Below are 42,377 nucleotides of genomic sequence, written 5' to 3'. Positions count from 1 at the left end.
ATCTTGCACTTTCAGCCCTCGAATCGCACTGTTCGCCCGTTTCGCCGGGGCAACAAGTGCAAGATCGCGGGGGCGGGGAGGACAGGGAGGACGGTGAGGGCCAGGGGCGCGGGGGTCAGATGACGCAGTTGACGAGGACCGGCTCCGGGTGGAGGGTGACGCCGAAGCGGTCGTGGACGCCGTCGCGGATCTCCCGGGCCAGCTCGACCAGGGCGGTGGTGCTGGCGGTGCCGCTGCGGTTGGTCAGGGCGAGGGTGTGCTTGCTGGAGATGGCGGTGCCCTCCGGTCCCGGGTGGCCCTTGCCGAAGCCGGCCTTGTCGATCAGCCAGGCCGCGCTGACCTTGACCATGTCCCCGGGGCACGGCCAGGACGGCGGCTCGCCCAGCTCGGCGGCGCGTTCGCGCAGCAGCTCGTGGGCAGCGTGGTCCAGGACCGGGTTGGTGAAGAACGAGCCGACCGACCGGGTGTCGGGGTCGGCCGCGTCGAGCACCATGCCCTTGCCGGCGCGCAGCCGCAGCACGGTGGCCCGGGCGTCGGCCAGCGGCACCCGGTCGCCCACCTCGACCCCGAGCGCCCGGGCCAGCTCCGCGTAGCGCACCGGGCCGGAGAGCGGCGAGCGGGCCAGCCGGAAGTCGACCGAGAGCACCACCCAGCGGTCGCTGTACTTGAAGATGCTGGACCGGTACGCGAAGCCGCAGTCGGCGGCGGCGATCCGGCCGACCGTCCCGTCGACCCGGTCGTGGACCTGCACGCCGGTGATGGTCTCGGCGACCTCCTGCCCGTACGCGCCGACGTTCTGGATCGGGGTGGCGCCGGTCGAGCCGGGGATGCCGGAGAGGCACTCCAGGCCGGACCAGCCGTTGGCCACGGTGGTGGCGACGAGGTCGTCCCAGGGCTCGCCGGCCTCGACGCGTACGGTGACCGTCTCGGCGTCCTCGGCGACCACCCGCAGCCCCCGCGAGCGGACCAGGACCACGGTGCCCGGGAAGCCGGCGTCGCCGATCACGACGTTGCTGCCGCCGGCGAGGACCAGGACCGGCTCGTCCCGGTCGCCCGCCGCCCGCACCGCCCGGACGATCTCGTCGGCGTCGGTGCCGGTGACGACGCGTCCGGCCGGGCCGCCCAGGCGCAATGTGGTGTATGGCGCCAGTTCGCACGTATCGGCGGGTTCGGCTCCGGTTGTCGGCTGGGCGTAGACGTCAGACACGCCTTTCACCCTAGGCTGAGGGGTAGCCGCGGCGCCCACTGGTGGCCCGGTCACCCCCGGGAGGATGGCGATGAGCAGACTGCACGGCACGAAGGACTTCTGGATCGGCGCGCTCCGGGCCGAGGGCCCGGCGTTCGCCGCGGCGGCGGCCGAGGCCCCACCCGAGACACCGGTGCTGTCCTGTCCCGGCTGGACCGTCGCCGACCTGACCCTGCACCTGACCTCCATCTACCGCTGGGTGCACTCGTTCGCCGGCTCCGGCGCGACCACCCCGTCGCCGGGGAGGTCCAAGCCGGTCGAGCCGGAGCCCGGCGTCGCCCCGCTCCAGCTCTGGCAGCAGGCGTACGACCAGCTGATGACCCTCTTCGACGCCCTCGACCCGGAGGCGCCGGCCTGGAACTGGGCGCCGCAGCCGAAGAGGGCGGGCTTCTGGCCGCGCCGGATGGCGCACGAGACCGCGGTGCACCGCTGGGACGCCCAGCTCGCGATCGCCGCCGGCGAGCCGGTCGAGGCGAAGCTCGCCGCCGACGGGGTGGGCGAGGTGCTGGACACCTGGTTGCCGGCCGGCCGGCGCCGCACCGCCGGCCAGTGGCACGGGGTGGTGCAGCTCTCCGCGGTCGACGCCGCCCAGCAGTGGTTCCTGCGGCTGCGCGGCGAGGGGGTGGCCCTGCTCGACACCGCGACCATCCTCGACCACGACGACCACCACGCCCGGGTGCAGGTCAGCGGCACGGCGAGCGACCTGCTGCTCGCGCTCTGGGGCCGGGTCAGCTTCGACACGCTCGACGTGGCCGGCGACCGCGGCCTGCTCGAGGGCCTCCGCGTCGGCTGACCTCCGCGCGGAGCCGGGCCCCGAGGGCTTCGCGTAGTCCCCCGCCGCACGCACCGACACCACCGCAGCACCGTCACCACCGCAACGGCGACGACAACCGCAGCGCCCGACGACAGTGGCCGTCCCCGACCGGGGGCGGCCACCGTCTTCGCGGCACCCGCCCCCTCGCGGCACCCGGCCGCGTCGCGGCGTTCGGACCACCCGGCCCCTACGCGGGATTCCGCCCCTTGCGTCGCCCGCCCGGTCGCGGCGGCCGGCCCGCTTCGGCAGAGAGCGCTCTCTTGACACCGGCCCCGCCAGCCACCACCCTGACGTGAGAGCGCTCTCTCAGCTCTGGTTCCACCACCTTCCTCACCACCTCAGACGACCTGAGAGGGGTCCGAAAGAATGGGTGTCTTCCCGCGCCGCCGCCTGGCGGCGGTGGCCCTCGTCGCCGCCACCGCGCTGTTCGCCACCGCCGGCTGCGCCGGCGGCGACGAACCCGCCGACAACGGCCAGATCACGCTGACGGTCGACGTGTTCAGCCAGTTCGGCTACGAAGAGCTCTACAAGGAATACATGGCCAGCCACCCCAACGTGAAGATTGTCGAGCGGGGCACGGGCACCAACCTCGACGACTACTCGCCCAAGCTGACCCAGTGGCTCGCCGCGGGCAAGGGCGCGGGCGACGTGGTCGCCATCGAAGAGGGGCTGATGGTCGAGTACAAGGCCAACCCCGACAACTTCGTCAACCTGCTCGACCACGGCGGGGCCGAACTCCAGGGCAACTTCCTGGAGTGGAAGTGGAAGGGCGGGATGACCCAGGACGGCAAGCTGATCGGCCTGGGCACGGACGTCGGCGGCATGGCGATGTGCTACCGCAAGGACCTGTTCGCCAAGGCCGGCCTGCCCACCGACCGCGACGCGGTGTCGAAGCTCTGGCCGACCTGGCAGGACTACATCAAGGTCGGCGAGCAGTTCAAGGCGAAGAACACCGGCGCCGCGTTCCTGGACGCCGCGACCAACATCTTCAACACCATCGTCCTGCAGACGGCGGGCAACGCGCAGGGCTACCACTACTACGACACCAGCGACAACCTCGTGGTGGACAGCAACCCGGCGGTCCGGCAGGCGTGGGACACCACGATGGACATCATCGACTCCGGCCTCTCCGGCAAGTACGGCTCCTGGTCCGAGGAGTGGGTCTCGGCCTTCAAGCAGGCCAAGTTCGCCACCATCGCCTGCCCGGCCTGGATGACCGGCGTCATCGAGGGCAACGCCGGCGCCGAGGCCAAGGGCAAGTGGGACATCGCCCGGGTGCCCGGCAACGGCGGCAACTGGGGCGGATCGTGGCTCGCCGTGCCCAAGCAGAGCAAGCACCGGGCCGAGGCGATCGAGCTGGCGAAGTTCCTGACCAGCGCCAAGGGCCAGATCGGGGCGTTCAAGGCCAAGGGCCCGCTGCCCTCCTCCCCGCAGGCGCTGAACGACCCGGCGATCGTCGACGCCAAGAACGCGTACTTCTCCGACGCCCCGGTGGGGCAGATCTTCGGCGAGGGCGCCAAGACCCTGAAGCCGGTCTACATGGGGCCGAAGAACCAGGCCGTCCGCACCGAGGTGGAGAACGCCGTCCGCACGGTGGAACTGGGTCAGCGCAACCCGGAACAGGGCTGGACGGACGCGGTGAACAACGCCAAGAAGGCCGCCGCCAAGTAGCCCGAACCGGGAGTGCGGGCGGGTGGGCGCCGAGGGCGCCGATCCCGCCCGCACCGTGGAAAGGAGTGGTCCGGGCATGACCGTCCAGCTCGACGCGCGCCCGCCGGTCGCACCGGCACCCCGCGCCGGCCGGCGTACGCGGGCGATGCGGCTCAGCCGCCTCGACACGCAGTTCTCGCCCTACCTGTTCATCGCCCCGTTCTTCGTGCTCTTCGCGGTGTTCGGGGTGTACCCGCTGGTCTACACGTTCTGGGTCTCGCTGCACGACTGGGACCTGCTCGGCAGCGACCACCCGTTCGTCGGCCTCGACAACTACAGCCGGCTGCTGGCGGACACCGACTTCTGGCACGCGGTCGTCAACACCCTCGGCATCTTCGTCATCTCCACCGTTCCGCAGCTGCTGGCCGCCCTCTGGCTGGCCAACCTGCTCAACCGGCAGCTGCGGGCGCGGACCACGTTCCGGATGGCGGTGCTGATCCCGAACATCACCTCGACCGCCGCCGTCGCGATCGTCTTCGGGGTGCTCTTCAGCCGCGACTTCGGCATGGTCAACTGGCTGCTCGACCTGGTCGGGATCGACGCGATCGAGTGGAAGTCGAACCGGTTCGCGTCCTGGGTGGCCATCTCCGCCATGGTGGACTGGCGGTGGACGGGCTACAACGCCCTGATCTTCCTGGCCGCGATGCAGGCCATTCCGCGCGACCTCTACGAGTCGGCCGCCATCGACGGCGCCGGCCGGGCCCGGCAGTTCTGGTCGATCACGGTGCCGCTGCTCAAGCCGACGATCATCTTCACCGTCATCATCTCCACCATCGGCGGGCTCCAGCTCTTCACCGAGCCCCGGCTCTTCCACTCCGGCACCAACCCGATCCGCGGCGGACCGCTGCGGGAGTCGCAGACCGTGACCATGTACATGTTCGAGAACGCCTTCGCCCCCCACTACAACTTCGGGTACGGCTCGGCCGTGGCGTGGCTGCTCTTCGCGCTGATCGCGGTCGTCGCGGCGATCAACGTGCTGCTCCTGCGCCGGCTCGGCGGGGGCGCGAGGCCGAAGGAAGGACCCCGATGACCCGCCTCTGGGCCGCCAGCCGGCTCACCTACGCCGCGCTGATCGCCGCCGGGATCCTGTCGGTCTTCCCGATCTACTGGATGTTCGTGGTGGCGAGCCGCTCCAACGACGCGATGGGCCAACTGCCACCCCCGGTCACCCCCGGCGGCAACCTCGGCGCGAACGTCTCCCGGCTGCTCGGCAACACCGACGCGTACTTCGTCGCCGGCCTGGTCAACTCGGCGATCGTGGCGACCACGGTCACCGTCTCGGTGGTCTTCTTCTCCACCCTGGCCGGCTTCGCCTTCGCCAAGCTGCGGTTCCGGGGACGCAACGCGCTGCTCATGGTGATCATCGCGACGATGATGGTGCCGACGCAGCTCGGCGTCATCCCGCTCTACATGCTGATGACCAAGCTGAACTGGAACGACCGGCTGCCGGCGGTGATCGTGCCGGCCCTGGTCACCGGCTTCGGGGTGTTCATGATGCGGCAGTACGCCGGCCAGGCCGTCAGCAACGAGCTGATCGAGGCGGCCCGGATGGACGGCTGCGGCACGGCGCGGATCTACTGGAACGTGGTGCTGCCGGCGCTGCGCCCCGCCGCCGCCGTGCTCGGGCTGCTCACCTTCATGACGACCTGGAACGACTTCCTCTGGCCGTACGCTGTCCTCAACGATCCGGAGAACCCGACCGTGCAGCTGGCGTTGCGCACCCTCTCCGACGGGTACTACACCGACATGTCCCAGGTGTTCACGGGGACGGCCATCGCCACCCTTCCGCTGCTCCTGGTCTTCGTCCTGTTCGGCCGCCAGATCATCGGCGGCATCATGGAAGGTGCGGTCAAGGCGTGAGCACTCTGCGATTCCCCGAGAACTTCGTCTGGGGCGCGGCCACCGCGGCGTACCAGATCGAGGGCGCGGCCACCGACGACGGTCGCGGCCCGTCGATCTGGGACACCTTCAGCCGTACGCCGGGCAAGGTCCACCACGGGCACACCGGCGACGTCGCCTGCGACCACTACCACCGGTACGCCGACGACGTGGCGCTGATGGCGGAGCTGGGGCTGAAGGCGTACCGCTTCTCGGTCGCCTGGCCGCGGATCCAGCCGGACGGCACCGGCCCGGTCAACCCGCGCGGCCTGGACTTCTACGACCGGCTCACCGACGCGCTGCTGGACCGGGGCATCGACCCGATCGTCACGCTCTACCACTGGGACCTGCCGCAGACCCTCCAGGACCGGGGCGGCTGGACCAACCGGGAGACCGCCGAGCACTTCGCCACGTACGCCACGGCGGTGCACACCCGGCTCGGCGACCGGGTCGGCACGTGGACCACGCTCAACGAGCCGTGGTGCTCGGCGTACCTGGGCTACGGCAACGGGGTGCACGCCCCCGGCGAGCGGGACCCGGGCGCGGCCTTCACCGCCGTACACCACCTGCTGCTCGGGCACGGCCTGGCGGCCCGCGCGCTGCGCGCGGCCGGCGCGGAGACCGTCGGGATCACCGTCAACCCGGCCGACGTGCGCCCCGCCGACCCGGACAGCGCCGCGGACGCGGCGGCGGTCCGCCTGGTCGACGGCCTGCACAACCGGATCTTCCTCGACCCGCTGCTGCGGGCGGCCTACCCGGAGGACGTGCTGGAGCACGTGGCCCGGACCGTCGAGCCGACGTTCGTCCGGGACGGCGACGAGAAGCTGATCGCCGCCCCGATCGACCTGCTCGGGATCAACTACTACGCGCCCACCTACGTCGCCGGCCGGCCGGGCGGCGCGGGCGGCAGCGCGTACCCGGGCACCGAGGGCGCGGTGGAGTTCCTCCCGCCCGTGGGGCCGCTGACCGACATGGGCTGGATGATCGAGCCGGCCGGGCTGACCCGGCTGCTGGAGCGGATCGCGACGGACTACCCCGGCGTGCCGCTGATGGTCACCGAGAACGGCGCGGCGTTCCCCGACAAGGCCGGCCCCGACGCCCCCGACGGCGCCGGGCAGGTGGTGGACGCCGACCGGATCGCCTATCTCGACGGGCACCTGCGCGCCGCGCACGAGGCGATCTCCCGGGGAGTGGACCTGCGGGGCTATCTCGTATGGTCGTTGTTGGACAACTTCGAGTGGGCCGAGGGTTACCGCCGACGGTTCGGGATCATCCACGTCGACTACCTGACCCAGCGACGCACACCGAAGTCCAGCGCCCGGTGGTACCAGGAGGTGATCTCCCGGAACGGGCTGTGACGAGGCGGTGGTAACGGGGATGACGACGGCGCAACGGCCGACACTGGAGGCGGTGGCCCGGCGGGCGGGGGTCTCGCGGGCCACCGTGTCCCGGGTGGTGAACGGCTCCACGACCGTCGCCGAGCCAATCCAGGAGGCGGTCCGCCGGGCGGTGGCCGAGCTGGGGTACGTGCCGAACCTGGCCGCCCGCAGCCTGGTCACCCAGCGGACCGACTCGATCGCCCTGGTGCTCCCGGAGGCCGCGACCCGGGTCTTCTCCGACGACCAGGTGTTCCCGGGCATCATCCGGGGCGCGGCCCAGGAGTTGGAGGCGGCCGACAAGCAGCTCGTGCTGATGCTGGCCGGCTCGCCGGCCGGGCACGACCGGGTGGAGCGCTACACCACCGGGCGGCACGTGGACGGGGTGCTCTTCGCCTCGCTGCACGGCGAGGACCCGCTGCCCGGCCGGCTGGCCCGGCTGGGCATCCCGGTGGTGTGCAGCGGTCGCCCGCTCGACGGCGGCGACGTGCCCTACGTCGACGTCGACCACGTCGGCGGGGTGGCCGGGGCGGTCCGGCACCTGATCACGGGCGGTCGCCGGCGGATCGCCACCATCGCCGGCCCGCAGGACATGGTGGCCGGCATCGAGCGGCTCACGGGCTACCGCGACACGGTCGCCGAGGCCGGGCTGCCGGAGCTGGTGGCGACCGGGGACTTCACCCGCGAGTCCGGGGCGACGGCGATGCGGCAGCTCCTGGCGGCGCACCCCGACCTGGACGCGGTCTTCGCCGCATCCGACCTGATGGCGCACGCCGCCCTGCGGACGCTCCGCGAGGCGGGGCGGCGGGTGCCGGACGACGTGGCGGTGATCGGCTTCGACGACATCGAGACGGCCGCGTACATGGAGCCGCCGCTGACCACCGTCCGCCAGCCGATCGTGGAGCTCGGCCGGCAGATGACCCGGCTGCTGCTGCGGCTGGCCGCCGGCGAGGCGATCGAGCGGGCCGTCGTGCTCCCCACCGAGCTGGTGGTCCGCGAGTCGGCCTGACCGGCCGGCGAATATCCGGTCGAGCCGCACGGGGTCCGGCGGTAGCGTCGCCGCCGTGACCCCACCGACCCGGCTGGTCCGCGTGCCCGCCCTCTCCGACGTCGCCGAGTACGCGTACGCGGCCACGGTCGAGCCGCCGGCCCGGCTCGTCCTCACCGCCGGCTCCTGCCCGCTCGACGCGGAGGGGCGGACCGTCGCGCCGGGCGACCCGGTCGGCCAGGCCCGGCAGGTGATGGCAAACCTGGAGACCGCCCTCGCGGCGGCCGGCGCCCGGCTCACCGACGTCGTCAAGACCACCGTCTACGTGGCGTCGCCCCGCCAGGCCGACCTGGTGGCCGTCTGGGAGGTCGTCCGGGACGCGTTCGGCGACCACGAGCCGCCCAGCACCCTGCTCGGGGTGGCCGTGCTGGGCTACTCCGACCAACTCGTCGAGGTCGAGGCCGTGGCCGCCGTACGCGAGGAGGGCTGACGTGCGGATCCGGACCGCCCGCCCCGACGACGCGCCCGCCGTGGTGGCGCTGCGCGCGCTCGTGCACCCCTACCTGGTGCGCGGCGTCGAGTCGACCCGGCGCATGATCGCCCAGCCTCCGCCGGGCGAGGACTGGACCGCGTACGTCGCCGAGGTGGACGACACGGTGGTCGGCTGGGCGTCGGCGTACCGCAACGACCGGACCTCGCAGGCGGACGTCGGGGAGGTCTCCACCCTGCACGTGCATCCGGAGCACCGGGGTCGGGGCGCCGGCACCGCGCTGCTGACCGCCGCGCTGGGGCACCTGCGGGACGTCGGGGCGCGCCGGGTGCGCACCTGGGCGCTGCCGGAGTCGCTGCCGTTCGCCCGCCGGCACGGCTTCACGCCGAGCCGGGAGCTGCGCTACTCGGCGCTGGACCTGCGGCCGGCCCCGCCGATGCCGCAACCGCCGCCCGGCGTACGGCTGCTCCCGCTGACCGACGTCGACCCGCGCCGGATGCATCTGGCCAACCTGGCGGCGTCCGACGAGCCGGAGGACGTGCCGGGCGACTCGATCAGCTACGAGAACTGGCGCTACGAGGTCTGGGACAACCTGGGCCTGGACCGCGCGGCCAGCACCGCGGCCGAGATCGGCGACGAGATCGTCGCGTTCAGCCTCGTCAAGCGCGACGGCGACCGGATGTGGTCGGACTACACCGGCACGGTGCCGGCGTACCGGGGGCGTGGGCTGGCCCGCCTGGTCAAGACGGCGGCGCTGCACCGCGCCGCCGCCGGCGGGGTGCGCGTCGCCTACACCTCGAACGACGAGGCGAACGCGCCGATGCTGGCGGTCAACGTCCGGCTCGGCTACCGGCCGGTCGGCTCGAGCTGGTCCTGCCTGCGCGAGCTCGCCTGACGGTCCGGTCAGCCGGCGGCGTGCACCCGCCGCGCGACCGCCAGGGTCCCGGCGTCGAAGAGGACCAGCCGGGCCTCGGTGACGTGCGCCGGGGAGGCCGGCCGGAGCACCGACAGGGCCTGCCGGACGGCGTCCTCGACCGGCCAGCCGTAGGCGCCGGCCGAGACCAGCGGGAACGCCACGGTGGCCGCGCCCAGTTCGTCGGCGATCCGCAGGCTGTTCGCGTAGCAGTCGCGCAGCAGCGCCGAGCGGTCCTCGGTGGCCGACCAGACCGGCCCGACCGTGTGCACCACCCAGCGGGCCGGCAGGTTCCCGGCGGTGGTGGCCACCGCCTGGCCGGTCGGCAGGCCGCGGCCGTACCGGGAGGCGCGCAGCGCGCGGCACTCGTCGAGGATGGCCGGGCCGCCCCGCCGGTGGATCGCGCCGTCCACTCCCCCGCCGCCGAGCAGCGAGGAGTTGGCGGCGTTGACGACCACGTCCACCCGTTGGGTCGTGATGTCCCCCTCGACCAGGGTGACGTCCATGTCAGCCCTCCACGGTCGACTGGCCGAGCGACCGGCGGGCCAGCAGGGTCGCCCCGGCGACGGCGGCCGGCATGACCAGCACCGCGCCGAGCGGGATCAGGAAGCAGACGAAGACCGCCACCCCGAAGCCGAGCGTGGTGGGCCGGTCCGCCTTGAGTATCGACCGCCGGTCCGGCAGCCGCATCCCGCGCCGGTAGAAGGGGGCGCCGACCAGCTCCACGGCGAGCAGCCAGCCGCCGACCGCCGCGCCGATCACCGGCACCACGGTCTGGCCGACCACCGGGATGAAGCCGGCGGCGAAGAGCGGGATGCCGAAGAGCACCGACAGCCCCACCAGGCGTACCGAGTCGGCGAGGCTGCGCCGCAGCGACGACCAGAACGGCACGTCGACCGCGCCGGGCGTGCCGCCGAGGCGCTCCTCGACCCGTTCGGAGATCTTCTCGTAGAACGGGTCGCCGATGACCAGGGTCACCGCGGTGAAGCTGACCACGGCGAGCAGGCCGCCGAGCCCGAGGCAGGCCAGCCCGGCGACCACCCGGACCAGGCTGCGCCAGGTGGTCGACCAGTCGTCGGCGAACGGCGTGACCAGCGCGGCCAGGTCGTCCACGAAGTACGCCAGGGTGGCGATCGCGGCCACGAAGAGCGCGCCCGAGATCAACGCCGGGATGACGCCGAGCAGCATCAGGCCGGGGCTGCGGACGTAGAGGCCGAGGCCGCGCAGGAGCAGGCCCACGCCGGTGAGGAACCGGCCGACGGCACCGGTCACGGGCGCGGCGATACGGGGTGCGGTCACGACCGCAGAGCCTAGTGGTCGCGCCCCGCCGGGGGCCGCACGACGCCGGGGCAGGATGGACGGGTGCGGGCGGCCCGGTTGATCTCGTTGGTGTTGCTGCTCCAGTCGCGGGGGACGATGACCGCGGCGGAGCTGGCGCGGGAGCTGGAGGTCTCCGAGCGGACCGTGTACCGGGACGTCGTGGCGCTCTCCGCCGCCGGGGTGCCGGTCTACGCCGACCGGGGGCGCGCCGGTGGCTACCGGCTGGTCGGCGGCTACCGGACGCGGTTGACCGGGCTGACCCGGGACGAGGCGGAGGCGCTCTTCCTGGCCGGGCTGCGCGGACCGGCCGGCGACATGGGGCTCGCCGACGCGGTGGCCTCGGCCGAGCTGAAGGTGCTGGCCGCGTTGCCGCCCGCGCTGCGCGACGCGCCGGCCCGCACCGGGCAGCGGTTCCACCTGGACGTGCCGGGCTGGTTCCGGGAGGTGGGGCCGCCGCCGTGGCTGACCGAGCTGGCCGGGGCGGTCTGGCGGGACCGGGTGGTCGAGCTGCGCTACCGGCGCGGCGACCGCGAGGTGACCCGCACCGTGCGGCCGTACGGGCTCGTGCTCAAGAGCGGCGTCTGGTATCTGGTCGGCCGGGTCGGCGACGACGTGCGCACGTACCGGGTGGACCGGGTGACCGGGGTCGCGGTGGGCGCGGAGACGTTCGACCGGGACGAGGGCTTCGACCTGGCCGGATACTGGCGGGCGCAGGCCGAGGCGTTCCTGCGGGACATGCTCCGGGCCCGGGTGACGCTCCGCCTGAGCCCCGCCGGCCTGCGCCAGCTCCGGCACCTGGCGGACGCCCCCTTCGTGTACGACGAGGCGGTCGCCGCCGCCGACGGGCCCGACGGGCAGGGCTGGGTGGTCACCCGGCTGCCCGTCGAGTCCGTCGACGTGGCGTACCACCAGCTGCTCGGGCTCGGCCCCGAGGTGGAGGTGCTCGATCCGCCCGAGCTGCGGGCGCGGCTGGCCGAGGCGGCCGAGCGGATGGCCCGCCGCTACGCCGGGCGGACCCCGAGCCGGGTGTCTGAGGAGTGACTGCCGCTGGCACCCGGAGGACGTCGGGACAGGCCATCGTCAGAGGTCGGGACGCAGGCCGTTGAGCTTGTCGGGGTTGAGCTGCATCCGCAGGTTGTGCAGCCGGCCGTCGGTCATGTCGAAGGTCAGGGCACCGACGGGCGTGCCGTGGATGGTGAACAGCACGCCGAGTTCGCCGTTGATGGTGGCGGGTTCCAGGGTGACGCCGGCCGATTGGGGTTTGGCCAGCACGCCGAGCATCCAGCGGGCGACATGGTCGGGTCCGTGCAGGGGACGCAGGGCGGCGGTGACCTTGCCTCCGCCGTCGCTCCACGCGGTCACGTGCGGGGCGAGCAGTTCCATGACCGCGTTCAGGTCGCCGCCCGAGCAGGCAGCGATGAACCGCTCGGTGACCTTCTCGCGTTGGGCCTGGTCGGTGTCGAAGCGGGGGCGGCGGGCCTGGACGTGTTCGCGGGCGCGGTGGGCGATCTGGCGGACGGTCGGCTCCGGCCGGTCGAGAGTGTCGGCGATCTCGGCATGGGAGTAGCCGAAGACCTCGCGGAGCAGGAACACCGCGCGTTCGACGGGGTTGAGGGTCTCCAGCACCACCAGCATCGCGGTGGAGACGGTCTCGGCCATTTCGGTCTCCATCGCGGCATCGGGGGAGGTGAGCAGCGGCTCGGGCAACCACGGGCCGACGTAGGTCTCCCGGGTCGACCGGGCGGAGGCGAGCCGGTTCAACGACAGGTTGGTGACCGTCCGCACCAGATAGGCCCTGGGGTGTCGGATGGCGGCACGGTCCGCCGCGTTCCAGGTCAGCCAGGCGTCCTGGAGGACGTCCTCGGCGTCGGCGACGCTGCCCAGCATGTGGTAGGCGGTGGCGAACAGCAGCCGCCGGTGTTCGAGGTAGGGGTCCGGTTCGGACGTCGCGTCGATCATCAGCTCATACTTTCGGTGTCGGGCGGGGGGCCGGGGCGGCCACGTTGCCCGTCGCCGACAGGTCGGATGGCTCGGTTGTCGCCCCGCCGCCTGTGGCTCAGGGACGTGTCCAGGAACCCGGCTCGTCAGGCGGTCGTGGCGGCGATGCCGTCGCGGTAGGTGGGGTAGCGGGGCGTCCAGCCGAGTTCGCTCTTCGCTCTGGCGTTGGAGACGCGGCAGGTGGCGGTGAAGATGGCGTGCAGGTAGGGCGTGGCCTTGAGCAGCCATGCCGGGACGGTTCTGGGGGCCGGGGCGCCGTGTGCCTCGGCGACCGCGCGGTAGTAGTCACGCCAGCCGGCGGGCAGGTCGTCGACGATGTTGTAGGCCTGGCCGGGGCGACCGCGTTCCAGCGCGGCCAGGGTCGCGGTGGCGGCGTCCTCGACGTGGATCCGGGAGATGACGCCGCCCTTGGGAACGGGCAGCCTACCCTGCCGGATCAGGTCGACGGTGGGGTCGTCGGCGGCGCCGTAGAAGATGCCGTAGCGCAGGGCGATGCCGCCGATGGCGAAGGTCTGCTCCTCGTTGGAGCGCATGGCCCGGAGGTGAGCGGTGAACCCCCCGCGGCCGTCGCGGCCGAACGGCGCGGCTTCGGTGACGGGCTGGTCGCCGAGGTCGCCGTAGCCGTACCCGAAGATCATGGACTGGGTGAGGAACCGCGTGGCGCCCACCTCCCGCGCCAGGGCGATCAGGTTGGCGGTGCCCTCGACGCGCAGCCGGTTGGTCAACGTCATGTCCCGGTGCCGCATCGGCGGCTTCTTCAGTGCCGTCAACTGATGGATGACCGCGTCGGCTCGTGTCCCGCGGGCCGCCCGCAGCAGGCCGTCACGCTCCAGCGCGTCGGCCGTCAGCGGTCGCACCCCCTCGGGCAGGCCGTTGCGGGTCCGGCTGAGCCCGATGACATCGTGCCCGGCGGCGAGCAGGGCGCGGGCGACGGGTGCTCCGACGGCGCCGGTGGCGCCGGCCAGGATGATCCTCACTGGGTCCTCCTCGTGCGGATGCGGGCGACGACGGCGATCAGGGCGACGAGGGTGAACAGCCCGAGGCCGGGTACGTCGTGGCGGTGACCGCCGATGTGCCGGTCCAGGTGGTGGGACAGGGTGTGCAGGCCGCTGGCGACGGCGAACCCGGCCAGCACCACCAGTGTCGCGTCATTCCAGACCAGGGTGAACAGCAGCGTCATGCCGATGCCGATCTGAAAGGCCCCGGCGTCGTGGGTGAGGTGCTCGTTGTAGGGGTGGTAGTCGACGAAGTCGATGAACGATTCGGGGGCGAAGTACGCCCAGAAGCCGAAGACCAGCATGCTCGCCGCGCACAGCAGGACGGCCGCGGTCATCAGAGCCTGACGTTTCATGGTGATCCTCACTGGGGCAGGTCGGCACCGTCGTGCTCAGGCAACGGGCCTGCGGGTGGCGCGGCCGCCCTTGTATGGGGTGACATTGACGTTCATGCGCTTGCTGAGCCGGTACGTCATGAGTGGGCTGCCGCTGACGGTCTCCTTGTAGAGCACGGCGGCGCGGCCGGCGAGGTAGACCCGGCGCGGGGTGTCGTCGGCGTGGGCGAACTGGATGACGGCGTCGCGGCGACCGAGGCTGACCGGCTGGTGGTAGTAGCCGAACCGGAACGGGGTGACCCGCTTGCCCCGCAGCAGCCGGGCGATGGTGTCGGCGGTGTACTGGGCGGTGGGCAGACCACTCTGGCAGGTGCCGTGGATCTGTCCCCAGCCCATCCGGATCGCCGCGGCGTCGCCGATGGCGTGGATGTTCGGGTGGGACACCGACCGCAGCGTGGCGTCTACCCGGATCAGCCCACGCCCGTCGACGGCGATTCCCGCCTCACGCGCCAGCGGCGACACCCGCACCCCCGTGGTCCACATGCACGCGTCCGAGGCGACGAACTCGCCGGTCTCCAGCTCGACGCCGTCGGGCAGCACCTCGGTGACCCGCACACCCACCCTGACGGTGATGCCCAGGCGGTCCAGCGCCCGGTGCAGGTAGGCGCGTGCCTTTTCGCCCATCATCGCTCCCGGTTCGTCGAGACTGATCAGCGTGACGCCCAACCCGGGGTGGGCCTCGGCGATCTCGGTAGCCGCCTCGATGCCGGTCAGCCCGCCCCCGCAGACAGTGACGGCGCCGCCGGTCGCGGCGGTCTCCCGCAGCCGGCTGGCGAACCGCGCGGCCCCCTGCGGGCTGTTGAGCGTGAAGGCGTGCTCACCCGCGCCCGGAACCTGGCTGGTGTCGGTCGAGCTGCCGAGCGCGTACACCAGCGTGTCGTACTCCAGCGTCGCCGTACCGCCGTCCACCGTCACGGTGCCACGGCCCGGATCGATGGCGGTGGCCCAGCCCCGCACGAACGTGATCCCGGTCCCGGCGAGCAGATCCGGGATGCGATGGTCGGCCAACTCCTGCCCGGCGGCGATCTGGTGCATCCGCAGCCGTTCGGTGAACCGGTCCGACGGGTTCACCAATGTGATCCGCACGCCCGTGCGGCGCGTCCGGTGGGCCAGGCGGATCGCGGCCAGCATTCCGGTGTAGCCGGCACCGAGGACGACGATGCGGTGGTCGTTGTTCGTCATTCCGTGCTCCTGGGTTCGGGCCACCGGATCGCTCCGTGGTGCCGGTGACGCTGATGAGACAGGCGACCCCACCCGGACGTGACACTCACGGATGTGACGGGCACCACACGGCCCCATCCGCGCTGCGGATGACCCCCGAACCATCGGGAACCGTCACGAGCCTCGCTGAAGGCGCAACGCCCCGAAGGGGAGGCACGGGCCGTCCGCGACGCCCGACAGCCGAAGTCCGGTTTCGCGAAGCCGTGTCGTCCGGCATGCTCGCCGGCATGCACCTGCTGCTCTCCGGGATCGTCGGCTCGGTCGCGTACGGGCTGGCCGGGCCGGGCTCCGACGTCGACCGGATCGGCGTCTTCGCCGCGCCCACCGTCGCGTTCCACGGCCTGCGCCCGCCCCGCGAGTCGGTGGTGACCACCGACCCCGACACCACCCTGCACGAGGCGGCGAAGTGGTGCCGCCTGGCGCTGAGCGGCAACCCGACCGCCACCGAGCTGGCCTGGCTGCCGGACGACTGCTACGAGACCCGGACGGAGCTCGGCGACCGGCTGGTCGCCATCCGCTCGGCGTTCCTCAGCGCGCCCCGCGTCCGCGACGCCTACCTCGGGTACGCGGGCCAGCAGTTCCGCAAGCTGGAGTCCCGGGGCGACGGCACGTTCTCGGCCGACACCCGGCGGCGGACCGCCAAGCACGCCCGGCACCTGGCTCGACTGGTGCACCAGGGCCGGTTGCTCTACGCCACCGGCGTGCTGGAGATCCGGCTCGCCGACCCGGGGTGGTTCCGGGCGTTCGGCGAGCGGGTGGCCGGCGGCGAGCTGGGCGAGGCGCGCACGCTGCTCGCCGAGGCGGAACGCGACTTCGACCGCACCCGCTCCCCGCTGCCGGACCGCCCGGACGAGGCCACCGTGGAACGCTGGCTGCTCGACGTCCGCGCGGCCCACCTGCCGCCCGGGCTGACCACCCGCTGACCCGCACTCCCACTGCCAGCCCGGGGACCGGCCGGAAGACGATCGCCGGAAAGCAGTTGGAGCGGCCGGGGCGCCGCTGCTAGCCTGCTCGCGCGTCCTCGATCTTGGAAGGGAGGTGGGCACCGTGTCCATCACGACATCGCTGTGCTCCCGCCCGGTCACGAGGACGCCACGGTCCTGAGCCGGGAGCACGTCAGACCCGGAAGGATCCGCATGACCGATCTGGTCATCCGCCCGCTCACCGCGGGCGAGGAAACACTGTTCGACTCGCTGCCCGACCCCGGACTGGTGGGCCGCGCCGCGTTCGGTGACAACTACTCCGACATGGCCGCCGACGGTCAGTACCGTCCCGAGTGGAGCTGGGTCGCCCTGCGCGAGGGCAAGGTGGTGGCCCGCGCCGCCTGGTGGGGCGGGCCGGACGACGACGCGCCGCTGGCCCTCGACTGGTTCGACTTCACCGACCGGGAGGCGGCGGTCCGGCTGTTGCGGACCGCGCCGCTGCGGGCCGAGTACTCCCTGTCCCTGCCGCCCGGCTGGCGGGACGACCCGGCCGTCCGCGCGCAGGCCGAGGCCCGGATCGACGCCGCGACGGCCGCCGGCATGTCGCTGCTCGTCGAGCGGTACCGGTACCGCTGGACACGGGAGTGCGGGCTGCCCGCCCGGCCCGGGCGGCTGGAGTTCCGCCCGGAGCCGGACGACGCCGTGATCCTCGACGTGCTGCGCCGCATCGGCGAGGAGAGCCTCGACGCGCACACCCGCCGTACCGCCGCCGAGCACGGGCCGGACGCGGCGGCGCAGGAGGAACTCGACCTGCTGCGCTGGCTGCCGAGCCCGCGCGACTGGTGGCGGCTGGCCTGGACGCCGGCGGGCGAACTGGCGGGCATCACCGTGCCGGCGCGCAACCACAGCGACCCGATCGTGGGCTTCGTCGGCGTGGTGCCGGAACAACGCGGGCACGGCTACGCGTACGACCTGCTGGTCGAAGCCACCCACCTGCTGGTCGAGGCGGGGATGGACGAGATCGTGGCGGCCACCGACCAGACGAACCACCCGATGGCCGCCGCCTTCGCCCGGGCGGGCTACCCGATCGAGCGGGAACGCATCGATCTCGTGTGACGGCAGACTCCCGGCGCCGGTGCCCCGGCGCCGGGAGTCACCGGGTCAGTCGGCCAGCCGGACGCGGATCCGGCGGTTGGCGCGGCCCTTGCTCTCCACCTTGACCACCTGCACCTTGCCGATCTGGGCGGTGGAGGCGACGTGTGTGCCGCCGTCCGCCTGGACGTCCAGGCCGACGATGTCGACGATCCGGACCTCCTGCTCGTCGGGCGGGATCAGGTTGGACTGGGTCCGGATGATGTCCGGCAGGGCGAGCGCCTCGGCCCGGGGCAGCACCCGCACGGCGACCGCCCGGTCGGCGGCCACCTCGGCGTTGACCAGCTCCTCGATGCGGCTCTTGAAGTCGGGCGGCACCTCGGGGAGGTTGAAGTCCATCCGGGCCTCGCCCGGCTCCATGTTGCCGCCCGTGACGAGCGCGCCGAAGTCGCGGAACACCACCCCGCAGAGGACGTGCAGCCCGGAGTGGGTCCGCATCAGCCTGGTCCGCCGCTCGTCGGCCACCGCGCCGGTCACCGCGGTGCCGGCCGGCGGCAGCGGGTCGCCCTCGGCCGGGATCAGCCAGAGGTCGTCGCCCTTGCGGGTGCCGACGATCCGGGTCTGCACCCCCTGCCAGAGCAGTACGCCGTGGTCCGGCGGCTGTCCGCCGCCGCCCGGGTAGAACGCCGACCTGTCCAGCACGATGCCCTGCTCCGGGTCGGCGTGCAGCACCGTGCACTCCCACTCCCGCAGCGTGGGGTCGGCGAGGTCCAGCCGGTGCGTACGACCGTGGTGTGTGACGCCCATGTCAGGGCACGTTACTCGTTGAGGAAGGCGGAAATCCGGCTGCGCAGGTCGGCGCGTTCGGTCCAGAGGAAGCCGGGCCGGTCGTACACGTGCAGTGTCGCCCGGGGCAGCGCGGCCGCGAGCTGCTCGGCGACCTCGGCCGGGTGCAGGTCGTCGCCGGCGCAGCCGATCACCAGGGCGGGCGCGGTGACCGCGGCCAGCGCCCCGGCGTCGCGCAGCGGCGCCTGCTCGGGCAGGCTCGCCAGCCCGGGGGCGAGCCCGTCGCGGAGGAGCTGGTCGAGCCGCTGGCGCAGGTAGGCCCAGCCGGCCGGGGTGTTGCGCACGGCGGGCGGCAGCTCGGTCTGGACCACGTCGGCGACGGCGGAGGCGTCCCCGCTCTCGACGGCGTCGAACAGCGCGGTCAGCCGGGCCCGGGCGACCTCGCCGCGCGGCCGGTCCAGCACCGCGGGCAGGAAGAAGACCAGCCGCTCGAAGCGCTCGGGGCTCTCGGCGAGCAGCCGGCACAGCGCGCCGGCGCCGAGGCTGGCGCCGAAGGCCCGGGTGGCGCCGCCCAGGTCGGCGACCGCGCGCAGGTCGCGGGCGAGGTCCAGGTAGCTCCACGGGCCGGGCGGCGCGTCGGAGCGGCCGTGCCCGCGGAACTGGAAGAAGAGCCTTCGGCCGGTCACCCCGCTGCCGAAGGGCCGGGTGGTGGCGATGCCGTTGCCCAGCCCGTGGGCGAACACCGTGGTCGGGTCACCCGCCCCGGTGACGAGTTGCTCCAGTCGTACGCCGTGCGGCGTGGCGACCAGCTCGGTCTCCGGCTCCGGCAGGGCCGGCCGGCCGGTGCGCGGGGCGCCCGGGCCGGGACCCCAGGTGCGGGGCCCGCCGTCGGGCGGGGGCGGCCAACGGAAACCCCTCACCAGGACCCTCTGCCGTCGTTCAGCTCGCGCAGGCCGACCCGGACGTCGAGCAGGTAGATGAGGCCCGCCGCGATGCCGATCAGTCCGAAGAGGCTGATCGGGCCGAAGCCGAGCAGGGTCAGCACCAGGCAGACCGCCAGGATGGCGATCCAGCCCCCCTTGGGCAGCGTGCCGATGGCGGCGAAGGCGTCGGAGCGCTGGGTGATGGCGTGCACCAGGGCGACGCCCTGCACGATCAACGCGAAGACGAGCAGGATCAGCTCGATCACGTAGCGAACTTCGAAGGCGAAGAGCGGCGCGGCGTAGGCCATGACGGCAAGCTTATGCCGGCGACCCCGCAAACGTCCGACAGGACGCCTCCGGGGTCGCCGGCACAGCGGGAACTACTCGGCGGCCGGACGCGTCCGCCTGGTGGCCCGGGGCAGCTTCGCCGACGGGGTGGCGGCCGGCTTGGCGGCGGCCTTGGTGGCACGCGGAGCCCGGGTCGCCTTCTTCGCGGCGGCCGGCTTGGCCTCCACGATCTCGGCCACGTCGGCCGGGGTCGGCACCTCGGCGGTGGCCGGGACCGGCGCCGCGGCGGTGACCGGGGCGGTCGGCTGGGCCGGCACCGGGGCGGTCGGCTTCGCGGCGACCTCGGCCGGCTCGACCTCGGCCTCGGTGGCCTCGATGTCGGCGTTCACGGTCTCGGCGGCCTCCAGCACGCCGGCGCCGACGACCCGCTCACCGCGGGCGACCAGGGCGACGTACGCGGCCTGCGCCCGCTCCTGCGCGGCCTGGGCGCCGGCGACGACCACGGCGGCGTTCCGGGTCGCCACCTCGCGCAGCTTGTCCAGGTCGGCGACCTCGCGCAGCTTGTTCAGGTCGGCGACCTCGCGGAGGCGCTTCAGGTCGAGGTCGGCCGGGACCGCCTTGTCCCGCAGGCCGCCGGCGGTCAGGTTCGCCGTGCGCAGCGTCTCGTTGGCCTTCTGGCGCAGCTCGACGCCGGTGACGACGGCCTTGCCGCCCAGGTCGGCGACGACCTTGGTGCCGAGGCCGCTCACCACGGCGGGGAGCTTGCGGAGCTGCTCCAGGGCCAGCTCGCCGGCGCCGGCGGCGGCGTAGATCGGGGCCGGGATGCGGTGGGTCTTCGGCTGGGTCATCACTTCTCCTCTTCGGCCGCGTCGGCGACCTTCTTCGCGGGGGTGTCGGTCGGAGCGGGGGCGGAGCCGGCCTCGGTGACGGCGACCGACTCGAGGACGGCCTCGGTCGGGGTGCCCTCCGGCGTGGTGGGTCCGGTGGCGGCGAGGTTCGCCAGGTCCGGCGCCTGGGCGACCTCCGGCGCGCCCGCGCCCCGGGTGGCGCCGGTCGGGGTGGCGCCGGCCTCGGCGCCGGTCGGGCTGGCGCCGGCCTCGGCGCCGTCCAGCGCGGTGGCGGCCGCGGTCGCCTCGGCGAGCCGCGCGTTCTCCCGCCGGAACGTCTCGTAGATCTGGGTGAGCGACTGCTTCTGCGCCATTGTCAGGTCGGGGTCGACCGCGATGGCCGCCAGCACGCCCTGACCCTCCTTGTCGTCGAGCAGCCCGGCGCGCAGGTACATCGCCGGCGTGGAGACCCGCAGCGCGCTGGCCAGCTGCTGGAGCACCTCCGCGCTCGGCTTGCGCAGGCCGCGCTCGATCTGGCTGAGGTACGGGTTGCTGACCCCCGCCTGCTCGGCGAGCTGCCGGAGCGAGATCTTCGCGTTGCGGCGCAGATCGCGAATGAACCCGCCGACGTCGGGAAGGTCCTTACCAGTGGCCATGCCTCGACGCTAACCGGCGCTGCTAACTCTTGCAAGCAAAACGCTAACCAGAGTTAGCGACGTCTCATATGCGGTTGCGCGCCCGGCCTCCCCGTACGTTAGGTTCCCCCGATGACCAAGATCGAAGTGAACGGCGCACTGCTGGCGTACGACGACGCCGGCAGCGGCAGCCCCGTGGTCCTGCTGCACGCCGGCATCGCGGACCGCCGGATGTGGCGGGAACAGCTCGGCCCGCTGGCCGAGCGGCACCGGGTGATCGCCCTGGACCTGCGGGGCTACGGCGACTCGGAGCTGCCGCCCGCACCGTTCGCCCACCACGACGACGTGGCCGGGCTGCTCGACGCGCTGGACCTCCCCCGGGCCGCCCTGGTCGGCTGCTCGTTCGGCGGCGCGGTCGCGATCAACACCGCGCTGGCCCACCCGGACCGGGTCACGGCGCTCGCCCTGCTCGGCAGCGCCGTGACCGGGCACGAGTGGTCCGAGGAGGCGAACGGCCTCTGGGAGACGCTGGTGGGCGACGTCGACCAGGAGGACTTCGCCGCCACCGCCGCCGGGGAGGTGCGCTTCTGGGTGGTCGGCCCCGGCCGCCGCCCGGAGGACGTCGACCCCGAGCTGGTCGCCTTCGCCCGCGAGATGGACCAGCGGGCGCTCGCCGCCGAGCTGGCCCTCAGCGCGGTGGACGTCGCCGAACTGGACCCGCCCGCGATCGGACGCCTCGGCGAGCTGCGGATGCCCGTCCTGGTCACCGCGGGCGCCGCGGACGTGCCCGACATCAGCCGGCTCGCCGACCGGATCGCGGCCGAGGCGGCGGACGCGACCCGGCTGCCCGACGTGCCGGACGCCGCCCACCTGCTGCCGCTGGAACGCCCCGCCCCGGTCAACGCCGCCCTGCTCGACTTCCTGCCCTGACCCGTGGCGGCCCGCCGGGTGCCGGCCGGGTCGGAGGCGGTCACCGCCCGGCGCGGCGGCGTGGTTACCAGAGGGGGCGTACGCCGCCGACCGGGAGGCCGCCGCCGAAGAGCGGCGCCTCGGCGTACTCGGCCAGCACCGGGGCGTCCAGGCCGAGCCGGCGCAGGGCGGAGACCAACACCGGCATCCGGGCCCGGCCCGCCCCATCGTCGATCTTGAGGGCGACCGCCCCGACCCCGGGTACCGCCGCCGCGATGACCCCCTCGGCGCCCACCTTGGCGAGCAGCCCGGGGACGCCGCGCATCAGCCGGGTGTCGTCGGCCTGCGTGCCACCGACGATCTCCGGGTGGGCGCGCATCGCGTCGGCCACCGTCCTCGGCACGGAGCCCGGCTCCGCCGAGACGAGCCGCTGGTACGCCCCGGCGAGGCCGGTCAGCGACACCGCGAGCACCGGGGCACCGCAGCCGTCCACCCCGACCGCCGCCACCCGCTCACCGGTGAACTCCTCGACCGCGTCGCGGAGCCGCTGCTGCAGCGGGTGCTCCGGGCGCCAGTAACCGTCCAGCGGCCAGCCGGCGGCCAGGCAGGTCAGCAGCATCCCGCTGTGCTTGCCGGAGCAGTTCATCTGCGTACGGGTGGGACCGCCGCCGGCGCGCAGCACGGCGGCCCGCGCGTCCTCGCCCACCGGCAGCTCCGGCGGGCAGTGCAGCGCCGACTCGTCCAGCCCGGCGCCGGCCAGCAGCGCGCCGACCCGGTCGAGGTGGAAGTCCTCCCCGGCGTGGCTGGCCGACACCAGCGCCACGTCCGCCGGGTCGGTCAGCGACAGCCCGGCGCGGAGCATCCCGACCGCCTGCATCGGCTTGTTGGACGAGCGCGGGAAGACCGGGGAGGTCACGTCCCCGGCGCCGGCCACCGTCGCGCCGTCGGCGTCGAGCACCACCACCGAGCCCCGGTGCACGCCCTCCACGAACCCGGACCGGACCACCTCGGCGAGCGGCACGCCGCCCTCGTACGTCTTTCCCACGGTGTGGACGGTACCGATCGCCCGGTGGCCCCCGGCAGGCGGGTGACCAGGACGTCGGCGCCCCGGCGTACAGGAGTGCGGGCGGGACCGCCGCTTACCGCCCGGCGGCTGGCACGCCGAGCAGCTCACGCGCCTCGGCGGTGGTCAGCGGCGGCCGCTGGGCGAGCTGGGCGAAGCCGACCGCCCGGGCCACGAGCTGCATGTTGGACTCCACCGGGCGGCCCTTGGCGTAGGTCACGGTGTCCTCCATGCCGACGCGCAGGTGCCCACCGGCCGAGAGCGACGCCAGCATCACCGGGATGGTGCTGCGGCCGATGCCGGTGGCCGAGAAGGTCGTGCCCTCGGGCAGGTCGCGAAGCGCCTGGTGGGCGGCGACCAGCGCCGCCGTGGTCCCCGGCATGCCGCCCGGCACGCCCATCACGAAGTCGACGTGCACGTGCCCGCCCGCCGGCAGGCCGTACTTGCCGAGCAGCCGCTGCAGGGCCGTCAGGTGGCCGAGGTCGAAGATCTCGTACTCCGGCACGATGCCGCGCTCCTGCATCCGGGTGTGCAGGTCGACGATGAACTCCCAGCGGTTGAGGAAGACGTCGTCGCCGAAGTTGAGGGTGCCCATCGTGCAGGAGGCCATGTCCGGCCCCGCGTCGAGCACGGCGAGCCGGTCGGCCTCCGGGTCGGTCACCGCGCCGCCGGAGGAGAGCTGCACGATCAGGTCGGTGCTCTGCCGCAGCGCCGCCACGGTCTCCCGCAGCCGCCCCTGGTCCAGGGTGGGCTTCGCCTCGTCGTCGCGGATGTGGACGTGGATCACGGCGGCGCCGAGCGCCTCGCACTCCTTGGCGGTGAGCAGCAGCTCGTCGAGCGTCACCGGCAGCGCCGGCACCTCCGCCTTGGCCGACTCCGCGCCGGTGGGGGCAACCGTGATCAACGTCCCTGTCGTCATGCCCGGATCCTAGACCGAGGTCCGGGAGCCAGTCGACCGGAACTTTTCCGGCCTCAGCGCCGCGAAGGAGAGATTCTTTCGCCGCCCGGGGGCTAGGCCGGATCGATCGCGGCGGCGGTCTCGCCCACCAGGAGGCGGGCGTCGTCGGCCACGTTGCGCTTGACCACGGCCAGGGCGACCTGACCCAGCTCGTGGTGGTGCACGGCGGTGCCGACGAAGCCGACCGCCCGGCCGTCGAGGGTCACCGGCGTACCGGCGACCGGCGGCTGGTCGGTGGTGACCCCGTCCAGGTGCAGCAGGACGAGCCGGCGCGGCGGCCGGCCCATGTTGTGCACCCGGGCCACGGTCTCCTGGCCCCGGTAACAGCCCTTGTCCAGGTGCACGGCCGGGGCGACCAGGTCCACCTCGGCCGGGATCGTCCGGTGGTCGGTGTCCACCCCGACCCGGGCCCGCCGGGCGGCCACCCGCACCGCCTCGTACGCCCACAGCCCGGCCACCGGCACCCCGTTGCCGCGCAGCTCCGTGACCACCTGCTCCATCGCGGCCCGGGGGACCAGCAGGTCCACGCCCAGCGGGCCGCGCCGCGCCCACCCGCCGACCGGGAGCGGCTTGACGTCGTAGAGCGCGGTCGGCCGGGGCGGGACCTCGCCGGAGCGGAACTTCGGGCCCGGCACCGCGACCACGTCGGGCGCCGCCAGCCCGGTCACGCCGAGCGTCTCCACCGCGGCGGGGGCCTGGGGCCCGACCAGCGAGAGCAGCGCGTGCTCGCCGGTGACGTCGCGCGGCTCGACCTTGCTGAAGAACCGCATCCGCTCCAGGTACGACAGCAGGCCGGTGGTGGCGCCGGGCTCGGTGTCGAGCCAGGTGGTGATGCCGTCCTCGGCCACCATGGCGTGCTGCTCGACGTGCCCGTGCGGGGAGAGCACCAGCAGCTCGGTGCCCTGACCGGCGGTGAGCTGCGCCAGGTGCTGGGTGGTGAGGGTGTGCAGCCAGCCGATCCGCTCCTCACCCGGCACCGCGACGACGCCCCGGTGCGAGCGGTCGACCAGGCCGACGGCGGTGTCGAGGGTGCGCTGCTCGCGCATCGGGTCGCCGTAGTGCGCGGCCACCCCCCGGACGCCGGCCGCCGCGTGCGCCGGCTCGGGCTGGTCCCGGCTGGCCTCGTCGATGCTCTCGACGCTCACCGCGCCCGCGATGTCGATCATTTCGGGTCCCCGTTCTCGCAGCGGTCGCAGACGCCGAAGAGGGAGACGTGGCCGATGTCCACCCGGAACCCGCGCTGCTGCGCCAACTGGTCGACCAGCGGGCGCAGCAACTCCGGATCGATCTCGTCGATCGCGCCGCACTCCCGGCAGACAAGGTGGACGTGCTGGTCCTCGCCGGCCGCGTGGTAGGTCGGCGAGCCGTGCGAGAGGTGGGTGTGGGTGACCAGGCCGAGCCGTTCCAGCAGCTCCAGCGTGCGGTAGATGGTGGTGATGTTGACCCCCGCGGCCACTTCCCGGACGGCCGTGTGCACCTGCTCCGGGGTGGCGTGCCCCAGGTCCAGCACGGCCTGGAGGACCAGTTGCCGCTGCGCCGTCAGCCGCAGCCCACGGGCGCGGAGCATTTCCGCGAGGGAGGATTCGGACACCGTCCGATCATAGTTCGCCCGGACGCCCCGGCCGCCGGCTCGACGGGCCGCCGCCGCGTTCGTCCCGCCGCGCCGGCCGCCGGGTCGCCGGGTCCGCCGCTACGCTCGGCGGTCATGGTGGCGTCGAGGATCGCCGTGCCGGGGCGCGGGCTGGTGCCGCCCGGGGAGCCGGTGCTGCGCGGCGACGACCGGGGCGTGCTGCACGGCGACGGCCTCTTCGAGACCATGCACCTGCGGGGCGGGCGGCCGTGGCTGCGCGACGCGCACCTGGCCCGGCTGTCCCGGGCGGCGGCGGCCGTCGAGCTGGCGCTGCCCCCCGCCGGCGTGCTGGTCGACCTGCTGGAGACCGTGAGCGCCGGTTGGCCGGCCGAGGTCGAGGGCGCGCTGCGGCTGGTCTGCACGCGGGGCCCGGAGGGCGGCGGCCCGCCGAGCGTCTACGCCACGCTGGGCGAGGTGCCGGCGGCGACCCGGACGGCCCGGCGGGACGGGATCACCGTCGCCACCCTGCCACTCGGCGTGGCGGCGGGGGCCCGCGCCGCACTCGACTGGCTGCCCGCCGGGATCAAGTCCACCTCGTACGCGGTGAGCACCGCCGCCCGCCGCTGGGCCGCCCGCAACGGGGTGGACGACGCGCTCTGGATCTCCTCCGACGGGTACGTCCTGGAGGGGCCCACGGCAAACGTGGTGTGGCTGGCCGACGACACCCTCTGCACCGTGCCCGCCGCCGGGACCGGCATCCTGCCGGGCGTGACGGCGGGCTGGCTCCTCGCAAACGCCGACGAACTGGGCCTGCGCGCCGACGAGCGCCTGGTCACCCCGGCCGAGCTGCGCTCGGCCGACGGCGTCTGGCTCACCTCGTCCGTCCGCGGCCTGGCGGAGGTCCGCACCCTGGACGCCGTCCCGCTGCGTCGCTCCCCGCGCACGCCCGCGCTCCAGGCCCTCCTGGCCTTTCCCCTTCCCTGACCCGCCCCGGATCCGCGGGATCCGGGGCGGACGGGCGGGGCCGGGTCAGCCCGCTACGCGGGTGAGGCGGGCGGAGAGGTGCGGCGAGAGGCCGTGGCCGACGGCGGCCATCTCCTGGGCGTAGAGCAGCGCGCCCTCGACGATGCCGAAGAGGCGGTGACCGGCGGTGACCTCCTTGGCGGTGGCCGTGCGGACCACCGCGTCGGTCACGAACTCCAGCTGCGTGCCCTTGCGCTTGCCGATGTGCAGCTCCATCACCCCGGTCGGGGTCGTCATCAGCGCTTCCAGCTCGTCGGTGACCCGGTCACCGTCCATCACCGGCCGCCACCAGCCCACCTCGCGCCCGGCCGGGCGGACCGGCTTGCTCTGCTCGTCCAGCAGCCAGGCGCGCGACTCGTAGAACAGGAACGGTCGGCCGTCGTGGCTGATCCGGATCTCCTGGGCGTAGTCGAAGTCCTCGATCGTCGGGAAGCCGCCCCGGCCACGGCCGCGCCACACCCCGATGTACGGCAGCAGGCCGTCCAGCGACGGGTGCAGCTTCGGGCCGACCCGCAGGTCGTGGCTCTCCTCGAAGGGGTACGGGTCGACCGGCGGCGCGTTCAGCCACGGCGGCGGCTGCAGGGGGTTCTCGTCGCTCACCGGTTCACTCCGCCTCTCCCCGCCAGCGGCCACCACAGCTCACCAGCGTCCTCTCGATATGCGTACGGCAAGGTAGACCAGGCCACCGGCGAGCGCGCCCAGACCGGCGACCAGCAGGCTGACGAACCCGATCTCGGTAACCATCGCGACCATCCTATGCTGGGCCCCATGGCTCGCACTCTGGTCGTCAAGGCCACCGCCGGCGCCGACGCCCCCGAGCGGTGCGCCCAGGCATTCACCGTCGCCGCCACCGCGGCCGCCGCCGGGGTGCACGTGTCGCTCTGGCTGACCGGGGAGTCGACCTGGTTCGCGCTGCCCGGCCGGGCGCAGGAGTTCGAGCTGCCGCACTCGGCGCCGCTGGCCGAGCTGCTGCACGTGATCCTCACCACCGGCACCGTGACCGCCTGCACCCAGTGCGCCGCCCGGCGGGACATCGGCCCGGACGACGTGCTGCCGGGCGTGCGCATCGCCGGCGCGGCGGTCTTCGTCGAGGAGGCGATGGCCGAGGGGGCGCAGGCGCTGGTCTACTGAGGGCCGCACCTCCGATACCGGCCCGGCAACTCGGGCCAATGCCTACGATTCGGGTGTGAGCGAGGCGACGGAGCGGTTCTTCGAATCACTGCCGGCGCGCGCCCCGCACGTGCTGCGCGGTCCGGTCAACGGGACCATGCAGATCGACCTCGCCCGCGGCAACCAGACGGTGCACTGGGTGGTCCGGATGCAACCGGGCGCGATCGAGGTGAGCCGCCACCGGGGGCCGGCCGACGCGATCTGGTACACCAGCGAGGACCTGTTCGACCGGCTCGTCACCGGGCGCGCCCAGGCGATCTCGACGGTGCTGCGCAACGAGAGCAGCTTCAGCGGCGACGTCGTGCTCTTCCTGGCCTTCCGGCGGTTCTTCCCCGAGCCGCCCGACACCCGCGACCCCCGCGAGGTCGCCCGCGAACAGGCCGGGCGGCTGCGATGAAGGACCTGGTCAGCATCCTGGACGGCAACACCTTCCTGGTCAGCGACCGGCACGGCGACATCGAGCCGTCCCTCGACTTCCCGACCGGGCTCTTCTCGTTCGACACCCGGTACCTCTCCACCTGGATCCTGACCGTCGACGGCGAGCGGCTGCACGCGCTCTCCGTCGACGACGCGGAGTCCTACCGCACCCGCTTCTTCCTGGTCCCCGGCGAGCCGACCCACTACCTCGACGCGAAGGTCTCGGTGATCCGGAGCCGGGCCATCGGCGGCAGCTTCGAGGAGGAGCTGACCCTGCTCAACCACGCCGGAGAGGAGATGGAGTTCACCGTCCGGCTCGACATGGGCGCCGACTTCGCGGACGTCTTCGAGATCAAGCACGTCCGGCGGAAGAAGGGTCGCACCATCGCCACCACCGGCGACAAGGACCTGCGCCTCACGTACCGCCGGGAGGGCTTCCACCGCGAGACGGTGATCAGCACCAGCGCGCCCGCGGACATCGGGGTCGCGGGGATGACGTTCCGGATCCGGGTCGGCCCGCACAGCGAGTGGACGACCCGGCTGCACGTGTCGACCGTCGTCTACGGGGCCCGCGGCGAGGACATCCGGGCCAACCTGCCGCTCTACGGGGGCAGTCGCAACCCGGCCGCGATCCAGACCGAACAGAACGAGCTGATCGAGCGGGCGCCGAAGCTCGGCTGCGACTGCCAGCCGCTGGCCGGGGCGTACCGGCAGAGCCTGAACGACCTGGCGGCGCTGCGCTACGAGTCGATCGCCCTCGGCGTACGCCTGATGGCCGCCGGCCTGCCGTGGTTCATGACCCTGTTCGGCCGGGACAGCATCATCACCTCGCTCCAGGTGGTGCCCTTCCTGCCGGAGCTGATCCCGGCGACCATCCTGATGCTGGCCGGTCTGCAGGGGCACCGCATCGACGACTTCCGGGACGAGGAGCCGGGCAAGATCCTGCACGAGCTGCGCTACGGCGAGACGGCGGGCTTCGAGGAGCAGCCCCACTCCCCGTACTACGGGGCGGCCGACTCCACGCCGCTGTTCGTCATCCTGCTCGACGAGTACGAGCGGTGGACCGGCGACGCCGGGCTGGTGCGGCAACTGGAGGCGAACGCCCGCGCGGCCCTCGCCTGGATCGACACGTACGGCGACCTGCTCGGCACCGGGTACATCTGGTACCGGACCCGCAACCCGGACACCGGGCTGGCGAACCAGTGCTGGAAGGACTCCTGGGACTCGATCTCCTACCGCGACGGCCGGCTACCGGGCTTCCCCCGCGCCACCTGCGAACTCCAGGGGTACGCGTACGACGCGAAGATCCGTGGCGCCCGGATGGCCCGGTTGTTCTGGGGCGACCCCGCGTACGCCGACCGGCTGGAGCGGGAGGCGGCCGAGCTGAAGATGCGGTTCAACCGGGACTTCTGGATCCCGGAGCGGGAGTACTACGCGCTCGCCCTCGACGCCGACGGCCGGCACGTGGACGCGCTCAGCTCGAACATCGGGCACCTGCTCTGGAGCGGCATCGTGGACGAGTCGCGCGCCGGACGGATCGCCGAGCACCTGCTGGGGCCCCGGCTCTTCTCCGGCTGGGGGGTCCGGACCCTCGCCGACGACCAGGGGCGGTACAACCCCGTCGGCTACCACGTGGGGACCGTGTGGCCGTTCGACAACTCGCTCATCGCCTGGGGCCTGTGGCGGTACGGGTTCCGCAGGGAGGCCGGCCAGATCTGCGAGGCGATGCTGGCCGCGTCGCGGTTCTTCGGCGGGCGGCTGCCGGAGGCCTTCGCCGGCTACGAGCGCGACCTGACCGAGTACCCGGTGGAGTATCCGACCGCGTGCAGCCCGCAGGCCTGGTCGGCGGGGACGCCGCTGCTGCTGCTCCGGGTGATGCTGGGGCTGGAGCCGCAGGGTGAGCACCTCATCATCGACCCCGCCGTGCCGGAGGGGATGGGGCGCGTCGAGCTGCTCGACATCCCCGGCCGCTGGGGGCACGTCGACGCCCTCGGGCGCAGCCGCCGCCCGCGCGACCAGGCCCCGCGCCACTGACCGTCGGGTCAGGCGGCGCAGCCGGTGTTGGCGGAGACGACGACGCGGTCGCCCGTCAGGTCGGCGACGACGACGACGGCGCCGTGCCGGTAGGCGTACGCCTGCGCGGTGTCCAGCAGCGAGGGGCGGGCGACGGGGGCGAGCGCGGCGGCCGGGGACGGCGGGGCCGGGACGGCGGCCGCGCGGGCGGTGCGGACGGTGCCGCCGGCGGGGCAGGGCGCCACGACCAGCGTGGGGGCCGGATCGGCCGGAGCGCCGAACGCCCGCAGCGCCGCGGCCAGGGCGTCGGCCTGCTCGCCGTCGGCGGCGACCGCCGGCGCGGCGTAGCCGGCGCCGACCGGCCGGCAGCCCGTGTCGGCGGTCAACCGGACGCGACCGTCGGCCTCGATCCCGCCGGCGACGGTGACGAACTCGCCCGCGTCGGCGCGCAGCCGGGGGCCGTCGTCCGAGGTCACCCGGACACCGGCCCGCCAGCGCTCGGGGAGCCGGTCGGCGACCCGCTCCAGCAGCGCCCGCTCCAGGCCCACGGGGACGAACACGTCCACCCCTCGGGTCAGGACGGCGCCGTCGGCGAACGGGGTGACCCGGCAGCCCCGCTCGATCTCGGGCGGGGTCAGCACGGCGGTGTCGCCGGCCGCCGCGACCAGCTCGCCGACCGCGCGGTCGACGACCGGGCCGGCCTCGGCCAGGGAGCGCTGCTCGCGGACGGTCGGCGGGTCGTCCCGCACCGACGTCCAGGTGAGCGCCGCCAGCAGCACCGCCCAGGCCACGGTGGCGGCGAGCAGCCAGGGCAGCCACCGCCGGGGGGACGCCGGCCGGTCGGGACCGGTCGGCGGGGCCTGCCCCGCCTCTACGACACCGTTCACGACATCATCGTGTCACGTCGGCGGCCCGCCCCCAGGAGACGGTCGCGGTCCGGCGACCACGCCGGCCGGGAAGGGTCGTGCCCGCGAACCGCCCGGAGACGGTCGCGCTCCGCGCCCGCGCCGGCCGAGAGGATCGTGCCGGCGCCCGGGGACGGTCGTGGCCCGCACCCTCGGCGAGGGGCGGGCCACGGGCCGATCAGAGCGTGGGTCAGGAGGCGACCGTGACGGCGACCTCGTTGATGCCCCGGCCGGCGGTCACGGCGGTGTCGCCGTTGCCGTGCCGGGACAGGGCCCGCAGGGTCCAGGTGCCCGGCGCGGCGAAGAACCGGAACTGGCCGGCCGGCGAGGTCACCACCTCGGCGGTGAACTCACCGGTCGAGTCGAGCAGTCGGACGTACGCGCCCGGGACGGCCTCGCCCTCGTCGGACCGGACGACGCCGGTGATCACCGTCTCCTTCTCCAGGTCCAGGCTCGCGGGCAGCGGGGCTGCCTGGTCGGGAGCGGCGCAGCCGGCAGCGGTGGGTGCGGTCATGGCTCAGGCCTCCCCGGGCTCGTCGCCGAGCGCGACCGGCACGCCGACCAGCGAGCCGTACTCGGTCCAGGATCCGTCGTAGTTCTTCACGTTGCGGTGCCCGAGCAGCTCCTGGAGCACGAACCAGGTGTGCGAGGAACGCTCGCCGATCCGGCAGTACGCGATGGTCTCCCGGCTGTCGTCCAGGCCCGCGTCGGCGTAGATCTTCCGCAGCTCGTCGTCGGACTTGAAGGTGCCGTCCTCGTTGGCCGCCTTCGACCACGGCACGCTGATCGCGGTGGGGATGTGCCCGGCCCGCTGCGCCTGCTCCTGCGGCAGGTGGGCGGGGGCGAGCAGCCGGCCGGCGAACTCGTCGGGGCTGCGCACGTCGACCAGGTTCTTGGTGCCGATCGCGGCCACGACCTCGTCGCGGAAGGCCCGGATGGAGGTGTCCGGCTCCTGCGCCACGTACTGCGTCGCGGGGCGGGTCACCGCGTCCTTGACCAGCGGGCGGGCGTCCAGCTCCCACTTCTTGCGGCCGCCGTCGAGCAGCTTCACGTCCCGGTGGCCGTAGAGCTTGAAGTACCAGTACGCGTACGCGGCGAACCAGTTGTTGTTGCCGCCGTAGAGGATGACGGTGTCGTCGTTGCCGATGCCGCGCTCGGAGAGCAGCGCCTCGAACTGGCTCTTGTTGACGAAGTCCCGGCGCACCGGGTCCTGCAGGTCGGTCTTCCAGTCCAGCTTGATCGCGCCGGCGATGTGGCCGGTGTCGTAGGCCGAGGTGTCCTCGTCGACCTCGACGAAGACGACGCCCGGGGCGTCGATGTTCTTCTCGGCCCACTCGGCCGAGACGAGTGCGGTGTCGCGACTCATCAGATCACTCCCTGGTGAGGATGGATGGTGAGCCAGCGCGCGGAAATCGATGCACATGATTGTCGCACCACGCGCGGGACCCATAGCGAGAAACGGATCACGGGTTCGTGCGACGGCGCCGCTGCCGGGCGTTCGGTGGGAGAGCACCGGGGGTACGCGGACCCTGAGTGCCACTGGCTGCGTCAGGCAGCCGAGGACAGCCCCGCCGTCAGATGACGGGGCGACACAGGCAGGTGGCCACGCGGCACAGGTCGACCGCGCGCCGTTTGGTGAGGAGCGTCCCCATGAGCAGGGAGCCTACCAGCCACGCCGGGGGACGCCAGCGGACCGACCAGCATCCGGGACGCGCCGCCGGGCCGCCGGCGGCGCGGCGGATGGCCGGGTCGGGGCCCGGCCGATGACCGGGACCAGGCCCAGCCGATGGCCGGGTCGGGGCTCAGCCGGTGGCGGAGTTGATGGGCACGTTCTTCGCGTCCGCCGTCACCGCCAGCCCTTCGGGCAGCGGCCGGACCTCCCGGACGGCGAGCTGGAACGGCAGCTCCGGCAGCGGCACGTTGACGGAGATGCTCTTGGCGTAGTTGTTGAGCAGCGTCCGGGCCAGCGGCACGTTCGGCAGCCCCTGGGCGTTCAGGTCGTTGAAGCGCAGCGCCACCTGCCCCTGGTCGCCGACCGTGATGTCGGCGGTGCCGGTCACGGTGAGCCGCTGGCCGAGGATGTCGACCGGCGCGGTGACGGCGAGCCGGCCGCCCTGCTCGCCGAGGGTCAGCCCCGGCCGGTCGAGCAGCTTGGCGAGGCTGTCGTAGCTGATGGTGCCGGTGCCGTCGACCGTCTCGGCGACCACCTCGCCCTGGCCGGAGCGGATCGTGTCCAGCGAGGCGCGGACGTCGCGGGCGTCCACGTCGAGCTTCGGCAGCGCGACCACGTCGCCCTGCACCGGGCCCTGCACGTCCCGCAGCCCGATGGTGATCCGCTCGTACCGGCCGTCGAGCACCTGGGTGAGGAACGGGAAGCCGCCGACCTCGACCTCGGGGGCCGAGGACTGCGCCCCCTGCTTGGCGATCTCCTGCCGGACCTGGTCGGCGATGGCCCGCTCGGCCACCCCGACCGCGACCCGGTCGGCCACGACGATCAGGCCGCCCAGCACCAGCAGCAGGACGACGAGGGTGATCAGCACCTTGCGCCCGCGTCGACGAGGCCGCTCCCCGTACGTGTGATCCTGCGCCACGCCGCCTCCTGTCGTGAGTGCCGGGTGCCGCACAGCGGCCCCCCGGTGGTACCCGAACGGACGAATGCCCAATCGCCGTCAGAGGACGAGCTTGCACATGGCGTACGCGGCCGGCGCGGCGAGGGCGAAGCCGCCGAGCGGCCCCTGCATGTGCCGGGCTACCCACATCGTCGGCGGCTCCCCCGCCATCAGGCGGCCCGCCTCGGCGTACCCCACGGCGAGGTCCGCCAGCACGGCGGCGACCGCCGCGACCAGCCCGATGATCGCGGCCTTCGTCGGGGTGAAGGGCGTCACCAGGTAGCTGCCGAGGACGGCGCTGACCAGCGTGCCGACCATCGCGCCGCCGACCACGCCGGCCGCGCCCCTCGGCACCTGCGGCGCCAGCCGCGGCCAGGGCGCCACCGCGTCGGTGAGCCGGGCGACGGTGAGCGCGACCCCGCTGGCGGTGAGGCAGACGGTGATGGCCTGGGTGCCGGCCGGAATCCGGCTGAGCGTGATCAGGGTGGCGAAGGCGACAACGCCCACCACGATCAGCAGGGTGCTGCCCAGGGAGTCGGTCACCCGCACGCGGTCGACCCGCCGGACGAGCTGGCCGAGCACCCCGAGGAGGAAGCCGCCCGCCGCGACGTAGCCCAGCGGGGCCAGGCCGGCGACGTCCGTCTGCACGGCGGCGGCGTCGGCCGCCACCGCGGCCACCCCGCTGACCAGGGCGACCAGCAGCAGCGCCGGCGGCCGCATGGCCATCGTCCAGGCCAGCACGAAGAGCAGTTGTACGCCGAAGATGATGCCCGCGAACGGCAGCCGGTGGCCGGGGCCGGAGGTCTGCGCCCCGAGCACCAGGCCGACCCCGAGCAGGATCGCGAACCCGGCGACGGACAGCGCGAGCTGGCGGCGCACCTCGACCGGCTCCACCGCCTCCTCGTCCGGCTCCGCGTCGGCCTCGTCGTCGGGCCGGCGCGGCGGCTCGCCACCGCGCCGGGCGCGACGCGGCCCGCCGCGTTCCCGACGGTCGCCGTCGTCGTCGGTGGCCGGCCCGGTGCGCGGCGCCGGCGGCTGGCCACGGGACGGGCCCGCCGGGCCCGGGCGGGGCCCGTCGGGCCACGGGTCGCGGCCGGTCTCGGGCGAGCTGGAGGGAAACACGCCCCGATCGTGCCAGACCGGCCGCCCCACGCGGAGGTCACGGTTTCGGCAACGTTAAAACCTGCGGCGCGATCACGGGCAAGCCGGGCAAACGGGAAAGGACGCGAAGGTGAAGCCGGGGTCATCCGTTAGGCTCAGACCGTTACCCGCCCGTCAGCGACGCCGGGACCCACGCAAGTTTCATCAGCGCCACATCCCCTTCGGGGTGCGCTGGTCGCGCGCGGCCGACGGCCGCCGGGACGGAGGTGATCGTGGAGATCCTGCTGCTGGTGACCGCGCGCGCAGGCGAACCATCCGCTGTGCTGCCGGCACTCGACCTGCTGCCGCACTCGGTCCGCACCGCGCCGCGCGACGTCCGCACCCTGGTCGCCGGCCCCAGCCCGGACGCGGTCCTGGTCGACGCCCGCTCCGAGCTGAGCGAGGCCCGGGCCACCTGCCGGATGCTGCACGCCACCGGGCTCGGGGTGCCGCTGGTCGCGGTGGTCACCGAGGCCGGCCTGATCGCGCTCAACGCCGACTGGGGCGTCGACGACGTCATCCTCGCCTCGGCCGGGCCGGCCGAGGTGGAGGCCCGGCTGCGGCTGGCGGTCGGCCGGCTGAGCAACGCGACCTCCGGCGCCGGCGGCTCGATCCGGGCCGGCGAGCTCACCATCGACCCGGACACCTACGCGGCCAAACTCAAGGGCCGCCCGCTCGACCTGACCTACAAGGAGTTCGAGCTGCTGAAGTTCCTGGCCCAACACCCCGGTCGGGTGTTCACCCGGGACCAGCTCCTGCGCGAGGTCTGGGGCTACGACTACTTCGGTGGCACCCGCACGGTCGACGTGCACGTCCGGCGACTGCGGGCGAAGCTCGGCTCCGAGTACGAGTCGATGATCGGCACCGTGCGGCAGGTCGGCTACAAGTTCGTGGTGCCGCCGTCCCGGTCGCTGCCGGAGGCGGAGCACGCACCCCTGCCCGTCTGATCCCGCACCCCATTCCGGGGGCTATTCCCCATATGCCCTTTTTGCACCGCTAGTCGGCTCTATTCTGACTGCCGGGTTTGCCGGGCAGAGAGGGAGGCGGCGTCGTGCGCATCGACCACGGGGGCGGCGGTTCGGCACGGACGGGCGCACTGAGACGGGATCCCTCGGCCGCCCGCGCCGTCGGCCTCGTCGCGCTGGTGGTGACCGTCCTGCTCGGCACGGCGTACGCGCTCGGGCGCAGCCTGGTGCCCGACCCGCCCGCCTCCAGCGTGACGACGAGCGCCACCGGCCCGCACTACGCCGACCAGCCGCCGGCGGACGACTCCCACCGAGGCACGCCCGGCGGGAACCGGAGCTCCGCACCGGCCGAGACCGGGCAGGACGGTGGCGCCGACCCGAGCGGCACACCGGGCGCGACCGGGACCGCCGGCCCGTTCGGCGCGCAGACCACCAGCGGCACCTCGCTGGTCGCCCTGACCTTCGACGACGGCCCGGACCCGCAGTACACCCCGCAGGTGCTCGCCCTGCTCCGCAAGCACGACGTCCGGGCCACCTTCTGCGTGGTGGGTGAGAACGCACAGAACCACCCGGACCTGATCCAGGCGATCGTGGCCGACGGGCACACCCTGTGCAACCACAGCTGGAACCACGACGTCAACCTCGGCCGCCGGTCACCGGAGGTCATCCGGGCGGACCTGCTGCGCACCAGCGCGGCGATCCGCGCGGCGGTGCCCGGCGCCCCCATCGCCTACTACCGCCAGCCCGGCGGCGCCTGGACCGGCTCCGTGGTGTCGGTGGCCCGGGAACTCGGCATGACGCCACTGCACTGGACGGTGGACCCGTCGGACTGGTCGGCGCCGGGGGCCGGCCGGATCGCCACGATGGTCGTCACCAACGTCGAACCCGGCTCGGTCGTGCTGCTGCACGACGCCGGCGGCGACCGGCAGGGCACAGTGGACGCGCTCTACCGCATCCTGCCGAGCCTGACCAGCCGGTTCCAGGTGGAGGCCCTCCCCGACGGCGGGACGTGAGGGCTCCACGTGGCGGCGCTCCCCGACGGCGGCGCGACGTGCGGTTGCCAGGTGCCGGCCTGCCCGGGGGCGGGTCGTGCGGCGCGCCCACGCCGGCGTGACGCCCGCTACACCACGCCGCGGAGCGCGCCGAGGTCGGCGGCGGCGACGACCGACCGGACTACGGTGACGGCATGAGCAGCGCCGAACCGACCAGCCAGCAGGTGACCCGGACCGACCGCCTCAGCCCCACGGAGATCGCCGACGTGCTCGCCCTCGCCCGGGCCGCCGGTGACGCCGACGGTGCGGACCCGTTCGACGAGCACGTCCTGCTCCGGCTGCGGGACCCGGACGCGGCCGCGGTGCACCTGACCACCCGGGCCGCCGACGGGACGCTGACCGGCTACGCCCACCTGGACACCACCGACGGCGACGCCGGGACCGGGGCGGAACTGGCGGTGCACCCGGCGTACCGGCGGCGCGGGACGGGCCGGGCGCTGGCCCGGGGCGTACTGGCGGCGGCCCCCGGCCCACTGCGGGTGTGGGCGCACGGCGACCACCCGTCGGCCGCCGCGCTCGGCGTCGACCTGGGCCTGCGCCGGGCACGGGTGCTCTGGCAACTGCGCCGGCCGCTGACCGCCCCGATCCCCGAGCCCCGGCTGCCGGACGGGGTGACGCTGCGCGCGTTCCGGCCCGGCGACGACGACGCGGCCTGGCTGGCGCTCAACGCGCGGGCCTTCGCCGAGCACCCGGAGCAGGGCCGCTGGTCCCCGGCCGACCTGCGGGTACGCCTCGCCGAGCCGTGGTTCGACCCGGACGGCTTCCTGCTCGCCGTCGAGGAGGCCACCGGCCGGCTGCTCGGCTTCCACTGGACGAAGGTCCACGAGCGGCCCGGTTCGGCGCGGATCGGCGAGGTCTACGTCCTCGGGGTGGACCCGGCGGCGCACGGCGGCGGGCTGGGTCGGGCGCTGACGGCGGCCGGCCTGGCGTACCTGCGGGACCGGCGGGGCCTGGACCGCGTCATGCTCTACGTGGACGAGTCGAACACCGCCGCGGTGGCCCTCTACGAGCGGCTCGGCTTCGCCCGCTGGTCCGCCCACGTGAACTACCAGTCGGCCTGACCGCCACCCGGCTCCCGGCTCACCTGGGGTGGCGAGCCGGGAGCCGGGCCGGCGCGCGCGTCCGCGGGCCGGCCCGCGCGGCGCGACGAGCCTCCTCCGGGCCGGCCCCCGCTCGGCGCGGCGGGTCCGGGGCCCGACCGGCGCGCGGGCCGGTCACCGCCGGATAACGGCGGCGCGTCGGCGAGATAACGGCTAACCGGGAAAATGCCCATACGTCCGACAGGGGCACCCGAGTTCACTTAACGGACAACTCACCCTCAGCAAGCGGTCACCTGCGCTGCCGCACCTGTTCACCCCCCGTTCACTTCTGACCGGCGAACCGGCTACCTGGCACTCCTAACTTTTGGACCAGCCGGTCAGCGCCGGCACCCCGGGCCCCCAATCCGGGTGCGAAGTCAGACGTGAAGGGATACCCCTCAGGTGAAGCTCCAGCGGCACGGCACTCTCGCCTGCCTCGCTCTTACCGCGACGCTCGCTCTCAGTGCATGCGGCTCGGACAACAACGAGTCCGCGAGCGGCGCCTCCGCCTCCGGGTCGGCCGCCGCGGCCGACTGCGCCACCGGCACGCTGAACGCCCAGGGCTCGTCGGCGCAGAAGAACGCCATGGACGAGTGGATCAAGGCGTACCAGCAGAAGTGCTCCGGCGCGAAGATCAACTACGAGCCGTCCGGTTCGGGCGCCGGCATCCAGGCCTTCATCGCCGGCACCGCCGACTTCGCCGGCTCGGACTCCGCCCTCAAGGAGGAGGAGCAGCCGCAGGCCAACGCCAAGTGCGTCGGCGGCGCCGCCATCAACCTGCCGATGGTGATCGGCCCGGTCGCCATCGCCTACAACGTCAACGGCGTGGACAACCTCCAGCTCAAGCCGGCCACCCTGGCGAAGATCTTCGCCGGCAAGGTGACCAAGTGGGACGACCCGGCGATCAAGGCCGACAACCCGGACGCCAAGCTGCCGTCGACCGCCATCAACGCGGTGCACCGCTCAGACTCCTCCGGCACCACCGACAACTTCACCGACTTCCTCACCAAGACCGCCGCGTCCGACTGGACCTTCGGCAAGGCCAAGGAGTGGAAGGCCCCCGGCGGCACCGGTGCGGCCAAGTCCGACGGCGTGGCCAGCGCCATCAAGAACCAGGACGGCACCATCGGCTACGTCGAGTGGTCGTACGCCGAGAACGGCGGCCTGAAGACCGCCAAGGTCGGCAACGGCGCGGGCGAGTTCGCCGAGCTGACCGCCGAGTCGGCCGGTAAGACCATCGCCGGCGCCGAGGTGGTCGGCCAGGGCGACGACCTCAAGATGAAGATCGACTACAACACCAAGGAGGCCGGGGCCTACCCGATCGTCCTGGTGACCTACGAGATCGTCTGCTCGAAGGGCCTGCCCGCCGACAAGCTGCCGCTGGTCAAGGGCTTCCTCGGCCACGCCGCCAGCACCGCGGGCCAGGCCGACCTGACGGAGCTGGGCTACGCCCCGCTGCCCGAGTCGGTCCGCACCAAGGTCGAGGCCGCGGTCAAGAACCTCGCCTGACCCGCCCTCACCGACACCGTCACCACCACCTCAACTCGAAGCGAGCGAGCAGATGGGTGAAACCCCTCACCGCTCGGCTGACGCCGGCACCGGCGGGACCCGCGTGACCGAAGGTCACGACCGGCCCGCCGGTGCCTCGGCGCGTCTGGCCGAGGCACCACTTCGCACCCGTACCCCGGGCGGAGCCGGGCTGGGCGGCGGCGGCGCGCTGCCGCGGGCCCGGGCGTTCGGCGCAGAGCGGGCCTTCCGCGGCCTCACCCTGGCCGCCGGCGTCGCCGTCCTGGTCATCATCGCCGCCATCGCGGTCTTCCTGATCGCCAAGGCCGTGCCGGCGCTGCGGGCCAACACCGAGGGCTTCTGGACGTTCGAGGGCTGGTTCCCGAACGACGCGGAGCCGAAGTTCGGCATCGGCGCGCTCGCCTTCGGCACCGTGCTCAGCTCCGCCCTGGCCCTGCTGATGGCGGTGCCGGTGGCCCTGGGGATCGCGCTCTACCTCTCCCACTACGCCCCGCGCCGGCTCGGCACCACCCTGGGTTTCCTGATCGACCTGCTGGCCGCGGTGCCGAGCGTGGTCTTCGGCCTCTGGGGCCGGGACGTCTTCATCAACCCGGTCCGGGACTTCTCCGCCTGGCTGAACACGTACTTCGGGTGGATCCCGATCTTCGGCGGCGACGGTCCGTTCGGCAAGTCCATCATGCTGGGCGCGCTGGTCCTGGCGATCATGGTGCTGCCGATCATTACCTCGCTCTCCCGCGAGGTGTTCACGCAGACCCCGACCGCCAACGAGGAGGCGGCCCTCGCCCTCGGCGCCACCCGTTGGGAGATGATCCGCACCGCGGTGCTGCCGTACGGCCGCCCCGGCATCGTCGCCGCGGTGATGCTCGGCCTGGGTCGGGCGCTCGGCGAGACCATCGCCCTGGCGATGACCCTCGGCATCACCTTCAACATCTCGTTCAACCTCATCGAGAGCGGCGGCAACACCATCGCCGCCAACATCGCCAACACGTTCGGCGAGGCGAACGACACGGGTCGGGGCGCGCTGATCGCCTCGGGCCTGGTGCTCTTCGCCATCACGCTGATCGTCAACATCACGGCGCGGGCGATCATCCACCGCCGCCGGGAGTTCACGGAGTCGGCCGCATGACCACCACCGCCTCGCACCGCACCCGCCCGCCGGCGCAGCCGGCCACGCTGCGGGCCCGCCGACTGCCGAAGTACGCCGCACCGGCCATCGCCGCGGCCGCCCTCCTGGTCGCCGCCGCGGCCGTCTACGGCGCCGGCATCGGCGGCCCGGTGCTGGTCGTGGTGCTCGGCGCGCTGCTCTACCTGGTCGGCCTCTTCGCCGCGGCGAACCGGGTCGAGGGGCGCCGGTCGGCGCGCAACCGCACCTGGAGCGCGCTGATCCACTCCGCGTTCGTGCTGGCCGTCCTGCCGCTGGCCTCGGTGGTCTGGACGCTGGTCAGCAAGGGCGCCGAGCGGCTCGACGCCGACTTCTTCCTCACCTCGATGAACAACATCGGCGCCCGCGACCCGAACGGCGGCGCCTACCACGCGATCGTCGGCACGCTCCAGCAGGTCGGCATCGCGGCCCTGATCACCGTCCCGCTCGGCATCCTCTGCGCCATCTACGTCGTCGAGTACGGCCGGGGCCGGTTCGCCTTCACGATCCGGTTCTTCGTGGACGTCATGACGGGCGTCCCGTCGATCGTGGCCGGCCTGTTCGTGCTGGCGTTCTGGGTGCTGATCGTCTCGCCGTGGTTCAACGACGGCCGGCCGAGCTTCTCCGGTTTCGCCGCCGCGCTCGCGCTGAGCGTGCTGATGCTGCCCACCGTGGTCCGCTCCACCGAGGAGATGCTGCGTCTCGTCCCGGCGCCGCTGCGCGAGGGGGCGTACGCCCTCGGCGTGCCGAAGTGGAAGACCATCCTGCGGGTCGTGCTGCCGACCGCGCTGCCGGGCATCGTCACCGGCGTCATGCTCGCCATCGCCCGCGCGGCCGGCGAGACCGCCCCGGTGCTGCTCGTCGCCGGCGGCGGCGCGGCGATCAACTTCAACCCGTTCGAGAACAACCAGTCGTCGCTGGCCCTCTTCGTCTACCAGCAGGCCGGTGACGCGTCACGGTACGCGCCGGCGCGGGCGTGGACCGCGGCACTCACCCTGGTCGCCCTCGTGCTGATCCTGACCGTCGCGGCGAAGCTGCTGGCCCGTCGCAACCGGCTCGGCCGATGAACCCCGGAGGTACCACCACCATGGCCAAGCGCATCGAAGCCTCGAACGTCACCGCCTACTACGGCGCCTTCAAGGCGATCGAGAACATCAACCTGACGGTCGAGCCGAAGACGGTGACCGCCCTGATCGGCCCGTCCGGCTGCGGCAAGTCGACCTTCCTGCGGTCGATCAACCGGATGCACGAGGTGCTGCCCGGCGCCCGGGTCGAGGGCAGCCTCACGATCGACGACCAGGACATCTACGACCGGGACGTGGACGTCACCGCGGTCCGGCGCATGATCGGCATGGTCTTCCAGCGGCCGAACCCGTTCCCCACCATGAGCATCTTCGAGAACGTGGTGGCCGGCCTGCGGCTCAACGGGGTCCGCAAGAAGTCGATCCTGGACGAGGCGGCCGAGAAGGCACTCCGCTCGGCCAACCTCTGGGACGAGGTGAAGGACCGGCTCGGCAAGCCCGGCGCGGGCCTCTCCGGCGGTCAGCAGCAGCGGCTCTGCATCGCCCGGACCATCGCGGTCGAGCCGCAGGTCGTGCTGATGGACGAGCCCTGCTCTGCGCTCGACCCGATCTCCACGCTGGCCATCGAGGACCTGATGTTCCAGCTCAAGGACAAGTTCACCATCATCATCGTCACGCACAACATGCAGCAGGCCGCCCGCGTCTCGGACCGGACCGCCTTCTTCTCGATCGAGAAGACCGGCGACCCCGGCCGCCTCATCGAGTACGACAACACGCAGAAGATCTTCAGCAACCCCGGCGTGAAGAAGACCGAGGACTACATCACCGGCCGCTTCGGCTGAGCCGCTCGGTCCGTCCGCCGGCGTCCCGCCCTCCGTCCCGGGCGGGGCGCCGCCGGCCCCGTTTCCGAACCCGGTCCGCCGCCGGCCCGCCGGTCCGCCACCCGGAACGGGGGGGCGCGCGGCAACCGGCCGCGCGGGCGGGCGGGTGCGCGGG

Annotated in this window: 47 protein-coding genes; 23 read left to right on the top strand and 24 right to left on the bottom strand. The window is 73.5% G+C overall.

Annotated features, from left to right (window positions below):
- Window positions 1-115: 115 nt before the first annotated feature.
- A complete protein-coding gene (locus ACSNOB_RS18655; protein ID WP_436687809.1) occupies window positions 116-1,207 on the bottom strand; it encodes a UDP-N-acetylmuramate dehydrogenase in 1,092 nt (363 codons plus the stop codon).
- 70 nt (window positions 1,208-1,277) lie between these two features.
- Between ACSNOB_RS18655 and ACSNOB_RS18650 the strand changes: the two genes are divergently transcribed.
- The 8 genes from ACSNOB_RS18650 (at window position 1,278) to ACSNOB_RS18615 (ending at window position 9,397) form a co-directional block, all read left to right on the top strand.
- Complete coding sequence (locus ACSNOB_RS18650; protein ID WP_436687808.1) at window positions 1,278-2,039, top strand: maleylpyruvate isomerase family mycothiol-dependent enzyme; 762 nt, start codon at window positions 1,278-1,280, stop codon at window positions 2,037-2,039.
- Window positions 2,040-2,426: 387 nt separating this feature from the next.
- A complete protein-coding gene (locus ACSNOB_RS18645) occupies window positions 2,427-3,731 on the top strand; it encodes an ABC transporter substrate-binding protein (protein ID WP_436687807.1) in 1,305 nt (434 codons plus the stop codon).
- 76 nt (window positions 3,732-3,807) lie between these two features.
- Window positions 3,808-4,800, top strand: a complete 993-nt coding sequence (locus ACSNOB_RS18640) for a carbohydrate ABC transporter permease (RefSeq protein ID WP_436687806.1) — start codon at window positions 3,808-3,810, stop codon at window positions 4,798-4,800.
- Window positions 4,797-5,630, top strand: a complete 834-nt coding sequence (locus tag ACSNOB_RS18635) for a carbohydrate ABC transporter permease (RefSeq protein WP_436687805.1) — start codon at window positions 4,797-4,799, stop codon at window positions 5,628-5,630. The genes ACSNOB_RS18640 and ACSNOB_RS18635 overlap by 4 nt, the downstream gene beginning before the upstream one ends.
- Window positions 5,627-7,006, top strand: coding sequence for a GH1 family beta-glucosidase (locus tag ACSNOB_RS18630; protein ID WP_436687804.1), 1,380 nt, complete (start codon window positions 5,627-5,629; stop codon window positions 7,004-7,006). Before ACSNOB_RS18635 ends, ACSNOB_RS18630 begins: the two co-directional genes overlap by 4 nt.
- A 19-nt stretch (window positions 7,007-7,025) precedes the next feature.
- Window positions 7,026-8,033: a LacI family DNA-binding transcriptional regulator gene (locus ACSNOB_RS18625; RefSeq protein ID WP_436687803.1), complete on the top strand. Its 1,008-nt coding sequence runs from the start codon at window positions 7,026-7,028 to the stop codon at window positions 8,031-8,033.
- A gap of 55 nt (window positions 8,034-8,088) precedes the next feature.
- Window positions 8,089-8,502 (top strand): RidA family protein, encoded by a 414-nt coding sequence (locus ACSNOB_RS18620; protein WP_436687802.1) that lies wholly within the window; start codon window positions 8,089-8,091, stop codon window positions 8,500-8,502.
- A 1-nt stretch (window position 8,503) separates the two neighbouring features.
- Window positions 8,504-9,397 (top strand): GNAT family N-acetyltransferase, encoded by an 894-nt coding sequence (locus ACSNOB_RS18615; RefSeq protein WP_436687801.1) that lies wholly within the window; start codon window positions 8,504-8,506, stop codon window positions 9,395-9,397.
- Window positions 9,398-9,405: 8 nt separating this feature from the next.
- Here ACSNOB_RS18615 and ACSNOB_RS18610 read toward each other — a convergent pair whose 3' ends face one another.
- A complete protein-coding gene (locus tag ACSNOB_RS18610) occupies window positions 9,406-9,921 on the bottom strand; it encodes an O-acetyl-ADP-ribose deacetylase (RefSeq protein WP_436687800.1) in 516 nt (171 codons plus the stop codon).
- Between the two features lies 1 nt (window position 9,922).
- Window positions 9,923-10,714, bottom strand: a complete 792-nt coding sequence (locus tag ACSNOB_RS18605) for an EI24 domain-containing protein (protein WP_436687799.1) — start codon at window positions 10,712-10,714, stop codon at window positions 9,923-9,925.
- 63 nt (window positions 10,715-10,777) lie between these two features.
- Between ACSNOB_RS18605 and ACSNOB_RS18600 the strand changes: the two genes are divergently transcribed.
- Entirely contained in the window at window positions 10,778-11,776 is a 999-nt protein-coding gene (locus ACSNOB_RS18600) for a helix-turn-helix transcriptional regulator (RefSeq protein ID WP_436687798.1), read from the top strand.
- A gap of 39 nt (window positions 11,777-11,815) precedes the next feature.
- On the opposite strand, the gene ACSNOB_RS18595 is transcribed toward ACSNOB_RS18600, so the two are convergent.
- From ACSNOB_RS18595 to ACSNOB_RS18580, 4 genes are all read right to left on the bottom strand, one after another.
- Entirely contained in the window at window positions 11,816-12,694 is an 879-nt protein-coding gene (locus ACSNOB_RS18595) for an RNA polymerase sigma-70 factor (protein ID WP_436687797.1), read from the bottom strand.
- A gap of 125 nt (window positions 12,695-12,819) precedes the next feature.
- On the bottom strand, window positions 12,820-13,710 hold the full coding sequence (locus tag ACSNOB_RS18590) for an NAD-dependent epimerase/dehydratase family protein (RefSeq protein WP_436687796.1): 891 nt from the start codon (window positions 13,708-13,710) through the stop codon (window positions 12,820-12,822).
- Window positions 13,707-14,084, bottom strand: coding sequence for a hypothetical protein (locus ACSNOB_RS18585; RefSeq protein ID WP_436687795.1), 378 nt, complete (start codon window positions 14,082-14,084; stop codon window positions 13,707-13,709). The genes ACSNOB_RS18590 and ACSNOB_RS18585 overlap by 4 nt, the downstream gene beginning before the upstream one ends.
- Before the next feature lie 36 nt (window positions 14,085-14,120).
- The gene (locus ACSNOB_RS18580) at window positions 14,121-15,305 is read right to left on the bottom strand and encodes an NAD(P)/FAD-dependent oxidoreductase (RefSeq protein WP_436687794.1); all 1,185 of its coding nucleotides are present in this window, start codon (window positions 15,303-15,305) and stop codon (window positions 14,121-14,123) included.
- A gap of 266 nt (window positions 15,306-15,571) precedes the next feature.
- Here ACSNOB_RS18580 and ACSNOB_RS18575 point away from each other — a divergent pair, with 266 nt between their 5' ends.
- On the top strand, window positions 15,572-16,267 hold the full coding sequence (locus tag ACSNOB_RS18575; protein WP_436687811.1) for a nucleotidyltransferase domain-containing protein: 696 nt from the start codon (window positions 15,572-15,574) through the stop codon (window positions 16,265-16,267).
- A 213-nt stretch (window positions 16,268-16,480) separates the two neighbouring features.
- Complete coding sequence (locus ACSNOB_RS18570) at window positions 16,481-17,383, top strand: GNAT family N-acetyltransferase (protein WP_436687793.1); 903 nt, start codon at window positions 16,481-16,483, stop codon at window positions 17,381-17,383.
- A gap of 45 nt (window positions 17,384-17,428) precedes the next feature.
- On the opposite strand, the gene ACSNOB_RS18565 is transcribed toward ACSNOB_RS18570, so the two are convergent.
- The 5 genes from ACSNOB_RS18565 to ACSNOB_RS18545 form a co-directional block, all read right to left on the bottom strand.
- A complete protein-coding gene (locus ACSNOB_RS18565) occupies window positions 17,429-18,166 on the bottom strand; it encodes an alanyl-tRNA editing protein (protein ID WP_436687792.1) in 738 nt (245 codons plus the stop codon).
- Between the two features lie 11 nt (window positions 18,167-18,177).
- Complete coding sequence (locus ACSNOB_RS18560) at window positions 18,178-19,065, bottom strand: alpha/beta fold hydrolase (protein WP_436687791.1); 888 nt, start codon at window positions 19,063-19,065, stop codon at window positions 18,178-18,180.
- Window positions 19,062-19,376, bottom strand: a complete 315-nt coding sequence (locus tag ACSNOB_RS18555; RefSeq protein ID WP_393105968.1) for a DUF2516 family protein — start codon at window positions 19,374-19,376, stop codon at window positions 19,062-19,064. Before ACSNOB_RS18555 ends, ACSNOB_RS18560 begins: the two co-directional genes overlap by 4 nt.
- A gap of 72 nt (window positions 19,377-19,448) precedes the next feature.
- Window positions 19,449-20,207, bottom strand: a complete 759-nt coding sequence (locus ACSNOB_RS18550) for a hypothetical protein (protein WP_436687790.1) — start codon at window positions 20,205-20,207, stop codon at window positions 19,449-19,451.
- Window positions 20,204-20,839 (bottom strand): helix-turn-helix domain-containing protein, encoded by a 636-nt coding sequence (locus tag ACSNOB_RS18545; RefSeq protein ID WP_436687789.1) that lies wholly within the window; start codon window positions 20,837-20,839, stop codon window positions 20,204-20,206. Before ACSNOB_RS18545 ends, ACSNOB_RS18550 begins: the two co-directional genes overlap by 4 nt.
- Before the next feature lie 111 nt (window positions 20,840-20,950).
- Between ACSNOB_RS18545 and ACSNOB_RS18540 the strand changes: the two genes are divergently transcribed.
- A complete protein-coding gene (locus ACSNOB_RS18540; RefSeq protein WP_436687788.1) occupies window positions 20,951-21,748 on the top strand; it encodes an alpha/beta fold hydrolase in 798 nt (265 codons plus the stop codon).
- A 64-nt stretch (window positions 21,749-21,812) separates the two neighbouring features.
- On the opposite strand, the gene ACSNOB_RS18535 is transcribed toward ACSNOB_RS18540, so the two are convergent.
- The 4 genes from ACSNOB_RS18535 to ACSNOB_RS18520 all read right to left on the bottom strand — a co-directional run bounded on the left by ACSNOB_RS18535 (window position 21,813) and on the right by ACSNOB_RS18520 (window position 25,339).
- Entirely contained in the window at window positions 21,813-22,772 is a 960-nt protein-coding gene (locus ACSNOB_RS18535; protein ID WP_436687787.1) for an asparaginase, read from the bottom strand.
- A gap of 94 nt (window positions 22,773-22,866) precedes the next feature.
- Window positions 22,867-23,709, bottom strand: coding sequence for a 3-keto-5-aminohexanoate cleavage protein (locus ACSNOB_RS18530; RefSeq protein ID WP_393105978.1), 843 nt, complete (start codon window positions 23,707-23,709; stop codon window positions 22,867-22,869).
- A 92-nt stretch (window positions 23,710-23,801) separates the two neighbouring features.
- Complete coding sequence (ygfZ, locus tag ACSNOB_RS18525) at window positions 23,802-24,914, bottom strand: CAF17-like 4Fe-4S cluster assembly/insertion protein YgfZ (protein ID WP_436687786.1); 1,113 nt, start codon at window positions 24,912-24,914, stop codon at window positions 23,802-23,804.
- On the bottom strand, window positions 24,911-25,339 hold the full coding sequence (locus ACSNOB_RS18520; RefSeq protein WP_393105982.1) for a Fur family transcriptional regulator: 429 nt from the start codon (window positions 25,337-25,339) through the stop codon (window positions 24,911-24,913). Before ACSNOB_RS18520 ends, ygfZ begins: the two co-directional genes overlap by 4 nt.
- A gap of 114 nt (window positions 25,340-25,453) precedes the next feature.
- Between ACSNOB_RS18520 and ACSNOB_RS18515 the strand changes: the two genes are divergently transcribed.
- The gene (locus ACSNOB_RS18515) at window positions 25,454-26,302 is read left to right on the top strand and encodes an aminotransferase class IV (RefSeq protein ID WP_436687785.1); all 849 of its coding nucleotides are present in this window, start codon (window positions 25,454-25,456) and stop codon (window positions 26,300-26,302) included.
- A 45-nt stretch (window positions 26,303-26,347) separates the two neighbouring features.
- Here ACSNOB_RS18515 and ACSNOB_RS18510 read toward each other — a convergent pair whose 3' ends face one another.
- Together ACSNOB_RS18510 and mtfM are read right to left on the bottom strand one after the other, a co-directional pair.
- The gene (locus tag ACSNOB_RS18510) at window positions 26,348-26,941 is read right to left on the bottom strand and encodes an FABP family protein (protein ID WP_436687784.1); all 594 of its coding nucleotides are present in this window, start codon (window positions 26,939-26,941) and stop codon (window positions 26,348-26,350) included.
- A 39-nt stretch (window positions 26,942-26,980) separates the two neighbouring features.
- Window positions 26,981-27,085: a small membrane protein MtfM gene (mtfM, locus tag ACSNOB_RS18505; protein ID WP_267897534.1), complete on the bottom strand. Its 105-nt coding sequence runs from the start codon at window positions 27,083-27,085 to the stop codon at window positions 26,981-26,983.
- Between the two features lie 12 nt (window positions 27,086-27,097).
- Between mtfM and ACSNOB_RS18500 the strand changes: the two genes are divergently transcribed.
- The 3 genes from ACSNOB_RS18500 to ACSNOB_RS18490 are packed head-to-tail and all read left to right on the top strand — an operon-like array spanning window position 27,098 to window position 29,962.
- Window positions 27,098-27,472, top strand: a complete 375-nt coding sequence (locus tag ACSNOB_RS18500; protein ID WP_350706940.1) for a DsrE family protein — start codon at window positions 27,098-27,100, stop codon at window positions 27,470-27,472.
- Window positions 27,473-27,527: 55 nt separating this feature from the next.
- On the top strand, window positions 27,528-27,908 hold the full coding sequence (locus ACSNOB_RS18495) for an SCP2 sterol-binding domain-containing protein (protein WP_436687783.1): 381 nt from the start codon (window positions 27,528-27,530) through the stop codon (window positions 27,906-27,908).
- Complete coding sequence (locus ACSNOB_RS18490) at window positions 27,905-29,962, top strand: amylo-alpha-1,6-glucosidase (RefSeq protein WP_436687782.1); 2,058 nt, start codon at window positions 27,905-27,907, stop codon at window positions 29,960-29,962. Before ACSNOB_RS18495 ends, ACSNOB_RS18490 begins: the two co-directional genes overlap by 4 nt.
- An 8-nt stretch (window positions 29,963-29,970) precedes the next feature.
- Here the strand turns inward: ACSNOB_RS18490 and ACSNOB_RS18485 are convergent, their stop codons facing one another.
- The 6 genes from ACSNOB_RS18485 to ACSNOB_RS18460 form a co-directional block, all read right to left on the bottom strand.
- Window positions 29,971-30,828: a hypothetical protein gene (locus ACSNOB_RS18485; RefSeq protein WP_436687781.1), complete on the bottom strand. Its 858-nt coding sequence runs from the start codon at window positions 30,826-30,828 to the stop codon at window positions 29,971-29,973.
- 208 nt (window positions 30,829-31,036) lie between these two features.
- The gene (locus ACSNOB_RS18480) at window positions 31,037-31,360 is read right to left on the bottom strand and encodes a DUF1416 domain-containing protein (protein ID WP_393105996.1); all 324 of its coding nucleotides are present in this window, start codon (window positions 31,358-31,360) and stop codon (window positions 31,037-31,039) included.
- A gap of 3 nt (window positions 31,361-31,363) precedes the next feature.
- Entirely contained in the window at window positions 31,364-32,212 is an 849-nt protein-coding gene (locus ACSNOB_RS18475; RefSeq protein WP_393105998.1) for a sulfurtransferase, read from the bottom strand.
- Between the two features lie 208 nt (window positions 32,213-32,420).
- Window positions 32,421-32,498 carry an Ms5788A family Cys-rich leader peptide gene (locus tag ACSNOB_RS18470; RefSeq protein WP_311202345.1) on the bottom strand — a complete coding sequence of 26 codons (78 nt, stop codon included), beginning with the start codon at window positions 32,496-32,498 and terminating at the stop codon, window positions 32,421-32,423.
- Window positions 32,499-32,648: 150 nt separating this feature from the next.
- Entirely contained in the window at window positions 32,649-33,437 is a 789-nt protein-coding gene (locus ACSNOB_RS18465; RefSeq protein WP_393106000.1) for an LmeA family phospholipid-binding protein, read from the bottom strand.
- Between the two features lie 78 nt (window positions 33,438-33,515).
- Window positions 33,516-34,577, bottom strand: coding sequence for a hypothetical protein (locus tag ACSNOB_RS18460; protein ID WP_436687780.1), 1,062 nt, complete (start codon window positions 34,575-34,577; stop codon window positions 33,516-33,518).
- A gap of 245 nt (window positions 34,578-34,822) precedes the next feature.
- Here ACSNOB_RS18460 and ACSNOB_RS18455 point away from each other — a divergent pair, with 245 nt between their 5' ends.
- From ACSNOB_RS18455 to pstB, 7 genes are all read left to right on the top strand, one after another.
- The gene (locus ACSNOB_RS18455; protein ID WP_393106004.1) at window positions 34,823-35,542 is read left to right on the top strand and encodes a winged helix-turn-helix transcriptional regulator; all 720 of its coding nucleotides are present in this window, start codon (window positions 34,823-34,825) and stop codon (window positions 35,540-35,542) included.
- A gap of 110 nt (window positions 35,543-35,652) precedes the next feature.
- On the top strand, window positions 35,653-36,573 hold the full coding sequence (locus ACSNOB_RS18450) for a polysaccharide deacetylase family protein (RefSeq protein WP_436687810.1): 921 nt from the start codon (window positions 35,653-35,655) through the stop codon (window positions 36,571-36,573).
- Window positions 36,574-36,746: 173 nt separating this feature from the next.
- Window positions 36,747-37,673 carry a mycothiol synthase gene (mshD, locus tag ACSNOB_RS18445; RefSeq protein ID WP_436687779.1) on the top strand — a complete coding sequence of 309 codons (927 nt, stop codon included), beginning with the start codon at window positions 36,747-36,749 and terminating at the stop codon, window positions 37,671-37,673.
- A 420-nt stretch (window positions 37,674-38,093) separates the two neighbouring features.
- Window positions 38,094-39,200 carry a phosphate ABC transporter substrate-binding protein PstS gene (gene pstS / locus ACSNOB_RS18440; protein ID WP_436687778.1) on the top strand — a complete coding sequence of 369 codons (1,107 nt, stop codon included), beginning with the start codon at window positions 38,094-38,096 and terminating at the stop codon, window positions 39,198-39,200.
- Window positions 39,201-39,252: 52 nt separating this feature from the next.
- Window positions 39,253-40,344 (top strand): phosphate ABC transporter permease subunit PstC, encoded by a 1,092-nt coding sequence (pstC, locus tag ACSNOB_RS18435; protein WP_393106010.1) that lies wholly within the window; start codon window positions 39,253-39,255, stop codon window positions 40,342-40,344.
- Complete coding sequence (gene pstA / locus ACSNOB_RS18430) at window positions 40,341-41,426, top strand: phosphate ABC transporter permease PstA (RefSeq protein WP_436687777.1); 1,086 nt, start codon at window positions 40,341-40,343, stop codon at window positions 41,424-41,426. Before pstC ends, pstA begins: the two co-directional genes overlap by 4 nt.
- Before the next feature lie 20 nt (window positions 41,427-41,446).
- Complete coding sequence (gene pstB, locus ACSNOB_RS18425) at window positions 41,447-42,223, top strand: phosphate ABC transporter ATP-binding protein PstB (protein WP_350684604.1); 777 nt, start codon at window positions 41,447-41,449, stop codon at window positions 42,221-42,223.
- Window positions 42,224-42,377: the final 154 nt, after the last annotated feature.

The sequence above is a fragment of the Micromonospora sp. URMC 106 genome (genome assembly GCF_051386395.1).
Taxonomy (GTDB): domain Bacteria; phylum Actinomycetota; class Actinomycetes; order Mycobacteriales; family Micromonosporaceae; genus Micromonospora.
The sequence above is the reverse complement of the archived record's forward strand: the minus strand, read 5'-3'. Positions and strand labels throughout refer to the sequence as shown.

Excerpts from the sequence above, each read along its gene's own strand:
- ACSNOB_RS18500 (WP_350706940.1), top strand. The coding sequence starts at position 27,098 with ATGCTGGGCCCCATGGCTCGCACTCTGGTCGTCAAGGCCACCGCCGGC.
- ACSNOB_RS18545 (WP_436687789.1), bottom strand. The coding sequence starts at position 20,839 with ATGGCCACTGGTAAGGACCTTCCCGACGTCGGCGGGTTCATTCGCGAT.
- pstC (WP_393106010.1), top strand. The coding sequence starts at position 39,253 with ATGGGTGAAACCCCTCACCGCTCGGCTGACGCCGGCACCGGCGGGACC.
- ACSNOB_RS18570 (WP_436687793.1), top strand. The coding sequence starts at position 16,481 with ATGACCGATCTGGTCATCCGCCCGCTCACCGCGGGCGAGGAAACACTG.
- ACSNOB_RS18585 (WP_436687795.1), bottom strand. The coding sequence starts at position 14,084 with ATGAAACGTCAGGCTCTGATGACCGCGGCCGTCCTGCTGTGCGCGGCG.
- ACSNOB_RS18580 (WP_436687794.1), bottom strand. The coding sequence starts at position 15,305 with ATGACGAACAACGACCACCGCATCGTCGTCCTCGGTGCCGGCTACACC.
- ACSNOB_RS18575 (WP_436687811.1), top strand. The coding sequence starts at position 15,572 with ATGCACCTGCTGCTCTCCGGGATCGTCGGCTCGGTCGCGTACGGGCTG.
- ACSNOB_RS18515 (WP_436687785.1), top strand. The coding sequence starts at position 25,454 with ATGGTGGCGTCGAGGATCGCCGTGCCGGGGCGCGGGCTGGTGCCGCCC.
- ACSNOB_RS18625 (WP_436687803.1), top strand. The coding sequence starts at position 7,026 with ATGACGACGGCGCAACGGCCGACACTGGAGGCGGTGGCCCGGCGGGCG.
- pstA (WP_436687777.1), top strand. The coding sequence starts at position 40,341 with ATGACCACCACCGCCTCGCACCGCACCCGCCCGCCGGCGCAGCCGGCC.
- ygfZ (WP_436687786.1), bottom strand. The coding sequence starts at position 24,914 with ATGATCGACATCGCGGGCGCGGTGAGCGTCGAGAGCATCGACGAGGCC.
- ACSNOB_RS18555 (WP_393105968.1), bottom strand. The coding sequence starts at position 19,376 with ATGGCCTACGCCGCGCCGCTCTTCGCCTTCGAAGTTCGCTACGTGATC.
- pstB (WP_350684604.1), top strand. The coding sequence starts at position 41,447 with ATGGCCAAGCGCATCGAAGCCTCGAACGTCACCGCCTACTACGGCGCC.
- ACSNOB_RS18490 (WP_436687782.1), top strand. The coding sequence starts at position 27,905 with ATGAAGGACCTGGTCAGCATCCTGGACGGCAACACCTTCCTGGTCAGC.
- mshD (WP_436687779.1), top strand. The coding sequence starts at position 36,747 with ATGAGCAGCGCCGAACCGACCAGCCAGCAGGTGACCCGGACCGACCGC.
- ACSNOB_RS18540 (WP_436687788.1), top strand. The coding sequence starts at position 20,951 with ATGACCAAGATCGAAGTGAACGGCGCACTGCTGGCGTACGACGACGCC.
- ACSNOB_RS18480 (WP_393105996.1), bottom strand. The coding sequence starts at position 31,360 with ATGACCGCACCCACCGCTGCCGGCTGCGCCGCTCCCGACCAGGCAGCC.
- ACSNOB_RS18595 (WP_436687797.1), bottom strand. The coding sequence starts at position 12,694 with ATGATCGACGCGACGTCCGAACCGGACCCCTACCTCGAACACCGGCGG.
- ACSNOB_RS18650 (WP_436687808.1), top strand. The coding sequence starts at position 1,278 with ATGAGCAGACTGCACGGCACGAAGGACTTCTGGATCGGCGCGCTCCGG.
- ACSNOB_RS18530 (WP_393105978.1), bottom strand. The coding sequence starts at position 23,709 with ATGACGACAGGGACGTTGATCACGGTTGCCCCCACCGGCGCGGAGTCG.
- ACSNOB_RS18645 (WP_436687807.1), top strand. The coding sequence starts at position 2,427 with ATGGGTGTCTTCCCGCGCCGCCGCCTGGCGGCGGTGGCCCTCGTCGCC.
- ACSNOB_RS18565 (WP_436687792.1), bottom strand. The coding sequence starts at position 18,166 with ATGGGCGTCACACACCACGGTCGTACGCACCGGCTGGACCTCGCCGAC.
- ACSNOB_RS18470 (WP_311202345.1), bottom strand. The coding sequence starts at position 32,498 with ATGGGGACGCTCCTCACCAAACGGCGCGCGGTCGACCTGTGCCGCGTG.
- ACSNOB_RS18475 (WP_393105998.1), bottom strand. The coding sequence starts at position 32,212 with ATGAGTCGCGACACCGCACTCGTCTCGGCCGAGTGGGCCGAGAAGAAC.
- ACSNOB_RS18640 (WP_436687806.1), top strand. The coding sequence starts at position 3,808 with ATGACCGTCCAGCTCGACGCGCGCCCGCCGGTCGCACCGGCACCCCGC.
- ACSNOB_RS18610 (WP_436687800.1), bottom strand. The coding sequence starts at position 9,921 with ATGGACGTCACCCTGGTCGAGGGGGACATCACGACCCAACGGGTGGAC.
- ACSNOB_RS18635 (WP_436687805.1), top strand. The coding sequence starts at position 4,797 with ATGACCCGCCTCTGGGCCGCCAGCCGGCTCACCTACGCCGCGCTGATC.
- mtfM (WP_267897534.1), bottom strand. The coding sequence starts at position 27,085 with ATGGTTACCGAGATCGGGTTCGTCAGCCTGCTGGTCGCCGGTCTGGGC.